We start from the raw sequence: 56,829 nt of genomic DNA, 5'->3' as shown, positions 1-56,829 counted from the left end.
GTGGATGGGCCACGAGCGCAAGCGTGGCAAGCTCGCCGACCTCAATGCCCTGCTGCGCGGCAGGGGCGCGGAGAACTTTGCGCTGATCGTCGGCAATCTCGCGGCCCTGCAGCAGGTGCGCTACGTCATCACCCTGGACACCGACACCCAGTTGCCGCGCGACGCGGCGCGCCAGTTCATCGGTGCTATGGAGCATCCGCTCAATCATGCCGTCTACGATCCGGAGCAGCGCGGCATCACCGGCGGCTACGGCATCCTCCAGCCGCGGGTGGGGATCAGCCTGCCCAGCACGGCGCGCTCCCCCTATGCCCGGCTGTTCGGCAGCGAAGCCGGCATCGACCCCTACACCCGCGCCGTCTCGGACGTCTATCAGGACCTGTTCAAGCAAGGCTCCTTCATCGGCAAGGGCATCTACGCCGTGGATGCCTTCGAGCACGCCCTCGCCGGGTGCTTCCCGGACAACCGCATTCTCAGCCACGACCTGATCGAGGGTTGCTACGCGCGCTCGGGGCTGCTCAGCGATGTGCAGCTGTTCGAGGAGTATCCCTCGCGCTACAGCGTCGACAGCCAGCGCCGGCATCGCTGGATTCGCGGCGACTGGCAGCTGTTGCCGTGGCTGCTGCCGTGGGTGCCGTCGCAATGCCCGGGCCTGGAGCGCAATCGGTTGAGCGCCCTGGCGCGCTGGAAGATCTTCGACAACCTGCGCCGCAGCCTCGAGCCGATAGCCCTGCTGGCGATGCTGCTGCTCGGCTGGTTCGCCGTGGCGCACCCGGGCAACTGGACCCTGGCCATCATCGCCCTGCTGCTGATCCCGCCGCTGCTGGCGTCGCTGCAGGAAGTCTTTCACAAGCCCCACGACGTGCCGCTCGACCAGCATATGGCGGTGGTCCTGCGCGCCGCGGGACAGAATGTCCTGCGCGCCGCGCTGACCCTGGCGTGGCTGCCGTGCGAGGCGCAGTGCTCCCTGGACGCGATCGGACGGACGCTGTGGCGCATGCTGATCAGTCATCGCCGGCTGCTGCAGTGGACTCCCTTCCAGGAAGTGGAGCGCACCGGCGTCCACGAACTGTCCGGGCCCTACCGGGAAATGTGGATCAGCCCGCTGCTGGGCGTGCTGGTGTTCCTCGCCCTGCTGTCGCGCCCCGAGGCCCTGGCAGTCGCCCTGCCGCTGCTGCTGCTGTGGATGGTGTCGCCGGCCATTGCCTGGTGGCTGGGCAAGCCGCCGGCCCATGTCGTGTTCGTGCCGACCGACGAGGAGCTGTGCTTCCTGCGCGCCCTGGCGCGGCGCACCTGGGCATTCTTCGACCACCACGTCGGCCCGCAGGACAACTGGCTGCCGCCGGACAATATGCAGGAGGAGCCCACCCTCGTCGTCGCCCATCGCACCTCGCCGACCAACATGGGCATGAGCCTGCTGGCGCACCTGGCCGCCTACGATTTCGGCTACCTGAGCGCCGGGCGATTGCTGGAACGCCTGGATCAGTCGCTCACCGTCATGAACCGGCTGGAGCGCTACCGCGACCACTTCTACAACTGGTACGACACCCAGACGCTGCAGATCCTGCCGCCGCGCTACGTCTCCACGGTGGACAGCGGCAACCTGGCCGGCCTGCTGCTGACCCTGCGCCCCGGCCTGCTGGAGCTGGCCGACGAGCGGGTGTTCGACGCGCGCCAGCTGCGGGGGCTGGGCGACACCATCGATGTGCTGTGCGAGGCGCTGCCGGGCGCTGCGCTGCGCAGCGTCGAGATGCGCGCGCTGCAGGCGCAACTGGAGTCGGCGCGGGCCAACCTGCCGTCCTCGCTGGCGGCCGCGGCCGACTGCCTGCGTGCGTTCGTGGCGCGCGCGGAAGCGCTGGCCGTCGCGATCGATGCCACGCCCGGCAGCGAGGTCGGCTTCTGGCTGGAGGCGCTGGTCGCGCAATGCCACGACCAGTACGCCGAACTGAGCCGCTTCCTGCTGCCGGAACTCGGGAAAGACAGGGACGACGGGGCCGCCGACAAGTTGCCGCGGCTGCCGAGCTGGCGCCAGCTGGTGGAGCTGGATATCGAGCGCTGGCCCGAGGCGCAGCGCGAGCAGGTCGCAGAGGTGCAGCGGCAGGCTGCCCAGCGCATCGCCACCGCCGCGCGGCTGGCCCAACTGGCCGGCGATCTGGCGACGATGGATTTCAGCTTTCTCTACGACGCGCGCAGCAACCTGTTCGCCATCGGCTACAACGCCGACGAGCACCTGCGCGATACGAGCTATTACGACCTGCTGGCCTCGGAGGCGCGCCTCACCAACTTCGTGACCATCGCCCAGGGCCAGTCGCCCCAGCAGAGCTGGTTCACCCTCAGCCGGCTGCTGACCAGCAACGGCGGCGTGCCGGTCCTGCTGTCCTGGTCCGGGTCGATGTTCGAGTACCTGATGCCGCTGCTGGTGATGCCCAGCCACGACGGCACGCTGCTCGACCAGACCTGCCGCGCGGCGGTGGCCCGGCAGATCGAGTACGGCCACCAGCTGGGGCTGCCCTGGGGCGTCTCGGAGTCGGGCTACAGCACGCGGGACGTCAACTTCAACTACCAGTACCGCGCCTTCGGCGTGCCGGGGCTGGGGTTGCAGCGCGGGCTGGGCGAGGAGGTGGTGGTGGCGCCGTACGCCACGGCGCTGGCGTTGATGGTGGCGCCGCAGGAGGCCTGCGCGAATCTGCAACGCCTCGCCGGGCAAGGCCTGGCCGGACGCTTCGGCCTGCACGAGGCCATCGACTACACCGCGGCACGCCTGCCGCGCGGGCACGACGCGGTGGTGGTCCGCTCGTTCATGGCCCACCACCAGGGCATGAGCCTGCTGGCGCTGGCCAACGTGCTGCTGAACCGACCGATGCAACGCCGCTTCGAGTCCGATCCGCAATTTCGCGCCAATGCCCTGCTGCTGCAGGAGCGCATCCCGAAAACGGCCGCCGAATACCTGCACGCCTCCGGTCTCGCCACCCCCGAGGAGAGTGCCCAGGCCAACGCCGCCAAGCTGCGGGTGTTCGCCGATCCCGACCGCCGCCGGCCCGCGGTGAAGCTGCTGTCCAACGGTCGCTACCACGTCATGGTGAGCAGCGGCGGGGGCGGCTACAGCCGCTGCCGCGACCTGGCGCTGACCCGCTGGCACGAGGACATCACCTGCGACAACTGGGGCATGTTCTGCTATCTGCGCGAGGTCGCCAGCGGCGCCTTCTGGTCCAGCGCCCACCAGCCGACGCTGCGGCGCCCGCAAAGCTACGAGGCGATCTTCTCCGAGGCGCGGGCCGAATTCCGCGTCCGCGAGCGCGACTTCGACACCCATACCGAGATCGTCGTCTCGCCCGAAGACGACATCGAACTGCGCCGCCTGCATATCACCAACCGTGCCCGCGTGCGCCGCACCATCGAGCTCACCAGCTACGCCGAGGTGGTGCTGGCGCCGGCGATCAGCGACGCGCTGCACCCGGCCTTCAGCAACCTGTTCGTGCAGACCGAACTGGTGGAGCCGCTGCAGGCGATCCTCTGCACCCGGCGGCCGCGCTCCGACGAGGAAGTGGCGCCCTGGATGTGCCACATGCTGGCGGCGCACGAGGTCGCCATCGACTCGATCTCCTACGAAACCGACCGCCGGCGCTTCATCGGCCGCGGCCGCAGTCTCGTCCGTCCGGCGGCCATGGACGCCACGCCCGACGGCCAGGGCCTGCTCTCCAACAGCGCCGGCTCGGTGCTCGATCCGATCGTGGCGATCCGCTGCCGCGTCACCCTCGATCCCGACCAGTCGGCGACCATCGACCTGATGACCGGCTTCCACCCCAGTCGCGAGGGCTGCCTGCAACTGATCGACAAGTACCGCGACCGCCACCTGGCCGACCGCGTGTTCGACCTGGCGTGGACCCACAACCAGGTCCTGCGCCGCCAGCTCAACCTCTCGGAGGCCGATGCGCAGCTGTACGAGCAACTGGCCACCTCGGTGGTGTTCGCCAATTCGGTCTTCCGAGGCGACGCCAGCGTGCTCACCGCCAATCAACGCAACCAGTCTGGCCTGTGGGGGCAGGGCATCTCCGGCGATCTGCCGATCGTGCTGGTGCAGATCCACGCGCCGGAGAACATCGAGCTGGTCCACCAGATGGTGCAGGCGCATGCCTACTGGCGCCTGAAAGGCCTGATGGTGGATCTGGTGATCTGGAACGAGGACCGCGCCGGCTACCGCCAATACCTGCAGGACCTGATCATGGGCCTGCTCGCCTCGGGCATCGATGCCAGCCTGATCGACCGTCCGGGCGGGGTCTTCGTGCGGCTGGCCCAGCAGCTGTCGAACGAGGATCGCATCCTCATGCAGGCGATCGCCCGCGTCATCGTCAGCGACGACCATGGCGGCCTGGCCGAGCAGGTGAACCGGCGCCGCGTGGAGCTGCCGCTGCCGCGCTTCGAGCCGAACCTGATGCGCCCCACCATTCCGGTCGCCCAGCCCGCCGCCGCGCACGCCAGCGCGGCGGACCCGCTGATCCTGCGCAATCCCTACGGCGGCTTCAGCGCGGACGGCCGCGAGTACGTGGTGACCCTGCAGCCGGGGCAGGCGACCCCGGCGCCCTGGGTCAACGTCCTGGCCAATCCCGACTTCGGCACCGTCCTCTCCGAGAGCGGCGGCGCCTACACCTGGAGCGAGAACGCCCACGAGTTCCGCCTGACGCCCTGGTACAGCGATCCGGTGGTCGATACCAGCGGCGAAGCGTTCTATCTGCGCGACGAGATGAGCGGCCACTACTGGTCGCCGACCCCGCTGCCGCGGCGCGGCAGCGGCGCCTACGTGACCCGCCACGGCTTCGGCTACAGCGTGTTCGAGCACGACGAGGACGGCATTCACAGCGAGCTGTGGGTGTACGTGGCGCTGGATGCACCGATCAAGTTTTCCCGCCTCACGGTGCGTAACGACTCCGGGCGGACGCGCCGGCTGTCCGCCACCGGCTATGTCGAGTGGGTGCTGGGCGACCTGCGCGCCAAGTCGGCGATGCACGTGGTCAGCGAGGCCGACCCGCAAGGCGCGCTGCTGGCGCACAACGCCTATTCGCTGGAGTTTCCCGGCCGGGTGGCGTTCTTCGATGTCGATGCGCCCACTCGCAGCCTCACCACCGACCGTAGCGAGTTCATCGGCCGCAACGGCAACCTGCAGGCGCCGGCGGCGCTGAACCAGACCCGGCTGTCCGGACGGCTCGGCGCCGGGCTGGACCCCTGCGCGGCGATCCAGGTCGGCTTCGAGCTGGCCGCCGGGGCCAGCCACGAGGTGGTGTTCCGCCTGGGCGCGGAGCGCGATGCCGCGGCGGCGCACGCCCTGCTGGAGCGCTTTCGCGGCGGCGCCGCGGCGGTCGCGGTGCTCGACGCCGTCCAGGCGCACTGGAGCGAGACGCTGGGCAGGGTGCAGGTGGAGACGCCCGATCCGGCCATCGACGTACTGGCCAACGGCTGGTTGCTGTACCAGGTCATCGCCTGTCGCTTCTGGGCGCGCAGCGGCTATTACCAGTCCGGCGGGGCGTACGGCTTCCGCGACCAGCTGCAGGATGTCATGGCGATGCTCCACGCTGCGCCGCAGGCCGCGCGCCAGCACCTGCTGCTGTGCGCCTCGCGCCAGTTCCGCGAGGGCGACGTGCAGCACTGGTGGCACCCGCCCCTGGGGCGCGGCGTGCGTACCCAGTGTTCCGACGACTACCTGTGGCTGCCCCTGGCCGCCAGCCGCTATGTGGAGGTCACCGGGGATCGCAGCGTGCTCGACGAATCGGCCGGCTATCTCGACGGTCGCCTCCTGGCTCCGGGCGAGGAGTCCTACTACGACCTGCCGGGGCGTGCGCCGCTGGACGAAACGCTGTATCGGCACTGCGTGCGCGCCATCGAGCACGGCATGGCGCGCGGCGCGCACGGCTTGCCGCTGATCGGCGCCGGCGACTGGAACGACGGCATGAACCGGGTGGGCGAGCAGGGCCAGGGCGAAAGCGTGTGGCTGGGCTTCTTCCTCTACGAGGTGCTGCTGAAGTTCGCCGGCACCGCCCGCGCGCAGGGCGATGAGGCCTTCGCCCTGCGCTGCGAGGAGGAGGCCGCCATCCTCCAGGGCAACCTCGAGGAGCACGGCTGGGATGGCGCCTGGTATCGCCGCGCCTATTTCGACGACGGCACGCCGCTGGGCTCGGCGGGCAACGACGAATGCCGGATCGATTCGATCGCCCAAAGCTGGTCGGTGCTCTCCGGCGCCGCGCCCGACACGCGGCGGCGCCAGGCGATGGATTCGCTCGAGCGCTATCTGGTGCGCCGCGATGTCGGGCTGATCCAGCTGCTCGAACCCCCCTTCGACCGTTCCCCGCTCGACCCCGGCTACATCAAGGGTTACGTGCCCGGCGTGCGCGAGAACGGCGGCCAGTACACCCATGCCGCGGTGTGGGCGACCATGGCGTTCGCCGCACTGGGCGACAGTGCGCGGGCCTGGGAGCTGCTGCGCATGATCAACCCGGTCAGCCATGGCGGCAGCGCCGAGGCGATCGAGACCTACAAGGTCGAGCCCTACGTGGTGGCCGCCGACGTCTACGGCGTATACCCCCACGCCGGACGCGGTGGCTGGACCTGGTACACCGGCTCGGCCGGCTGGATGTACCGGCTGATCGTGGAGTCCCTGCTGGGCCTGCAGCGGCACGGCGACTCCCTGCGCATCCGCCCCGTGCTGCCCGCGCAGTGGCCCGGCTTCACCCTGCATTACCGCTTTGGCGCGAGCACCTACCACATCGCCGTGCGGCACACCGCCTCGGCCGAGGAGCGCGCGCAATTCCGCCTGGACGGGGTCGAGCAGGACGCCGAGGAGATCCCGCTGATCGACGATGGGCGCGACCATCAGGTCGAGATTCAGCACCCATTCGTGCCGATATGAAGCGAAGACGCTGGATTTCAAGATCATCCAGCATGAACGGCATAAGTGCGCCAGCGCACCGATGCAGGGCTCATTCGCTGGCATTGTGCTGATTCCGGCATGCGCAATCACGCGATGTGGCCGGTCCAGAGGAAAGCCATCATGAGACCCAGTGCAGACGAACTCAAGGCCAAGTGGAAGCAGCAGGTCGGCAACGCCAAGATCGCTTGGGGCAAGTTGACCGACGATGAACTGCTGGAAACCGAAGGTCACGCAGATAAGCTCGCAGGGCTGGTGCAGGAGCGCTACGCCATCGAGCGCGAAGAGGCCGAAAGGCAGGTCAAGGAATTCCTCGACAAGAACAGGTAACGCGGTCTGTCGAGCCACCCACCGTTCCGGCACGGCCGGAACTTTCGCCAGTGTGAGGCGATACTCGTGCCGGTCGGGCGCCGTCAGGCGACGGTGTCCGACCGGCAACGGTTGCTTTCTCCAAAGGAGAGCCCACATGTATGCACAGCCCTGCAAGCTCATCCTGGCCGCCGGCATCGCGCTGGCGCTGAGCGCCATGAGCGGCATGGTCACCGCTGGCGAGGTGACCGATGCCCGCCAGGAAACCCAGATATGGACGACCTATGCGCTGAGTCCCAATTTGCGCGCTCTGGACCTCAAGGTATCGGTGAAGGACGGCAAGGCCACGCTGACCGGGACGGTCGATGAGGAGGTCAACAAGGAGCTGGCCAAGGAAATCGCCGTGGGCGTCGATGGCATTACCGAGGTGGACAACCAGATCGAGGTCAAGCCCGAATACGCACCCAAGGCCAGTACCGAACCGAATTATGGCGATCGCATCGAGGACGCCAGCATCACCGCGGCGATCAAGTCGAAGCTGCTGTGGAGCCGCCACACCGAGGGCCTGTCCACCCACGTCGAGACCCGGCGGGGGCGGGTGACCCTGAGCGGCACCGCCGACAGCACCGCGGCCCGGGATGCCGCCGGACGCCTGGCCAAGGCCACGCGCGGCGTGGTTTCGGTGAGCAACCAGCTGGTGGTCGACAGCAAAAAGGCGAACGCTGACGAGGATGCCGATGCCGATGCCGATGCCGATGCCGAGGACAACGAGAGCACCGCGAGCGAGGCCAAGGCCGATATCGCCGATACCTGGATCACCACCAAGGTGAAGTCCACCCTGCTGTACTCCAGCGATGTCGCCGGCTCCGACATCGATGTCGATACCCAGAACGGCAACGTCACCCTGAGCGGCAAGGTCGATAGCAGCGCCGAACGTGACTTGGCGGTCGAACTCGCGCAGAACGTGCGCGGCGTGAAGAGCGTCGACGCCAAGGGGCTGACGTTCTAGACGCTCACTCACGGGAAGTCATTGTCGATGTCGACATGGCCGCGTCGGACCCGGCCATGCCGGCGGGCTGCGGGCCCTTGACCGATTGCCGGTTCCGCGTCTATCTAAGCAGAGAGACCGACGCGGCCAGTTTTCTCTGGTCGCCCATCAGGCGAGCGGTGACAGCCTGATCCATACCAAGGCGGTGATGTTCGATCCACTCGGCTGGCCGAAGGCTGCCAGGAGGATAGCGACAGTGCCCACGCTAAGACGACTGGCAGCGTTCGCGACGACCGTAGCGGCGATGCTGTGTCTGGCGTTGTTCGGCGCCTGCAGCGCACTGCCCACCCTGGTGCCGGACATGGCACGCCACGACGGCCCGTCGTCGGTCCAGCTCGAGGGTGCCGATGGCCCGCTGTCGCCCGCACGCAGCAAGGCCATCCTCGAGCGCATCGAGGCCGAGGGCGGGGCCAAGGACTTCTTCGACCTGCACCTGAGAGTCGAGGAGGCCGTCGCCGGCAGTCCCCTGGTCACCGGCAACCACGTCGAGCTGCTGCAGAACGGTCCGAAGACCTATGAGTCGATGATGGAGGCCATCGCCTCCGCGCGCGACCACATCAACGTGGAGACCTATATTTTCGACGACGAAGAGGTCGGTCAGCGCTTCGCCGAAGTCCTGATCGCCCGCCAGCGCGCCGGTGTGCAGGTCAACCTGATTCGCGACAGTGTCGGCACCATCAAGACACCGGACGAATTCTTCACCCGCCTCAGCGATGAAGGCATAAAGATTGTGGAGTTCAACCCGATCAACCCGCTGACCGCCAAGGCCGGTTGGGAGGTGAACCAGCGCGACCACCGCAAGATCATGATCATCGACGGGCGCGTCGCCTTCCTGGGCGGCATCAACATCGCCAGCGTCTACGCGGGCGGATCGTTCAGCGCGGACTTCAAGGTACGGGAAGGCGCAGTCCTGCCCTGGCGCGATACCGACCTGCGGGTGGAAGGGCCGGTGGTCGCCGAGCTGCAGAAGCTGTTCATCGAGGCATGGACCGAGCAAAACGGCCCGCCGCTGGCGGCGCGCCACTATTTCCCGCCGTTGCAGGCCAAGGGCAAGGAGCTGGTGCGGGCCATCGGCAGCTCGCCGGAAGATCCCTACAGCCTCATCTACGTCACGCTGATCTCGGCGCTGCGCAGCGCGCAGAGCGAAATCTGGCTGACCAACGGCTACTTCGCGCCCGACCCGCAACTGCTGGATGCGCTCAAGTCGGCGGTGGCGCGTGGCGTCGACGTCCGCCTGCTGCTGCCCGGCCATACCGATTCGTGGCTGGTGTTCTATGCCGGTCGCGCCTACTACGGCGAGCTGCTGAAGGCCGGCGTCAAGCTGTACCAGCGCCGCGACGCCCTGCTGCACGTGAAGAGCGCGGTGATCGATGGCGTGTGGTCCACGGTGGGCTCGACCAACCTCGATTGGCGCAGCTTCCTGCACAACCACGAGGTCAATGCGGTGGTGCTCGGCAACGACTTCGGCGAGCGCATGCGCGCCGCGTTTCTCGCCGACCTGGCCCAGTCGAGGCAGGTCACCCTCGAGCAGTGGCGCCGCCGCGGGATCGACGAGCGTGCCAAGGAAGTGCTCGGGCGCCTGTGGGAGTACTGGCTGTGATCCGCCGGCAGCGGCGCTAGGCCGCATAGGGAATTCCAACGCCAGCAGGCGCCGGCGCAGAAAGTCCGCCGAGGCGGGCATCCGTTGTCAAAAAAACCGCCCTGTGTGGGCTTCCGTACAGAATCGGACCGGCACATGCGCCCATGCTGCGCATATGCCGAAAGCCGGGTGTGACTGTGGCCCCGCGCAGTGAACCGACCCCTGACGAGTCCGCGGAGAATGCCATGAGCCTGGGTACCATCCTGCTAATCCTCCTGATCCTCATCCTGCTCGGCGTCCTGCCGGCCTGGCCGCACAGCCGCTCCTGGGGCTACTACCCGGTGGGTGGCGTGGGGCTGGTGCTGATCATCGTGCTCATCCTGGTGCTGATGGGGCGGATATGACCTGTATGTAGGGGCTGGCCCGACCAGGTATGCGGGAATCCCAGACTACGGGTGCTCGGTTTCCGGCTTGACGATGGTTTGCTCCTCGCAACTGGCTGTTCAAGCACGGCTGGTCCGGCACGGTGAAATACCTGCGGATAGCCGCCTCACTGCGCCTGACTGAATCGTCCGCTGGAACGAAAAGAGCAGGCTCATGAGGGCATGAGCCTGCTCTTTTGCAGGGTCTGGGTCGCCCTGCCGGGGCCCTCATATAATCCTTGCGATCGAAAGGAATTTCCCGAGATTCAGCATGTGAGAAGATAAAATCCATGCGTTCGCATGGATTTATTCTTGTCTTGCGCTCTTCGACGTGAAATCCTTGCGATTACAAGGATTGGCGATAGGCAGCTCCTGCTTCAGCCATAATTCCTTACGATCACAAGGATTCCAGCATGCGTATCGAACTCGATTCCGCCGACGCCATCGGCCCCGTGGTGCGGGCCAGTCGCAAGGCTCAATCCATCCGCCAGGACGACGCCGCCGGCAGCATCGGCGTCAGCGAGTCGTTCATGGGCAAGGTGGAGAGCGGCGGCGAAAGCGTGCAGTGGGGCAAGCTGTTCCAGGTGCTGGAAGGACTGGGCGTGCGAGTGATCCTCGATGTCCATGACGAAGCGGCGGGGCAACTGGCGGCGGCACAGCAGCTGCATGCTCGCAAGCAGCGAGCCAAGGCAGCCCGCAAGGCAAAGACGCCTGAGTAAACCCACCTTGCGTGAATTCGCTGAGGTGATGAACCGCTCCGCAGAAGATTGCGACCGCGGACATCAGCCGGCCGCGCGGCGTGCCTTCTTGCCTTCGGCTTTGCCAGCCACGGCCTTGTGCTCGTATTCCCAGCCCTTGCAGGCCAGAGCTACATGCTTGGGGATCAATGCCGCGCCGCTGCTATAGGCAGTGATGGTGCGCCGGGTAAAGCCCAGCTCGACGGCCGCCGTAGTCAGCGAGAGCTGATTGGCGGCCAGCCACTGTTTGAACGCTTGGGTCGGCATCACCTCGCCGGCCTGCTCTAGCGCCAGACGGTGCAGCGTGGTGGCGGCCAGTTCGAGGTCGTCGTCCCAAGTCACATCGAAGCCCCATTCGCCCACCTGAGCCGTGCGGAACAGCTCCAGGTCTTCCAGCGGCTCGAGCACCGGGAAGCTGCGGATGTATTCGGCCAACCGGACGGTGTAGCGCTTGCGGTTGCTGAACTCGACCTGCAAGGCATGCTGGCCGGCAACGGGTTCCACGCTTTGGATGCGGACTTTGCTGGTCATGGTCTAGTTCCTCCGGTTCTGCTCGTTCCATACCTGCTGCAACTGCGCGGTATGTTGCGCCGCCCACGCCAGGGCGGCCTTGAGAGCCTTGGGCTCAGCACCTTTGCCGAGCACCTTGAGCCCGTCGATCTCCACCAGCGACTCGCCCTCGGGCGTTTGCACATGAAAGTGCGGCGGCGCGTGGTCGTCCGGGTAGATCTTGATCTTCCAGTTGCGGTCGCTGTGTACGGTGGCCATGGATTGGATGCTAGAGAAATTATTTCTCTATGGCAAGGGTGCACTGAGCCGCGCTTGAAGCTGGGAATTGCTTGGCCGGTGAACTGTACATCCGCGCTCAGCCGCTCAACTGACCGACAATCGACGCGAACATCCGGTCGGCGGCCGAGCGGCCACCGTGCAGCGAGTTGCAATAGATCCGCGCAGCTCCGCCAGCGGGCGTAGTCCCGAAGGAGCCAGCCGCCAGGTAGGCATCGCGGATCAGCGGTCGCGCGCGGCGCGGGCGTGGTCGGCAGACTCGCTGAACACCCCATCTACCCCCAGGTTGTAGAACTGCCGGTACTCCGCCAGGGGGTCGCCATGGTAGTCGGAGGCCAGCCACCTGGGCTCGCTGCGGAAGGTGTAGGCGTGGACGAACAGGCCGGCGGCATGGGCGTTCCTGACCACGGCGGTGGCCGGCAGCAGCACCCGGTCGCGGTCGTCGATCTGGCCGTCGCCGTTGAGATCGTCCGGCTGGCCGTCGTGGTTGGCGTCCAGCAGCCGCGATGGCACCAGATAAGGCTTCCAGGGGCCGATGCCGTCGGCGTAGGTACGGATCTCCTTGAGGCCCTCGGGCGTCAACAGGCTGGCGAAGGTGCGGGCGTCGCCGGCCGCCGTGAAGTCGTAGGGCCTGTCGAATGGCGGGTCCAGCTGTAGGCTGCCATCAGCCTTGACGTAGTCGGCATCCACCAGCTGCACCAGGCGCAGCTGCGTCCTGCGGCGCAGGTACTTGAGGCTGCCCACCTCGAAGGACTGCAGGATCACCGGCGAGGTCCTGCTGGTGTAACCATAGCGGGCGAGGGTGGCGAGCAGGCGGTCCTCGAGCCTGAGCCCCTGGCTGGCATGCCAGGTCGGGTGCCGGGTCTCGGGACACACGCCGATGCTGCGCCCCAGGCGCGCGCTCTCGCTGCGGGCGAGGTCCAGCACCTCTTCGAAGGTGGGAATCGGGAACCAGCCGTTGAACGACTGATTTCGGTCGCCGAAGGGCTGGATGGCGCGCAGGGTCTTGAGTTCGGCGAGGGTGAAGTCGGTGACGAACCAGCCTTCCTGCTCCAGGCCATCGACCGTCTTCAGCGTCTTGCGGCTGGCGAACTCGGGCCGCGACTTCACGTCGGTAGTCTCGGTGATGTTCGGCTCATGCCGCGCCACCAGCACACCATCCCGGGTCGCCACCAGGTCGGGCTCGATGAAGTCGGCGCCCAGCTCGATGGCCTTCCGGTAGCTTTCCAGGGTGTGATCCGGCCGGTAACCGGGCGCGCCGCCGCGGCCGATGATCAGGGGCTGAGCGCCATCGAGCGTCGGGTATTTCACAACCGTGCCACCGTCGCGGCCGCCGCAGCCAGCCAGCGCCAGTACCGCAGCCAGGGCCAGCGACACCTGTTGAGTAGCGAACCGGGCCATCTCTCACCTCAGCTGGCGTTGTTGAAGCCCGAAACCGACAGCTATTACAGAGCGTACATCGCTCAAGCCGTGTGCGTGGTCGCGTTGCTAATGAACGCTAGTCGACAGCAGGTAATTGGGGAGGTAGTCCCGGCTCTGGGCGCACGTTGATTCAGCCATGGCTGCGCGCCGCCGGGCGGTGGTAGGGAATCCGCGAGCCGAGCCGCACCAGTAGGCCCGACCCCACCGGGCCCAGAGTCACCAGCATCTGCACCCGATTACCCCATTCGCTGAACCGCTGCGACAGATGCGCGCCGCTCCAGGCGCCGAGGCTATGGCCGACCATATAGATGGACGTGGTCTTGTCATGCACCTCGGCCGCCACCAGCCGGCCGATGGGGGACGCGCCTCAGACCACGTGATAACCGACGTAGAACGATTGGGAGTTGTCCGGCTGGCTGGCTTTCTCGATGCGCGGCTCGAAGGCGGCCAGTGCATAGGCGATGTTGCGGTAGGGGACGGGGAGTATTAGGGGTTCTTGTCGCGGGTGCTGCTGAGGAAGAGGGCGATGGTGCGATATTCGGAATGCAGTACCCCGCTAGTCCTGTTGGGATGAATGTTTGAAATCCTCATCGTGGATCCTCTCCAGCCGCAATACGTGGCGCAGTCCGACAGTTGGAGTGAAAACATGGCCCTATCGAGCACGACGATCCTTGGCGTGATTTTCTTTAGTTGACCGTAGCAGCCGCGCACAAGTGACAATAGTAGAGCGGGTAACTCGCGTAGTGATTACCCGCTATAGTATCGGTAGACAAGGTTGCGCCGTTGTCTACCTTAGGTGCTGGATGAACGCATTATTCAGCTGAGGTGTTATTTGTTGGTTGCATTGGTTTGTTGAATTCATATTTGCTAGCAACATATTTCGCAGAGTTTTCAATGTGTGGGAAAACGGTGCTTTCATTTATGTTAAGCAAGTCTAGCTCTTTTAAGATGTTTCGCTTGTTGATAACAGAAATTCGCTCTACCTTGATATCTGTGGTCCCAAGCTCATCAAGAACGGCGTCTAGTCCAAAGAGCAGAAATGCTCCAGACTGAGATGAAATTCTATCATTGCTTTTTTTGCTTTTAACGCATATCACTCGCCTAAGGTCGCTTTTGATAATCTTTGGCTCGAAAAAAGATTTCTCTTCGCGAATGAAATGTACTAATCTTTTTATTGGGCGTTGTTTGTTGAATTTTTCGATGTCCTCGTCGATTTGCTCTTTTGTTTTTTGCGTATGCTCGGTTTCGTCATTGCCGTCGAAGAAGTCAATTTCTTTCTTTTCGTTTGTGGGTAGTCTGGCTAAGTTGGCAATGCAGCTGGCAACGTCAGAATCAAAATATTTAATATCGTCCCTTTTTAAGGAGAAAACAATAATTTCGCCTTCTGCGTCGATTTTTGTTTTACAGGCAAAATACAAGGCTATCAGAGGGTTTGATGTGATATCTAAGAGTCTTGTGGGTAATGAGTAATGCTGCATTCTAACTAGGCGGTCAAGAGTGTAGTTGTCCGAGGTGAAGTCAGTCGAATTTGAAACTATTAATTCGCGGTATAATATGTGCTCATTATCTAGATACAGGTAGTTTCCATCTTGGTCCTTGCGGAAAAGTGAAGGTTCTAGCTTGTATCTTTTTTTGTCTGAGTGGCCGCGATAGAAAGCCTCAACACCATTTTCCTTTTCAATGGACAGGATTTTGCCCACAAACTCTTGCAGTGTTGATATTTTTAGGTCGTTCAATGTTGCTATCGGAAGATTTTCCTGCGCGGTCGCCCTCTCATGGATTTGAGGGTTAATCAGTGAGGCTGCAGACAATCTATCTAGTAGGTTTTCATCCTTTATTGCCCAGTGCGTTCTATTCATCTCCCAGTCGCGTATGTCAAGCAGGGTGGCTATTGGCTTTATGGCCGAAAATGGAATGGGCTGTATGTGGGGGTCTAGCGTGAATTCAATTAATAGCTTTCTTCCTCGTTCTTTTATGGATGTGATTTTTCCTATTTGGATGTCTGACTCATGGCCTTCATATGCAAAAAGGCAGGGAAGGTTTGTTATTGCCTCCAGGAGTTCTGATGTTAGGCTTTTGAAGGAGGATGCGATTTTTTCATTTGTATATTCTAAGAAGCGACTTCTGTCATACTCGTAGAAGCCATTATTCCATGCGCCTTCCATGGCCGTAACCAATAAATTATACATCTCTATGATTATCCTCTGATGTGATGGCTGGGGTTGTGGGCGGGCAACGGTTTGCCTTTTGATTGAGTTGTGAGGAGTTTGGGGAATATTTATAAAGGAAAATTGCTGGGTGGCTTCAGGCGACACCCGCTTCACTCGCCTCCTTGGAAGGACAGTTTTCCGGTAATCCAGAGTTGTTGGACGATGTCGCCTTCTGTGTAATGAAGGCACCCCCGTTGCTCACCCAAGGGTTCCGATCAAGCACCACATATAATTGGTCACACGATTCGACAGGGTTTTGTAGGGGCATTGTGGACCTCTCCTTGTCTCGATGATGGGTAACACCAATCTGATGCCGGCTGCGAACCCCGATTCTGAGCGGTCTAAAAGCGGTTTGGCCAGAGGCTGATTAGCTTGTATCGATACCCTTAAGGTATCCAGTTGGAAGAAACAAAGTATTAGCCGGTATCACCCCCTCTCCCTATCCTCACTCCCAAGGCCCAGCCCTTCGACCACCACCACGGTCGCACGGGCTGGCCACCCCCAGAACAAGAACGCGGAGTGACCATGCGCAAGATTGAGAACTTCATCGCCGGTGAGTACGTCGCCGCTGCCAGTGGCAAGCGTTTCGACAAGCGCTCGCCGCTCGACAACCGCGTGATCGCCTCCATCGCCGAGGCCGGCCGTGCCGAGGTGGATGCGGCGGTCAAGGCCGCGCGTGGCGCGCTCAACGGCGAGTGGGGCGGGTTGACCACCGAGCAGCGTGTCGAGCTGCTGTACGGCGTGGCCAACGAGATCACCCGTCGTTTCGACGACTTCGTCGAGGCCGAGATGGCCGATACCGGCCAGCCTTCGCACGTCCAGAAACACGTGTTCATCCCGCGCGGCGCGGCGAACTTCAAGGTGTTCGCCGACGTGATCAAGAACGTGCCCAGCGAATCCTTCCAGATGGCCACCCCGGACGGCCGCGGCGCGCTCAACTATTCGCTACGCGTGCCCAAGGGCGTGATCGGCGTGATCTGCCCGTGGAACGCGCCGTTCATGCTGATGACCTGGAAGGTCGGCCCGGCGCTGGCCTGCGGCAACACCGTGATCGTCAAGCCGTCCGAGGAGTCGCCGCAGACCGCCGCGCTGCTCGGTGAGGTGATGAACGCCGTGGGCATCCCCAAGGGCGTCTACAACGTGGTGCACGGCTTCGGGCCGGATTCGGCCGGCGAGTTCCTCACCCAGCATCCGGGCGTCAACGCCATCACCTTCACCGGCGAGACGCGCACCGGCGCGGCGATCATGAAGGTCGCCTCGGAAGGCATGCGCGACGTGTCCTTCGAGCTGGGCGGCAAGAACGCCGGCATCGTGTTCGCCGACGCGGACTTCGACGCGGCGGTGGAGGGCATCTTCCGCTCCGCCTTCCTCAACTCCGGGCAGGTGTGCCTGGGCACCGAGCGGGTGTACGTCGAGCGGCCGATCTTCGAGCGCTTCGTGCAGGCGCTGAAGGTCAAGGCCGAAGCGGTGAAGTTCGGCCGCCCGGATGACCACAACGCCAACTACGGCCCGCTGATCAGCCAGGAGCACCGCGACAAGGTGCTGTCCTACTACCGCAAGGCGGTGGAAGAGGGCGCCACCGTGGTCACCGGCGGCGGCGTGCCGGACATGCCGGGCGAGCTGGCCGAGGGTTCCTGGGTGCAGCCGACCATCTGGACCGGCCTGGCGGACGACGCGGCGGTGGTGCGCGAGGAGATCTTCGGCCCGTGCTGCCACATCCGTCCGTTCGACAGCGAGAACGAAGTGGTCGCGCTGGCTAACGACAACGTCTACGGCCTGTCCACCACCATCTGGACCAACGACCTGGCCCGCGCCCACCGCATGGCGGCGCGCGTCGAGGTGGGCATCACCTGGATCAACAGTTGGTTCCTGCGCGACCTGCGCACCCCGTTCGGCGGCTCCAAGCAGTCCGGCATCGGCCGCGAGGGCGGGGTGCACTCGCTGGAGTTCTACACCGAGACGCGCAACGTCTGCGTGAAGCTGTAAGCCGCGCTGGGCCTGTAGGGGCGAATTCATTCGCCGAGAGATCGCGTGAAGGCGAATGAATTCGCCCCTACAAGAGCCGGCCCAGACATTCGAATGCCTTCGCCCCCACGGGACACAGACATGGATAACAACAAGATCGAGCAATACGGCGACGAGCTGTACGAGGCCTTCGTCGCCCGCCGTGCGGTGCCGCCGCTGCTGAGCCGCGAGCCGGACATCACCATCGAGGACGCCTACCGCATCCAGCAGCGCTTCGTCGCGCGCCGCCTTGAGGCCGGCGAGACGGTGGTCGGCAAGAAGATCGGCGCCACCAGCAAGCCGGTGCAGGATTTTCTCGGCGTATACCAGCCGGACTTCGGCATCCTCACCTCGGGCATGATCTACCAGGAGGGCGACACCATCGACCTCGGCGGCCTGATCCAGCCCAAGGCCGAGGCGGAGCTGGCCTTCGTGCTCAAGCACGACCTCAAGGGACCGGGCATCACCGCGATGGACGTGATCCGCGCCACCGACTACGTGCTGCCGTGCTTCGAGATCGTCGATTCGCGCATCACCAACTGGCAGATCAAGATCCAGGACACCGTGGCCGACAACGCCTCCTGCGGCGTGTACGTGCTGGGCAAGACCAAGGGCGACCCGCGCAAGCTGGACCTGACCCTGGCCGGCATGGTGCTGGAGAAGAACGGCGAGTTGTTCTCCACCGGTGTCGGCGCCGCGGTGCAGGGCTCGCCGGCCAACGCGGTGGCCTGGCTGGCCAACACCCTCGGCGAGCTGGGCATCCCCTTCAAGGCCGGCGAGGTGATCCTCTCCGGTTCGCAATCTTCGCTGGTGCCGGTCGTCGATGGCGACGAGCTGGTGTGCACGGTCGGCGGCCTCGGTAGCTGCCGGGTGAAATTCTCCGGGAGGAGCGCGGCATGAGCAGCAACCTGACCCTGTCCCGCGAGGACATCGTGCGCCTGTGCGAGCGCGTCGAAGGCGCGCAGACCCGCGCCTACGCGATCCCCAAGCTGACCGACGAATACCCGGGCATGACCATCGCCGACGGCTACGTCGTGCAGAGCGAGCTACGCCGCCGCTTCATCGCCCGTGGCCACAAGCTGGTCGGCTGGAAGGCCGGGCTGACCTCCAAGGCGAAGATGCAGCAGATGGGCGTCAGCGTGCCGTCCATCGGCTTTCTCACCGACCGCATGGCGCGCCCGGAGAACTCGGCGATCTCCACCGCCGACCTGGTGCACCCGCGCGTCGAGTGCGAGGTGGCCTTCGTGATGAAGGAAACCCTGCATGGCCCGGGCTGCACCGCGGCCGACGTGCTGGCCGCCACCGACTACGTGCTGCCGGCGGTGGAGATCATCGATTCGCGCTTCTCCGGCTTCAAGTTCGACCTGGCCAGCGTGATCGCCGACAACGGCTCCTCGGCGCGCTTCGTCGGCGGCGGCCGCCCGCGCTACGTCGAGGACCTCGACCTGCGCACCCTCGGCGTGGTGATGGAGAAGAACGGCGAGATCGTCGGCATGGGCGCCAGCGCCGCGGTGCTCGGCCACCCGGCCGAGGCGGTGGCGATGCTGGTGAACATCCTCGCCGAGCTGGGCGAGAGCCTGCCGGCCGGCAGCTTCGTGATGAGCGGCGGGATCACCGAGGCCGTGCCGGTCAAGCCGGGCGACAGCGTGGTCGCGCGCTTCCAGGAACTGGGCTCCGTCTCCATGCGCTTCATCGAATAAGAGCCAGTCCACGATCTGCTGCGCGTCGGCCATGCGGCGTTGGAAGTGGTTTCGGAATGCTCATTTGCATTTAGCAAACTCCGCTTCCTCAACCACTTCCGCCTTGCCTGGCTCTAGCTCGCGAGATCGTGAACAGGCTCTTCCACAACAATAAGGAATACAGCCATGCCAATCATCGAAATGCACATGATCGAAGGCCGCACCGTGGAGCAGAAGCAGCGCGTCGCCGCCGCCGTCACCGCGGCGGTCGCCCAGAGCCTGGATTGCAGCCCGGAAACCGTGCGCATCCTGATCACCGAACACCGCGAACACGAGTTCTACGTCGCCGGCCTGAGCAAGCCGCAGCGCGCCGCGTTGCAGGAGCAGGGACAATGAAGAAGATCCGCTGTGCGCTGATCGGCTCGGGCAACATCGGCACCGACCTGATCTACAAGATCCAGCGCAGTGAGGTGCTGGAACCGGTGTGGATGGTCGGCATCGACCCCGAGTCCGAAGGCTTGGCGCGCGCCCGCGCCATGGGCCTGAAGACCACCGCCGAAGGCGTGGACGGCCTGCTGCCGCATGTGCTGGAGGACAACATCCAGATCGCCTTCGACGCCACCAGCGCCTACGTGCACGCCGAGAACAGCCGCAAGCTCAACGCCCGGGGCGTTTTGATGATCGACCTGACCCCGGCGGCCATCGGCCCGCTGTGCGTGCCGCCGGTGAACCTGCGCGAGCACGCCGAGAAGCTGGAGATGAACGTCAACATGATCTCCTGCGCCGGCCAGGCGACCATTCCGATCGTCCACGCGGTGTCGCGTATCCAGAGCGTCGGCTACGCCGAGATCGTCGCCAGCCTGGCGTCCAAATCCATCGGCCCCGGCACCCGCGCCAACCTCGACGAGTTCACCTACACCACCTCCAACGCGCTGGAGAAGGTCGGCGGGGCGCGCAAGGGCAAGGCGCTGGCGATCATCAACCCGGCCGAGCCGCCGATGATCATGCGCAACACCATCTCCTGCCTGACCGACGACGAGCCGGACCAGGACAAGATCACCGCCTCGATCCTCGAGATGATCGGCGAGGTGCAGAAGTACGTGCCGGGCTACCGGTTGGTCAACGGCCCGTTGTTCGACGGCAACAAGGTGGCGGTGTTCATGGAAGTGGCTGGCCTCGGCGACTACCTGCCGACCTACGCCGGCAACCTCGACATCATGACCGCGGCGGCCACCCGTACCGCCGAGATGTTCGCCGAGGAGATCCTTGCCGGAAAGATCCAGCTGCCCACCCCGGAGGTTGCGTGATGAGCCAGTCCAACAGTCTCAAGGGCCGCAAGGTCATCCTCCACGACATGTGCCTGCGCGACGGCATGCACGCCAAGCGCGAGCAGATCAGCGTCGAGCAGATGGTCAAGGTCGCCACCGCCTTGGACGCCGCCGGGGTGCCCTATATCCAGGTCACCCACGGCGCGGGCCTGGGCGGCAACTCGCTGCAGCACGGCTTCGCCCCCCACAGCAACGAGGAGTACATCTCGGCGGTCGCCGCGCAGATGAAGCAGGCCAAGGTCTCGGTGCTGCTGATTCCGGGGCTTGGCACCATGAAGGAGCTGCAGTCGGCCTACGACTGCGGTGCGCGCAGCGTGCACGTCGCCACCCACTGCACCGAGGCGGACACCTCGCCGCAGCACATCGCCTTCGCCCGCAAGCTGGGCATGGACACCACCGGCTTCCTGATGATGGCCCACCTCAACGACGCCGAGGGCATCGCCAGGCAGGGCAAGCTGATGGAGTCCTACGGCGCGCAGACCGTGTACGTCACCGACTCGGCCGGCTACATGCTGCCGGAGGACGTCAAGGCACGCATCGGTGCCCTACGCGAGGTGCTCAACCCGGAAACCGAGATCGGCTTCCACGGCCACCACAACCTGGGCATGGGCATCGCCAACTCCATCGCTGCCATCGAGGCTGGTGCCAGTCGCATTGACGGCTCGGCCGCGGGCCTCGGCGCCGGTGCCGGCAACACCCCGCTGGAGGTGTTCGCCGCGGTGTGCGAGCGCATGGGCATCGACACCGGCGTCGACCTGTTCAAGCTGATGGACGTCGCCGAGGACATCATCGTGCCGATGATGGAGCACGTGGTGCGCGTCGACCGCGAGTCGCTGACCCTCGGCTACGCCGGCGTCTACTCGACCTTCCTGCTGCACTCCAAGCGTGCTTCCGAGCGCTTCGGCGTACCGGCGCGCGACATCCTGGTCGAGCTGGGCCGCAGGAAGATGATCGGTGGCCAGGAGGACATGATCCTCGACACCGCAATGACCATGGCCAAGGAGCGTGGGCTGCTGAAGAGCGCTTGAGGCTGACGCCGGACAGGGGCGACCCGTCCGGCGTTGCTGTTTATAGGGGAACGAAGGCAGTCACATGGATGGCTGCGGAATCTGCCAATCCCCTGTAGGGGCGAATTCATTCGCCCAGATGCCCCGGCAAGGCGAATGAATTCGCCCCTACACATCGTGAAATCGGCTCCAGGCTCTGCCCTGGGAGGTGAACATGAGTGCGAACAAGGAACTGGCCGTGGTGGTGGGCGCCACCGGCGCCTTCGGCCAGGCGATAGTCGGACGGCTGTGCGCCGCAGGCCTGGACGTGCTGGCGGTGGCGCGCAGTGCGGCGAGCATCGACGCACTGGCCAGTCGCCATCCCGGCGTGACCGGCTGCGTGGCCGATATCGCCAGCGACGATTCCATCGCCGCGATTGCCGCCGCCATCGACCGCCTGGTGCGCATGGTGGTGCACGGGCCGGGTGTAGCGGTAGCCGGCGGCGTGCTGGATGCGCCGACTTCAGCACTGGTCGATGCGGTGAATATCAAGGTCGGCGGCCTGCTGCGCCTGGTGCGCGCGGTGGACTCGCGGCTGGTCAGGGGCTCGCGGCTGGTGGCCATCGGCGGCCACTACGGCTTCGAACCCACCGCCTACGCGGCGGCGGCCGGAGTGGCCAATGCCGCGCTGGCCAACGCCAGCCGCCAGCTCAGCCTGGCCTACGGCCCGCGCGGCATCACCGCGCACCTGATCGCCCCCGGCCCGGCCGATACCGAGCGCCTGCATCGGGTTGCCGCCGACCGTGCCGCGCTACGCGGGATCAGCACCGAGGCGGTGCTGGCCGAGATGTGCGCCGAGTCGTCGCTCGGCGCGCTGACCACTCCGGAGCAGGTGGCCTGGGCGGTGACGCTGCTGCTGGCGCCGGAAGCCGATGCGATGACCGGCTCGACCCTGATGCTCGATTCCGGGCGGCGTCGCGGTCTGCCCTGATAGTCCGTCCACGATCTGCTGCGCATCGGCCATGCTGCGTTGCAACGCAGCGAAGCGGAGCGAGATCCGCAGGCTGGTCCGCAGGGCGAGCGGAGCGAATCGAACGGTTTCGCGGGGTCATCGAGGCCTTGTCTGGCTCCAGCTCGCGAGATCGTGAACAGACGATCACCCCTGCACTCACTGGCTGCACCAATAACAACAATGGAGATGCGCCATGCCTGTCGTGAATTTCCACCTGCTCGCCGGCCACAGCACCGTCGAGCAGGAGCAACGTCTGCTGGTCGAGGCCTCGCGCCTCTATAGCGAGGTGCTCGCGTCGCCCATCGAGCGGGTGCGCGCCTTTATCACCCCCCACGCTGCCGGACAGTTCGCCGCCGCCGGTGCGCTGTGCAGCGCCAATGGCCTGCACGCGCCATTCTTCGAGTTCATCGTGCTCGACGGCCGCTCGCTGGAGGATCGCCAGCGCTTGCACCAAGGCTTCACCGATTTGCTGGTGGAGGTGCTCGGCGTGCACCGCGAGCTGGTGCGCGGCCGCTGTCAGCGCGTGGCGCCGGAGGACTGGTCCATCGGCGGTGCACCGGCCAGCGTGCTGCGCGCCGAGGAAGTGGCGGCACGCGCCCGCGCCGCCGCCGGGGAGGGCGCCGCATGAAGCACGAGATCCATATCGAGGACACCGGCGAGCACTACCCCTGCGACGAGCAGGAAACCGTGCTGAACGGCATGGCCCGGCTCGGCCGCAAGGGCATCCCGCTCGGCTGCCGCGGCGGCGGCTGCGGGGTGTGCAAGGTGCAGGTCATCAGTGGCGACTATCGGCCGACCCGCACCATGAGCCGCCAGCACGTCACGCTCGACGAGCAGGAACACGGCACCGTGCTGGCCTGCTGCATCCAGGCGCAGAGCGATCTGCGCCTGAAGGTCGTGGGCAAGCTGCACAAGGCGGTGTGCAAGGGACTGATGCCGCTGGCGCCGATGGCGTTCGCCGGGGTTGAGCGTCCCGGATCAGGGCAGGGGGCATGAAGCTGCCACATAGGCTGGAGCCTTGACGAGTCTCCCGTAGTAGCCCGCTTGCTGGTGATGCTTGGGTGGCTCTGGAATGTTGCCGGCAAGCGGGCTTCTGCGGGTTTCGTGCGTTTGTCCAGGGCTCGTGCATTCTTGCGTTAACATCGATCGTTTCGGCTCTTGCGCTGCACAAATCCGCTCTCGGGAGAATGCCTTCCATGAAAGTACTGATCGTCCACGCCCACCACGAGCCGCGCTCGTTCAACGCCGCGCTCAAGGATTGCGCCGTCGAGCGGTTCAGCGCCGCCGGCCACGAGGTGCAGGTCTCCGATCTCTACGCGATGAACTGGAATCCGGTGGCCAGCGCCGCCGACTTTGGCGCTCGCGCCAACCCGGACTATCTGGTCTACGCCCTGGAGCAGCGCCACAACCACGAGGCGGGCACCATCGCGCCGGACATCGCCGCCGAGATCGCCAAGGTGCAGTGGTGCGACCTGCTGATCTTCAACTTCCCGCTCTACTGGTTCTCCGAACCGGCGATCCTCAAGGGCTGGATCGACCGGGTGATGATTTCCGGGCTGTTCTATGGCGGCAAGCGCATCTACGACCGCGGCGGCATGCGCGGCAAGCGCGCGCTGGTGACGCTGACACTCGGTGGGCGCGAGTACATGTTCGGCGCCACGGGCATCCACGGCGAGATCGCCCCTTTGCTGCGCCCGCTGCTGCAGGGCAGCCTGGCCTACTGCGGCTTCACGGTGCTGCCGCCCTTCATCGGCTACCACGTGCCCTACGTCAGCGCCGAGGCGCGCGCGCAGATTCTCGCCGACTATCGCCGCCACCTCGACGACCTGGAGCGCCTCGAACCGCTGCGCTTTCCAAGCCTGGACGACTTCGACGACAGGCTGATGCCGCGGCCGCGCTGACAGTCCCGGCGATCTTCCGGACTGCCCGCTTTCCAGGCGTCGGGGTTTCAGATCGCCACCAGCCCGCGCACCCTACATCCACTTCATCTGCCCGCAGCAGGCCGAGCCCCCGGGGTGACCACCCTCATCGGCGGTGGCACCGGGCCGGTCGCCAACGCCACCGCCTGCATCCCCGGCCCCTGGAACATCGCGCGCATGCTCCGGGCTGGTATAGGCGCAACGCTACCTGTATAAGTCCGTCCGCTCCGGCTGCGGCGTGATGCCGCAGGTCGACGGGGCAACTTGAGTCAGGCCACTTTCAGATGACCGGTGAGGAATCATGTCCGAAGAACGCTTTGCCAAAACCCCGGAGCCGCCGTACTACGCGGTGATCTTTACCTTTCAGCGCAACGAGTGCGAAGCGGGATTCGCTGAAAAGGTCGAGCTCATGACCCGACTGGCCAAGGAGCAGCCGGGCTATATCGGCACCGAGTCCGCCGGTGACGCATCGGGCTTCGGCATCCTGGTGTCCTACTGGACAGACTTGGCTTCCATCGCCAAGTGGCGTACTGAAACCAGCCACGCTCAAGCGCAGACGGAGGGCAAGAGCAACTGGTTCGAGGGCCTGGAGCTGCGCATCTCCAAGGTCGAGCGCGCCTACAACTTCCGCAAGTAAAAGCTGGATAGTTGTCGCAAAGGGTGCATGCCATTCCAGCGGACGGACGGGCGGGCGGCGCCTGCGCTCATGGCGCGAGGGTAGGGGGCTATGCTTTGCGGACTGGAGTCGCCTCCACCCATCCTTCCGCCACGGGAGTCGCGCAGCCATGACCAGATCCACTTCCTTGCTTGTCGCCTCGCTGCTGTCGGTCGCCTGCTGGCCGGCCTTGGCGCAGACGGTGACGCCCCTGCACGGCCAGTCGCAGCAGACCATACAAGCCGACATGAGCGCCTGTCAGAGCCAGGCGTCCAGCTACGCCAATCCATCCAGCTCTTCCAGTTCGGCCCCCGGCGGCCAGCGCTTGCGCGGCGCCGCGGCCGGCGCGGCGGCCGGCGCCGCCGCGGGCCAGATCCGCAGCAACGATTACGACCGCATCGGCGACGAGGCGCAGCAGGAGTACCGCCAGGAGCGGGCCAAGGAAGGAGCGGCGGCCGGCGTGGTCGTCGGCGGTTCCCGCCAGCGCCAGGAGCGCCGCGAGGGTCGCCGCGCGGACCAGCAGAACGCGGCGAACGCCTCGTCCGTATACAGCACCTGCATGCAGCAGCGCGGCTATCAGGTCTCGCCCTGACGCGGCTGGCTGTCCGGCCGGCCGGTAGAAGTGCCCGGGCCGGCAGGCGCGGGGCTTGCTATGATCCGCGGCCTTTGACCGGGCCGGCGCCGGCGCCGGCCCCGCGTGCCGCAGCAGACGCACTGTCTTCAGGCTGACAAGCGCGCCGGCCATGCTGGCCAGGGTCGCGCTGGCGGCCCGGTCGATGTTTTCAGACGCCAACAGAATCAGGAGGGCAGGATGGACAAGGTTTGGCTGCAGATGTGCGAGGCGGCGGGCGTGGACGCGCAGAAGCGTCTGGCCGCGCGTCAGGAGGTGCTGGAGAGCGCCGAGGCGGTGGAATGCACGGTGTACCGTCCGGACGAGAACGACCCGGATGCCGAGGAGCTGGACCTGGGCGAGGCGCGCATCCTGTTCGAGGGCCCCTTCGTGGCGCCGGACGACTGGAGCGATGAGGAGTGCGAGGAGTTCTTCGGCGACGACGCCCCCGAGAACTTCGTTACCGCGCGTATCGAGTGCGAGGCGGCGCCGGCCTCGTCCGCCTACTTCCTGCCGGAGATCGGCGACTACCTGGCGGCATCGCTGGGGCAGGGCGAGGTGGTGATGTTCTACGTCCACGACTGCGAGGAGGACGACGACGGCCTGCACTGCGTGCTGATCCGCGACGACGAGCAGTTGCTCTGAAGTTGCTCTGAATCATCCGGTCGCCGGGCGTCGCTGCGGTCCTCGCCGCTTGGGCGTCCGGCACCTGCCAGGGGCAGTGTTCGACTGCCCCTATTTTCTGCCTCTATAGATGCTGGCCCGCTCGTGGCCGGCAGCCTGCCGGGCGGCGATCCTCAGTGGCGCAGCAGCCAGGTATCGTCGTCCGCCTGCACCTGCTCGAACACCCAACTCCAGTAACCCTGTTCGCTGTGGCCGAAGTTGACTGCATCCAGCCAGCGCTCGCGGGAGAAGTGCGGGTGCTCGCTGTCGCGGGCGCTGTCCTCGTACTTTTCCTGCAGTTCGTCGGCGGAGAATAGGAAGTCGTTCAGGTCGTAGGGGGAAGCCTTCCTTTTGGAGAGCGCGAGACCAAGGATCGACATAAACATGGTTGGGCTCCTGCATGCTGGCATGGTGCGGGTGGTCCCGGCCGGGCCGGGGGATTCTGCCGGTACGCTCGAATCGTCCGGCTTGTTGATACTGTATATGCGTACAGTAAAAATGCAAGCCTCCTTTGGCGAACGATGGCGCACTTGCGCAGGGCGTCAGAAAAGAGACCCGTAGCCAGGGGTTTGCCGGGCCGCAAACGACGACCGCCCCGGCTCGGGCGAGGCGGGGCGGTCGGCGGGAGCGGGACCCGGGGCTCTGCCGGGTCTCAGGCGCTGCGCATCACTGCTCGGTCTGCTCGAGCTTGCGCGGGGCCATGAAGTACAGCCAGGTCAGCGCCAGGAAGTACATGGCCGGGATGATGGTGAACAGCACGGCGTAGTTGTTGTTGGTGACGGTCAGCACGTAGCCGACGATCTGGGTCATGAACATGCCGCCGATCGCCGCGCACATGCCGCCGAAGCCGAACACGGTGCTCATCAGGTGCTTGGGGGTGTAGTCCATCACCAGGCTCCAGATGTTGGCGGTCCAGGCCTGGTGGGCACCCACGGCCAGGGAGATCGCCAGCACCGCGATCCACAGGCCGCTGGCCTTGGCGGCGAACACTACCGAGCAGATGCAGGTGGCGAAGATCAGCATCGACACCAGGCGGGCACGGATCGGCTGGACGCCGCGGCCGATCAGGAAGGACGACAGGATGCCGCCACCGATGCTGCCGAAGTCGGCGGTCAGCCAGATCAGCATCAGCGGGATGCCCATCTGGGTGACGCTGATGCCCAGGCTGTACTGCTGGTTGAGGAACGGCGGCAGCCAGTACAGGTAGAACCAGAACACCGGCGCGGTGATCGCGTAGGCCACGGCGAAGGCCCAGGTGCCGCGCATGCGCAGGATGCGCGAGAAGGGCACCTTGGTCGGCTCAGGCTCGGCGGCCTGCTGGATGTAGTCCAGTTCGGCCTGGGTGACGCGCGGATGCTCTTCCGGGTTGAAGTACTTGAGGCCCCAGAACACCAGCCAGACGGCGCCCAGCAGAGCCATGCCGATGAAGGCGGCCTGCCAGCCCCAGACGGACAGGATCAGCGGCAGCAGGGCCGGAGTGACCATGGCGCCGACGTTGGTGCCGGCGTTGAAGATGCCGGTGGCCAGGGCGCGCTCGCCGGCCGGGAACCACAGGCGGGTGGTCTTCACGCAAGCCGGGTAGTTGGCCGCCTCGGTCAGGCCGAGGATGAAGCGGCAGATCATGAAGCCGACCGCCGAAGTGGCCAGGCCGTGGGCGCCGGTGGCCAGGCTCCACAGCAGCACGGCGAGGAAGAAGGCACGTTTGACGCCGACCTTGTCGATGAAGCGGCCCTGCAGGATGAAGCCGACGGCATAGCCGACCTGGAACCAGAAGTTGATGTTGGCGTAGTCCATGGTGGACCAGCTCATCTCCTTGGCGAGGATCGGTTGCATCACGCCCAGGGCGGCGCGGTCGATGTAGTTCAGTGTGGTGGCGAAGAACACCAGGGCGAGCATGCCCCAGCGCATCTTGCCGACGGCGAGGGCGGCGCGGATCTTTTCGCCGACACCGGCGTGGGGGTGTACCGAGTGCACCTGGGGCGGGACGACGGGGCGTGCCGAAGACATGGACATGTGCGTTTACCCGATTCTTGAAATTGTTATTGAGCAGCTAGTGCTGTTTGACCGGACATCGGCGCTGGTCACGCCGGTGAGGCCTCCGGTCTGAGCAAATGGTGGAACTGTCGGCGGTTCGGGTCAATTCGATAAACGTTCATCTGGTCGATAATCGAACACAACCTAACTAGTTAGTACATTTTGACTCGAGCAGCAGTTTGCTATAGCCGATGGCTGTTTGTCGCCTGAACAAGCGTCCTGTCCGACCAGCGCGAGGCCGGCGAGATAGCCGAAGGTCATGCCCGGGCCGAGGGTAATGCCGCCGCTCGGATAGTGGCCGTCCATCACGCTGGCCATGTCGTTGCCCACCGCGAACAGCCCGCCAATCGGGCTTCCGCCGCCGTCCAGCACCCGCGCGCCGGCGTCGGTGCGCAGCCCGGCGAAGGTGCCCAGGCTGCCGGGCACCAGCTTCACGGCGTAGAACGGTCCGCGCTCCAATGCGCCCAGCGAAGGGTTGGGCGCCTGGCGTGGCGGTGTGCCGCGCTGGAAGTCGGGGTCTTCGGCCTGCCAGGCGGGTGTCGCGGTCGCGAGGCGCGCCTCGCCCTGGGCGCGGTTGTAGGGCGAGGCGCCGCGGCCGAAGTCCGGGTCCTCGCCCTGCGCGGCGTGCCGGTTGAAGCGCGCCACGCTGGCGGCGAGCTGTGCCGGGTCGATGCCGCACTGGCGGGCGAGCTCTTCGAGGCTGTCGCCGCGCTTGAGATAGCCGTTGCGCAGCCAGCGTCCCTCCGGGAAGGGGAACGGCCGCACCGCGCCGATGCCGTAGCGGTTGCGCGCGCGCCGGTCGCCGATCAGCCAGGCGACCGGCGCCTCGCCGGCCGGGGTGGCGGCGAACAGCGCGTTCATGAAGGCGTGGTAGGAGTCGGCCTCGTTGGCGAAGCGCCGGCCGTCGCTGCGCACGGCGATAAAGCCGGGCTTGGCGCGCTCCATCAGGTGCGGGAAGGCGCCGCTGCTGCCGTCCTTGCGCGGCACCAGCGATACCGGCGCCCAGGCGCCGGCGTGCAGCAGATCGCCCGCCACCCGCGCGCCGACCGCCTCGCCCAGGCGCAGGCCGTCGCCGGTATTGCACGGCGGCGCGGCCGAGTGGTGGCCCGAGCCGTCCGGGGCGTGGGGGAACAGCTGCGCGATGCGCGCGCGGTCGTGGGGAAAGCCGCCGCAGGCCAGCACCACGCCGCGCCGGGCGTGGATCTCGGCCGGCGTACCCACGTGGTCGAGCAGGGCGCCGACCACCCGGCCGTCGCGCTGCAGCAAACGCCGCACCGGGGCCTCGCAGAGCAGGCTGACCTTACGATCCAGCGCGCTGCGCAGCAGGCGGGCGACCAGCGCGTTGCCGTTGACCAGGTGCAGGCCGCGGCCGTGCAGCAGGCGGTCGCGGAAGTGCCGTAGCAGGCGCCCGGCCGCGTACAGCGCCGAGCGCGGTGAGCGGGTGGCGTCGAGGAAGTGGGCGAGGTCTGCGCCGCCGGCGATGCCCATGCCGGCCAGGCTGATCAGGTCCAGCGGCGGGCGCAGTTTCTCGATCCACGCGCCCAGTTGGCGGCCGTCGAACGGCTGGGCGCACAGCGAGCGGCCGCCCAGCACCGCGCCGGGGCCGTCGTGCATATCGGGCATGCGGCTGCCGGACTGGAACTGCACGGCGGTGTGGCGCTGGAAGAACTCGACCATCGCCGGGCCGTGGTCGAGAAAGGCGCGCTGGCGTTCGTCCAGTTCGCCCCGCTGGAGCTGCTCGCGCAGGTAACGCTCGGGCGCGTCGGGCTCCTCGATCTGGCCGTCGGCGACCGCCAGCGGATTGCGCGGAATCCACAACCAGCCGCCGGACCAGGCGCTGGTGCCGCCGAGCAGGGGGTCCTTCTCGGCGACCACCACTTTCAGGCCGTGGTGAGCGGCGGTCACCGCGGCGGCCAGCCCGGACGCGCCGGAGCCGACCACCAGCACGTCGCATTCGATTCTGTCGGCCGTTTGCATGTCCTGCCTCTTGTTGTTGTGGTTGGCGATCAGTTGTAGATACCGTCTTGCCCATCAGTGAGCAATGGCTCGCTGGTGATCGAACGGCACGCCGGACTTGAGCACGCCATAGGCGATGTGCAGCAGCTTGCGCATCGCCGCGCAGACGATCTGCTTGCCAGCCTTGCCTTTCTCCTTCAGGCGCTGACTCAGTGCCCTGATGGCGGGGTTGTGGGTCATCGCCACCAGGGCCGGCATGAACAGGCCGGCGCGCAGACGGGGCGAGCCGACCTTGGAAATGCGCACATGTCCCTGGTATTGACCCGACTGCTGCAGCCTCGGGTTCAGTCCCGCATAGGCGACGATGGCCCGCGCGCCCTCGAACTGCAGCGGATCGCCCAGCTCGGCCAGCAGCAAGGCCGCGGTCCGATCGGCGATGCCATCGATGCTGACCAGCAGGTCGCGGCGGCCGCGCAAATCCGGATCGTCGTCGATGTGCTGCTTGATCGCCCGCAGGGTCTCGGCGATCTGCCGCTCGATATGCGTCAGCAGCTCATGGATCGACGCCTGCACGCTGGGGTCCGAAACCTCCAGCCGATTGCGCTCCATCTGCTCGATTTCCTTGAGATCCTGCAGGCGTCTGACCAGCGCTTGCAGGCGCTTCTGCGCCGGCGGCGTGGGTGTCCAGGCGCGCAACTGGTCGACATGCCGCTGCCCGTAGGTGGCCAGCAGCTTGGCATCGGTGCGATCGGTCTTGCCACGCAGCAGCTCGCTCTGCGCGTAGCTGGCGATGCGTGCGGGGTTCATCACGCAGACCCGATAGCCCAGTCCCTGCAGGTACTCGGCGACGGCTTCGTGATAGATCCCCGTCGCCTCCATCACGATCCAGGCGCTGGGCTCGGCATACTGGTCCAGCCACTTCTCGACATCCTTGAAGCCCGCCGGGGTATTGGCCAGCTTGCTTTTCGTGCGGTGCTTGCCGTTGGCTTGCAGGGTGGCGATATCGAGACTGTGCTTGGCAACGTCGATGCCGACGACGGACGTCATGGGAAAGGCTCCTGTGCAGTGTTCATCGTGATCATCACAGCACTCGGTCCAACCTTGTGAATACGAGCTCTCACCGAGGGTGGGCTCCAGATACCGTTCGGACTTGTCGAGTGAGTGTGGAGGGCCGGAGCACGATCTACATCGCAGGCTCGAAGCCTAAGGGGCGAAGCGTCTTCCAGGTCCTCCTCCCGATGATCAGTCGGGAACTATCACCCCAGGAGGGGTGGCAGTCGAGATACAAGGGGCGAATTCATTCGCCATGGGCCGCAACGCGGCCCCGATGTTGCCAAGGGCAGGCCGATGGCCTGCTTGGCGAATGAATTCGCCCCTACAGGTTGAGTCTCTGCGGCGGTGAGCCGCGGTTCGCCCCTACAGATGACTCACTGCAGCGGCGAGAACCCGGTCGGCCGCATCAGCCGCGACTCCAGGCGCTCCACCGCGTCGAGTTCCCTGTTCTTGCGCGCGAACGCCGCCCAGCGCGGGTCGGCGGCCATGCTGGCGCGCCGTGCGGCGCGGTCGTCGAGACTCTCCCAGGCCCAGATGTGCACCACCTGGTTGGCCTCGCCGAACTCGATGGTGAAGAAGCCGACCAGCTTGCCGAGGTGCTCGGTCTGCACCGCCAGGGCGTCGCTCTGGTACAGCGCCAGCCACTCGGCGAGGCGGGTCGGCTTGATGGTGTAGGTGCGCAGTTCGTAGTACATGCGGGTATCTCCGTGGAAAGGTCAGGCTTTGGCCGGCAGCAGGCGCTCGGCGATATGGGTCGCGGCGATGTAGCCGAAGGTGATGCCGGGGCCGAGGGTGATGCCCGGGCCGGGATAGGTGCCGTCCATGATCGAGTTCATGTCGTTGCCGGCGGCGTACAGGCCGGGGATGGGCACGCCGTCGAGGTCGAGCACGTTGGCGTGGCGGTCGGTGCGCAGGCCGCGCGCCGAGCCCAGGTCGCCGGTGTCGACGCGGATGGCGTAGAACGGCGCCTTCTCCAGCGGCGCCAGGCACGGGTTGGGCTGCTGGTGCGGATCGCCCAGGTGGCGGTTGTAGCTGTTGCCGCCCTTGCCGAACTGGCGGTCGATGCCACTGCGGGCATCGGCGTTGTGCAGCTCGAGGGTGGCGCGCAGGCCCTGCGGGTCGACGCCGATGGTACGGGCCAGCGCCTCGGGGGTGTCGGCGCGGTGCAGGTAGCCCGCGGCGATCAGTGCCGAGTTGTCGACCGGCTTGGGCCGCGCCAGGCCCATGCCGTACTTGCCGAGCGCCTCGGCGTCGGCGATCAGCCAGCAGGGCGCATGGCCCTGGAACATCGCCTCGACGAAGCAGTGGTAGGAGTTGGACTCGTTGACGAAGCGTCGGCCGCTCTTGTCGACGGCGATGATCCCCGGTTTGGCGCGATCGGTGACCAGGTGCGGGAAGCGCTCCAGCGTGCCGTCCGGGCGGCGCAGTACGGATACCGGCGCCCAGAAGAAGTTGGCGGCCAGGTCCTTGCCGCTGGCAGCATTGACCGCCGCGCCCAGGCGCAGGGCATCGCCGGTGTTGGTTTCCGGCGACATGCTCCAGTGCGCCGCCGCGCTCTGCGGGCGCTCGGCCGCGGCCTGGGCGCCGGCGCCGAAGCCGCCGGTGGCGCAGACCACGCCGCCGCGCGCCCGCACCTGCACGCTGCGCCCGCCGCGGCGCAGCTGCACGCCGCGCACCGCGCCGTCCTCGACGATCAGCGCCTCGCTCTGGCAGTCCAGCCACAGCTCGACGCCCTTGGCGAAGGCGGTGGTGGCCAGCCGGGCGATCAGCGCGTTGCCGACGGTCAGGCGGGTGCCGCGGTGGTGCTTGAGGCGGTCGCGACCATAGCGCGCCATCAGCTTCAGGCAGTGCCACAGCGACTGCGGCGAGCGGCGGAAGCTGAGGAAGTGCTGGATGTCGACGCGGTTCACCATCATCCCGCCGAACAGCAGCATGCCCTGCGGCGGCGCCTTGAGGTCCTTGAAGCGCTCGCCCAGGCGGCGGCCGTCGTACTCGACCATCTCCAGGGCGCGGCCGCGGTCGGTGGCGCCGTCCTCGTCCGGGTAGTAGTCCGGGGAGAGCGGGCGCAGCGCGTAGGCCAGCTCGCTGTGCTGTTCGAGATAGCGCAGCGCCTCGCTGCCGCGTTCGATGAAGGTATCGACCAGTTCGGCGTCGTAGCCGGCGCCGATGGTCTTCTTCAGGTAGGTGCGCACCGCCTCGGGCGAATCGGCGATGCCGGCGGCGCGCGCCTGGTCGCTGCCGGGGACCCAGACGGCGCCGCCGGAAATCGCCGAGGTGCCGCCGAAGGTCTCGGCCTTCTCGACGATCAGCACGCGCAGGCCGCGGCAGGCGGCGGTGGTGGCGGCGGCGAAGCCGGCCGCGCCGCTGCCGAGCACCACCAGGTCGTATTCGTGGACGGCACTGGCCGGGGTAACGGAGGAGGGGATTGCGGAGGTCATGACGGTTGCTCCCTGGCGTGGCTCAGATCTGCTGCGGGGTGACGCCCATGAAGGCGCCGAGGTTGCCGAGCTGGGCGAAGGCCATCTCCGCGCCGGTCTGGATGGGGCAGCCCATGCGCTGGGCGAAGGCCAGCAGCGGGGTGATCTCCGGCGCGGTCACCACATCGGCCACCAGGGTGTTCGGGCGCAGGGTCTCCAGTTGGGCGAGCGGCAGCGGCAGTTCGCCGCTGCCGCCCATGCCCACCGGCGAGGCGTTGACCACCAGGTCGAAGCCCGCCAGCGACGGGTAGTCGGTGTGCACCGCCAGACGCGGGAAGGCGTCGCGCAGGATGGTAGCCAGCCCCTCGGTACGCGCGGCGCTGACGTCGGCGAGGGTCAGCTCGCTGACGCCGGCCTCGCCTAGGGCGTAGGCGATGGCGCTGCCCACCCCGCCGGCGCCGACCACCAGGGCGTGCTGCCCGTGGCCACGGAACCCGTGCTGGCGGGCGGCGTTGAGGAAGCCGTCGCCGTCGACGTTGTCGCCGAGCAGGCGGCCGTCGGCCTCGCGGCGGATCACATTGACCGAGCGCAGCGCCGCGGCGCGCGGGCTGACGCCGTCCAGCCGCTCGGCCAGCACCTGCTTGTAGGGCACGGTGACCACGCAACCGCGCAGGTTGCGCCAGCCGCGCAGGGTGGCGAGAAAGTCGTCCAGCGCCCTCTCGTTCAGGTCGATGGCGATCATCGCCAGGTCCCTGTCGTGCTGGGCGAACCAGGTGTTGAAGTTTTCCGGCGACTTCACCTGGGCGATGGGGGAGCCGACGATGGCTACCAGTTCGGTCGAACCGCGGATCATGCTGACCTCCAGCTTTGTGCTTGTTGTGCGGCGAGTATTGCGAGCGCCTCGCCGGCCCAACAATGCGCCAGTCGGTCGTTTGTCTTGTTAATCGCATTGACGCTGCGATAATCGCATCGAATGGCGAAAATTCCCGAGGAGCGACATGAGCCAACCGCCGATCCATCCGCGCGACTTGATCGCCGGCCTGCAGAAGGGCCTGGCGCTGATGCAGCTGTTCAGCGAGGAGCATCCGCGCCTGAGCGTGGCGCAGGCGGCGCGCCTGTCGGGGTTGACCCCCAGCGCGACGCGGCGCTTTCTGCTGACCCTTATGCACGAGGGGTTCGCCGACAGCGACGGCCGCCAGTACTGGCTGACCGCCAAGGCGCTGCGCATCGGCCAGGCCTACGTCGACTCGGCGCAGCTGCCGCGCATGCTGCGCCCGGTGGTCGAGCAGGTGGCGCGCAGCATCCAGGAGCACGTCGCGGTGGGCCTGCGCGACGGCGACGACGTGGTGCACATCGTGCGCAGCCGCTACAGCCACATCTCCTCGCTGTCGATCCGGCCCGGCTCGCGGGTACCGATGTACTGCACCGCCAGCGGCCGGGTATGGCTGGCGCAGATGGGCGAGGAGGAATTGGCCGGCTACTTCGCGCGGGTGCCGCTGCGCCAGCTCACTCCGTTCACCCGCACCGACGAGGCGGCGATCCGCGCCGAGCTCGCACAGATCGCCGCGCAGGGCTACGCCATCGTCGACCAGGAGTTCGAGGTGGGCATGCGCGTGCTGGCGGTACCGCTGTTCGGGCGCAGCGGGCGGATGCAGGCGAGCCTGTCGATCACCACCCACGCTTCGCGCCTGAGCGTCGAGGAGATGCGCCTGCGCTACCTGCTGCCGCTCTACGAGGCGCAGGCGCTGCTCAAGCCGGTGCTGGATTGAACAGCCGTTTTGCGGTGAAATCCCCGCCCTTGAGCGATTGCGTGCGGTAACCGGCGAAGGGCACGGCCACTGTCGGCGGTTTGTGCTCCAATCGCCCTTCGCCAACGCTCCCGATCCGTCCCGGAAACCTTCCCGATGCTTTCTCTCGAGTTCTTCCTGTTCGCCGTGCCCGCGGTGCTGCTCACCGGTTTGTCCAAGGGCGGTTTCGGCGGGGCGCTGGGCGGCATCGCCGTGCCGCTCTTGGCGCTCGGCGTGGCGCCGACCCAGGCGGCGGCGATCATGCTGCCGATCCTCTGCACCGCCGACCTGGTCGGCCTGCGCGCCTACTACGGCAAGTGGGACGTGGCCAACCTGAAGATCATGCTGCCCGGCGCGCTGATCGGCGTGCTGATCGGTTCGCTGAGCTTCGGCATGCTCAACGAGCGGATCATCGGCCTCATGATCGGCGGCATCGCCGTGGCCTTCGTGCTGGCCAACCTGATCCACCCGCCCAAGGCGCGGCCGGGTCAGCCGCCGGCCAAGGGCTCGGGCACGCTGTTCTCCACCCTGGCCGGCTTCACCAGCTTCGTCGCCCACGCCGGCGGCCCGCCGATCATGATGCACCTGCTGCCGCAGCAGCTCGACAAGGTGCGCTACGTGGCCACCATCAACGTGTTCTTCCTGCTCACCAACGCGGTCAAGCTGGTGCCCTACACCATGCTCGGCCAGTTCACCCGGGAAAACCTGCTGGCCAGCCTGGCCCTGGCGCCGCTGGTGCCGCTGGGCGTGTGGGCCGGCCTGTGGCTGCAGGACAAGGTCAACCACCAGTGGTTTTACCGCATCGCCCGTGCCGGCATGCTGGTGGCGGGGATCCAGCTGCTGGTCAAGCACTGGTAGCAGCCGCCTCGCGGCCCTGGATGAACGGCGAGCGGATTTCGGCTTTGCGCTCGCAGTTCCGCCACGAGGGGCGACACTTCAAGGAGCGTCCCTGACCGCTGCGTCGCGCACGCGAACGGGCGGAGACACACGGGCAGAGGCCGTGCAACGGATCGCTCGGCATGGAGCCGACGCGCTGCAAACGGCTGAGGTGTGCTCCATGCTCTCTGACATGTCGCTCCTCCACTGGCTGACCCTGGACGGGATGATCACCGTGGTGACCATCCTGGTCTACGTGATCAATTCCCACGTGATGCGCCAGCGGCGGCATCCGACGGCGGCGGTGGCCTGGATGCTGTTCATCATCTTCCTGCCTTACCTCGCCCTGCCGGCCTTCCTGCTGTTCGGCACCCGCAAGCTGGCGCGTCCACCCCAGGTCGTATTGCCCGTCCCGCCCGAAAAGCGCAGCCCCGACGGCTGGGGGATCGAAACCATCGTGGCCCTCGGCCAGCCGGCACCGGCGCGCTACTGCGAGCTGAACGTGCATGCGGACGGCCACCAGGCCGGCGACGCCCTGCTGGCCACCCTCGACGGGGCCCGGGTCTCGATCGACCTGTGCACCTTCATCATCGGCCGCGACAGCCTGGGCGAGGCCGTGATCGAACGGCTCTGCAACAAGGCGCGGGCCGGGGTGCGCGTCCGCCTGTTGCTGGACGGCATGGGCATCCTGATGGCCCGCCGCCCGAACTTGAGCCGCCTGACCGCGGCCGGCGGGGAGCTGGTGCTGTTCGCGCCGCCGCTGCACGCCCTCCTGTACTCGCCGCTGCGCTCGCCGTTGAATGCCTTGCTGAAGGGATCGAGCAATCTGCGCAACCATCGCAAGTTGCTGATCGCCGACGCGGGCCAGGCCAACAGCCGGCTGTGGTGCGGCGGGCGCAACCTGGCCGCGGAATACTTCGACGGGACGCCCGCGGCGCCGCCGTGGCGCGACCTGAGCTTCGATCTGCGCGGCCCGCTGACGGATCAGGCCAGCGCGCTGTTCGAGTGCGACTGGGCCTTCGCCAAGGGACTGCCGCGCGGCGGTGCGCTGCGGGCAGACCTGCCGCCGGCCCCGCTGGCGCTCGACGGAGCGCAGCTCGTCGCCTCCGGCCCGGACCAGGCGGACGATACCGTCTACGCGCTGCTGGTTACCGCCGCCTACCGCGCCCAGCGGCGCATCGCGCTGGCTACGCCGTACTTCGTTCCCGAGTCGGCCCTGTTGATGGCGCTGTGCCTGGCCGCGCGCCGCGGGGTGACGGTCGATCTGCTGCTGCCCGCCCGTTCCAACCACCCGCTGTCCGACCTGGCCCGTGGCCGGCCGCTGCGCGCGCTGGCCGCGGCGGGCGGGCGCATCTGGCTGGCGCCGGAGATGATGCACGCCAAGCTGGCGGTGATCGACGATGCGCTGGCCCTGGCCGGCTCCGCCAACCTCGACAGCCGTGGCCTGTTCCTCAACTACGAGCTGATGGTCGCCTTCCACCAGCGCGCGGACGTGGAGCGCTTCGCGGCCTGGTTCGAGGCGGAACGGAGCGCCGCCAGCCCCGGCGTTGCCACTCCGCCGGGTTTGCTGCGCGATGCGGGCGAGGGGTTACTGCAGTTGCTGGGGTTCCAGCTCTGAGAGCCTGCTCACGATCTGCTGCGCGTCGGCCATGCTGCGTTGAAATCGGTTTCGGAATGCTCATTTGCAGTCAGCAAACTCCGCTTCCTCAACCGATTTCGCCTTGCCTGGCTCTAGCTCGCGAGATCGTGAACAGGCTCTGAGCCGGCGCTCAGTCGGGCTCGCGAGCCGGGGTCGATTTGAGCTTGGCCTGCGCCATCGACACCGCGTCGTCGACGCTCCAGTTGGTCAGCTCCGGGTCGGGCAGGTTGGGTACTTCGGCGCGCGTGAGCACTCTCTTGACCGGTTCGTGCAGGCGGGCGAGCAGCAGCTCGATGCCACGGGTGCGGGCGAATCGGGCCAGCTCCATCAGCGCGTCGATGCTGGTGCCGTCGAGATCGGGGGATTCCTCCAGGCTCAGGATCACCACGTGCGGCGGACCCTCCGCCTGGCGGCTCAGGCGCTCGATGCGGTGCTGGACGTGGGCCATGATCTGTTCGGCATTGGCGAAGAACAGCGGCGTTTCCGGGCGCATGATCAGCATGCCGGGAATCTGCTTGGCCTCGGGATGGGCGCGGATGTCGACGAAGTCGTGCCCTTCGCCCAGCCGGCCGAGCACCGCCACCCGGTGTTGGGAAAAGCCGCTCAGGGTCATCAGCAGGCTGGCGCCGACCGCCACCAGCAGGCCGGGAAGCACGCCGAACAGCAGCACCGCGGCGATCGCGCACAGCAATACCACGCGGTCGCGATGCCAGCGGAAGTACACCTTCAGCGTGCCGAGGCTCAGGGTATGGGTGACGGCGTAGGTGACGATGGCGGCCAGGATCGGCAGCGGGATGAGCGCCATATAGGACAGCAGCGTCAGCACCGCCACCAGTACCGTCAGCGCGGCGATCCAGGCCGCCAGGTGCGAGCGGGCGCCGGAGGACTCGTTGGCGGCGGTAGCGGAATAGCCGGCGCCCACCGGCAGGCCGGCGAACAGGCCGGACACCAGGTTGGCCAGCCCCAGGGCGACCAGTTCGCGGTTGGCCGAAAAGCTTTCGCCATGCTTGAAGGCGAAGCTGCGTATGCCGGCATAGGACTCCGCATACACCACCAGCAGCAGGGCGCACGCCAGCTCGGCGACGCGCAGCCATTCGCGCGGAGTGAGTTCGGGCAGGGTCGGCGCCCTGAACTCGAGGTCGATGGTGCCGACCAGGGCGACCCCGTGCCTGTCGAGGCCCAGCAGCGCCTGCGCGGCGATGCCCAGGGCGATGACCAGCAACGGCGTGGGAATGCGCCGCAGGGGCCTTAGGGCGAACAGCAAGGCCAGGGCGCCCAGGCCCAGGCCGAGACAGAGCAGGTTCCAGTCGGCGAATTGGGTGAGGAGCTCGTAACCGCTGCGCAGGAAGTCGGTGTGGGTGGTCTTCACGCCGAGAAGATGCGGCAGTTGCCTGACGATGATCACCAGGGTCAGGCCAAAGGTGAAACCGCGCAGCACCGGCTTGGCGATGAACGCCGAGATGCTTCCCAGCCGGGCGGCCCCCGCCAGCAGGAACAAGCCGCCGGTGAGCACCACCAGGCCGGTGACCAGGCCCAGCTTCTGGCTGGGTTCCCCCGGCGCCAGCGCGGCGAGGGCGGCGGCCAGCACCGCCGCCGAGGACGAGGTGGCCGAGACGATGGCGTACCGGCTGCGCCCCACCAGCCCGTAGCAGATGAGGCCCGCCAGCAAGGCGGTCACCCCGTGCTGCGGGGGCAGGCCGGCGATGCTCGAATAGGCGACCGCTTCGGGTATCAGCAGGCCAGCCACAGCCAGGCCCGCCAGCAGGTCGGGCAGGCGGGATCGGGTGGCGGGGCGGGCAGCGGTCGTGGCCATCGGCAGGTGCTCGCCTGAGCGGGGACTGATGGGCTAACGATAGCCGCCACCCGCGAGGTGCAGCGTGCCGTCGGGGAGCAATCTGCCGGAAGCAGCGAGGGACGGCGGGGGGCAGGGCCGCTCCGTCGTGGAGTCGCCGGGCAGGACACAAAAGGCGGTGACGGGAGTGCCCCGTCACCGCCTTGCCTGAATAGCGGGGCCTCACTCCCAGCCGCTGGCCCCGGCGATATGCCGGCCGGCGATGTAGCCGAAGGTCACCGCCGGGCCGAGGTTGATGCCGCCGGCCGGGTAGTGGCCGCCCATGATGCTGGCCATGTCGGTGCCGGCGGCGTACAGGCCGGCGATCGGCTGGCCGCCTTCGTCCAGCACCTGGGCGCTGGCGTTGGTCTTCAGGCCGGCGAAGGTGCCGAAGCAGCCGGGCTGCACCTTCACCGCGTAGAACGGCCCGTGCTCGATGGGCGCCACGCAGGGGTTGGGCTGCTGGCTGGCGTCGCCCTGCTTGCGGTTGTAGAGGGTCGAGCCGCGGCCGAACTGCGGGTCCTCGCCGTGGCGGGCGTGGCGGTTGTATTCGGCGACGGTCGCGGTGAGGCCCGTCGGGTCGATGCCGCAGGCGCGCGCCAGTTCCTCGATGGTGTTGCCGCGTTTCAGGTAGCCGTTGCGCAGCCAGCCGCCCAGCGGCACCGGTGCCGGGCGCGAGATGCCCAGGCCATAGCGGCGCTGGAAGCGGTGGTCGCAGACCAGCCAGGAAGCCACCTCCTGGCCCGGCGGCACCGCGGCGACCATCGCCGAGGTGTAGTCGTAGTAGCCATGCGCCTCGTTGACGAAGCGCTTGCCGCTGGCCAGCACGCCGATGATCCCCGGCTTGCCGCGCTCGATGATGTGCGGGAAGTGGCCGCTGCTGCCGTCCGGGTGCCGCACCAGCGACACCGGCGCCCAGGCCACCGGCGAGACCAGGCTGGTATCCACCTGGCCGCCGGCCGACTCGCCCAGGCGCAGGCCATCGCCCGAGGCGCCGAGCGGCGGTAGAGCGAGGTGCTCATGGCCGGTGGGCGTGCGCGGGAACAGCGCCTTGCGCCGCTCGATGTCGTTGGGGAAGCCGCCGGCGGCCAGCACCACCGCCTTGCTGGCGCGGATGCTCAGCTCGCCCTGCGCGGTCTGCACCACCGCGCCGCGTACCGCGCCGTCTTCCATGAGCAGGCGGCGCGCCGGCGCCGACTCGATCATCTGCACGCCAAGCTCCTCGGCCGACTTGGCGAGCCGGGCGACCAGCGCCACGCCGTTGACCAGCTGCATGGCGCGGCCGTGGCGGGCCAGGTCGACCAGATGGCGACCGAAGCGCTTGCCGGCGTAGACGAACGAGCGGGCCGAGCGGGTGACGCTGAGGAAGGCGGCCAGATCCTTGCCGGCCATGATCGGCATGCCCAGGAACGAGGTTTCGCGCATGGTCTTGCGCAGGCGGTGGATCAGCGGGCCAACCTCGTTGCCGTCGTACGGCGCGGCGATGACCGAGCGGCCACCGGTGCCGGCGCCGGGGCTGTCGCCGTGGATGTCGGCGATCTGGTTGCCGTCGGCGAACTGCAGGCGGGTGTGCTTCTCGAAGAATTCGACCATGTGCGGCCCGGCTTCGAGGAAGGCGTCGATGCGCGTCGCGTCGTACTTCTCGCCCAACTCGTGCTTGAGGTAGGCGCGCGGCAGCTCGGCGTCCTCGACGATGCCGGCGCGCCGCGCCAGCGGGTTGCACGGCACCCACATCCAGCCGCCCGACCAGGCGGTGGCGCCGCCGAACACCGGGTCCTTCTCCACCACCACGACCTTTTGCCCGTGCCAGGCGGCGGTCACCGCGGCCGACAGGCCGGCGGCCCCCGAACCTATGACCAGGACATCGCATTCGAGCGGATGGGTGAGGGGGCTTGCAGGCATGGCGTTTCTCCGGGCTGGAACGGGCGGGGCGATTTGACTGGTCGCTGATCCGCACTTGTTGTTTTCTGGAACCGTGTTCCGATAATAGAGATTCCAGTCCGGATCGCCAAGAGCGCATCGTCATGGCGGGGAAACGCCGTCGTGCGCCGGTGCGGTTTTCGCCGCGGTGGCGGCTCTTTTAGAATCGCGGCATCTAACGCAGGGATACCGAACATGGCAGGCAGTCAAATCGAACGCGCGCTGAGTCTTCTGGAGAGCCTGACCGCCGATCCGGGCGGCATGCCCATGCAGACGCTGGCCGACCAGCTGCACATCCCCAAGAGCGCCACCCACCGCATGCTCGCCGAGCTGATCCGCCTCGGTTACGTGCGCCAGGACCCGCAGACCAGCCGCTACCAGCTGTCCACCAAGCTGGTGGCGCTGGGCTTCCGCTACCTGGCCAACAGCGGCGCCGACGTGGTGCAGCCGATCCTCGACCGCCTGGCCGAAGAGACCGGCGAGCTGGTGCGCCTGGGGGTGATCGACGGCGAGCGGCTGACCTGGATCGCCAAGTCGCAGGGCGCGCGCGGCGGCCTGCGCTACGACCCGGACATGGGCCGCGACGCGCCGCTGTCCTCGACCGCCTCCGGCCACGCCTGGCTGGCCAGCATGAGCGACACCGAGGCGCTGGCGAAGGTGGCGCGGCAGGCGCCGGTCGACCCCGCCGAACTCGGCCCAAACGCCCCGCGCAGCGAGGCCGCGCTGCTCGAGCGCCTGCAGCTGGCGCGCGCGCACGGCTACGCGTGGGTGCTGGAAAGCTCGGCGGTGGGCATGGCCGCCATGGCCGCCATCGTCCGCCACCCGCGCACCCAGCACCCCATCGGCGTACTCAGCCTCGCCGGCCCCAGCGCCCGCCTGGGCGAGGCGCGCATGCACCAGCTCGCCCCGCGGTTGCTGGAAGCCAGCGAAGAACTGTCGCAGGCCAGCCAGGCGTCGGAGCTGTTTTCCTGAGGGGTGAATGATCCGCGTGGCACGTCACCGCCGGACGGCTGGGGGTGCCACGCACTGCGCTTTCGTAATCTTTTGCACGTTCCGCCTGACGGCGGGCTGGGTGATCCGAGCCCGATCATGAAGTCGATCAAATGGCCGGATAGTACTCAGAACTCCTCGATCTCGACGATGCCAGGGTCCATTTCCATCATGACCCGCATCAGCCAGGGAGTTTTGTTGATGAAGGCATACTCCCGGATCTCGACTTCATATTCCTTCCTTTCAAGACCCTCAACTCGATAAATGGCCCGGTAATTACAGTTGCAGGCGGTGAGGGATGGAACAATGCTTTTGTAGCCGAGTATAAGCTTGTTGCCACCTTCGACCTTGTAGTTGCCAAACAGCCAGGTTGTTCCGCAGTTTGGCGCGAGAACCGTGTTGATTATGGCGGTGTCTTTATTCCAGACGATTTCTCTGACGCCAGGGTGCTCGTTCGTGCCTCGCGAGCAAAAGTCGAACGAGAATCCAAGCTCTTCGGGTGCGTCATGCCAAAAGTATTCTTGTACGATCGTGGCGCCACCGACCAGGTGGAAGAAAAGTCCGGCGGCGGTCAGAGGTACAGCAAGGAGTAGGTACTTGAGTGCGCGCTTCATTCCTGCAAATCCCTATGCGTACGCTTGTTCAACAATGGGCGAGGGTAGCGTGGGGTGAAAAGAAAAGACAACGACGCTGCGCCCGTACACTTCAGTTCGCTTCGCAGGGCGCCCGCGGTGGCCTGCGATACGACCCGGACATGGGCCGCGACCGGGGCCTGATCCTAGCCGCAGCCGAAGATCCCTTTATCGGGACCGATACAACCCCGCGTTTATCGCGCGCGAAACGAAGTCAACGAATGGCGAGGTGAAGATGTCGTTGTGGTTGGGGATGATGTCGCCCGCGACCTTGACCACCATGATCGGACCCTTCGAGGCGTTGGCCGTGTCGCTCAGGACGGTGCGATAGGTTTCCTTGCCTTGCGCGTCGTAGTGCTTTATCGACCGGTAGTCGTACAACTCGGCAGAGTCCTGCACGCGGCGCTTGCCTTTGGCGATTTCGAGTTCGTCGTGGCTGAGCGTAGGGCAGCCATTCCTGCCGGCCGAGTTTTCGTATTTTCCTTCGAGGGTGAGGGAGTGCGTGACGTATTCGTCGAATAGCCCGAGCGGCAGCGTCCTGCGTTGGTCTGCCAGCGCGTAGTCGCCGCGCACGAAACTGTGCAGCTGTTGGGATAGCGGAAATATTCCGCCCAGCACCTCGTCTTTTTCCGACGTGGCGATGATGAACCTGGGGTGCGCTTCGCCAGCTTCTTGCTCGGCCTGGCCCTTGATCAACGCCGCGAGGGCGGTGTGCTCGTCGGCGGACAGGGCAGGATTGACCATGACGGCGACGTCCGCGACGAATGCGCTCTTGCCGCTGTCGGCCGCGTAGACCGAGTGTTGCATGATCGGCCTGAGCACCTTGTAGGTCAGCCGCGCGCCCAGACTGTGGGAGATGATCACGAACTTGGTTTTCGCCGGCGCCTGGCGATCGCGCAGCGCTCCTATCCTGCTGAACAGCTCCAGAAGAGCACCTCGCTCGCCCACGCGGTCTGCCGCGGATTGGCGGCCGAAAAAGGTCAGCGCCTTATTGAGCTTTTCGTTTTCGTATACGACTCCCGGCCATCCCACATATATCCCGTAAACCGCTCTTGGAGTGGTTCTGTTGGTTGATAGATAGGTCGACTGCATGATCGCCGTCGCCTTGAGCAGCTCTTCGAAGCACGCGACGTTGGAGTCGTTGGTGCTGGCGTTGTGATTCCAGCCATGGACATACAGAAGTATCGTCGTGTCACTCTGGCCCGTCCTGGCTTTCAGGTCGGCCAGCAAACGCTCGACCTGTGCGGGTTCGACAAAAAGACCATCGTCATTCAACTCGACGAAGGAAAGAGAGTAGCTGTACGGGGCGGCATCGCTCGATGGAAGGTTGCCGGATTTGACGGCGTAATTTTGCGTGGCGGCGGTTCGATAGAGGATCTGCCCGGGGTTGGTGGGTGGCATATACGACAGCACCGCGAAGGCCAGGAGCAGCAACAGGCCCAGACAAATTCCGGCCAGCAGTTTAGGCGTGCTCATTGGCGGTGGACCCGAGCGAGTGGGAGGGGATCGGAGTATTTCGCCCGTGCGGGCGGCGCAGCGGCAGGCGTTATGGGCAGGTCGCGTTTTCCGCCCGGTCGCCGTTCTGGAATGCGCCTCGCGGGTGGGGGAATCGGGCTGCTCTGCACCATGACGACAAGTCCCTCGGCGGGCGGTCTGCGGCAAGTATAGGAGCTGGCCGCAAGGTGCAGGCTTGACCATCCGGGCCGGTTCGTCGGGGCGCAACGTGCGACGGATTCGGCCTGGCCAGGGACCAGGCGAATTCCGTCCGCTACCGCGTCGTGACCGTTTGCCGTGAGGGAGCCGCCGCCCTGCAGAGCCCAGGGCAGCGCAGCGCCGGCTACTCCCTGCGCTCGGCCCGACTCATCTTGAGGATGCTGCCCTCGATGATCATCCGCACCTGCCGCGCCGTCATGGCGTGGCGCATGGTGAAGGTGGTGCCCTGCGTGCTGTTGCACACGGTGACGAGGCAGTCGCCGCTGCGGATTTCCTCGTTGATCTTCGGCATCGTGAGTTGGTCGCCGCACTGGATCGCGTCGTAGTCGGCGTCCTGTTCGAAGGTCAGTGGTACGATTCCGAAGTTGCACAGGTTCTGCCAGTGAATGCGCGCGAAGCTCTTCGCCAGCACCGCGCGTACGCCCAGGTAGCGAGGCGCGAGGGCGGCGTGTTCGCGGCTGGAGCCCTGGCCATAGTTGAGCCCGCCGACGATGAACGAGGGCGCGCCATGGCGCATCATCGCCCGGTCGTAGTAGTCCTCGTCGAGTTGGTGGAAGGTGAACCTGGCGATCGCCGGGATGTTGCTGCGCAGGGGCAGTACCTTGGCGCCCGCCGGCATGATCTCGTCGGTGGAGACGTTGTCGCCGGTCTTGATCAGCACCGGCCCGGCGAGGGTCTCGGGCAGCGGGTCGAGCTCGGGCAGCGAGGCGATGTTGGGCCCCTTGATCAGCGCGACCAGCCGGCCGTCTTCGGCCGGCGGGGCGAGGGCCTCCGTGTTGAGGATGTAGTGCTCGGGCTCCTGGAAGCGCGGATAGGCGAAATCGAGGCTGCGCGGGTCGGTGATGACCCCGGTGATCGCCGCGGCGGCGGCAGTCTCGGGGCTGCACAGGTAGACCTTGTCCTCCTGGGTGCCCGAGCGGCCGGGGAAGTTGCGCGGCATGGTGCGCAGGCTGATGCTTTCCGTCGCCGGCGCCTCGCCCATGCCGATGCAGCCGCCGCAGCCCGCCTGGTGGATACGCGCGCCGCGGTGGATGAGGGTGCCCAGGTAGCCCAGCGCGGAGAGGTTTTCCAGGATCTGCCGCGAGGTGGGGTTGACGTCGAGGGAGACGTCCGCGTGGACGCCGCGCTGTTCGAGCATCATCGCCACGATGGCGAAGTCGCGCAGTCCCGGGTTGGCCGAGGAGCCGATCACGCACTGGTGGACCGGCAGACCGGCCACCTCGCTGACCGGCACGACGTTGCCGGGGCTGCTGGGGCAGGCGATCAGCGGCACCAGGCTGGCGAGGTCGATCTCGACCTCCTCGTCGTAGCTGGCCCCCGGGTCGGCGACCAGCTCGACCCACGCCTCGCCGCGGCCGCGCGAGACGAGAAATTCCTTCACCGCACCATCGGACGGGAAAACGCTGGTGGTCGCGCCCAGCTCCGCGCCCATGTTGGCGATGACGTGGCGGTCCATGGCGCTCAGGCCCTGCAGGCCGTCGCCGTGGTATTCGAAGATCTTGTCCACGCCGCCGCTGACGTCGAAGCGGCGCAGCATCTCCAGGATGACGTCCTTGGCGCTCACCCAGTCGGGCAGGCGGCCGGTCAGGTGGACGCCGACGATGCGCGGCATCCTGACGTGGAAAGGCTCGCCGGCGATCGCCAGCGCCACCTCCAGCCCGCCCGCGCCGATGGCGAGCATGCCCATCGAGCCCGCCGCGCAGGTGTGGCTGTCCGAGCCGAGCAGCGTGCGACCCGGCCGGCCGAAGTGTTCCATGTGCACCGGATGGCTCACCCCGTTGCCCGGCCGGCTGTACCAGATGCCGAAGCGCCGACAGGCGCTCTGCAGGAAGAGGTGGTCGTCGGCGTTCTTGAAGTCGGTCTGCAGCAGGTTGTGGTCCACGTACTGCACCGAGACTTCGGTCCTGGCGCGGTCGAGCCCCATCGCCTCGAGTTCGAGCATCACCATGGTGCCGGTGGCGTCCTGGGTGAGGGTCTGGTCGATCTTCAGGGCGATCGCTTCATCCACGACCATCGTTCCTTCGACGAGATGCGAGGCGATCAATTTCTGGGTGACGTTCTGCGGCATGGGGCGCTCCTGAAGGAGAAGGCACGCGATATTCCCCTTAATGAAATCCCCGTGCGGCAGTCCCGTAAATGGCCGCGCCTAGATCAATCCGGCCTATCCAATACGGATGTAGGAGTGCTTATCGACTAGCGCCTGTGGAGTGCCGCGGCTCGACCATGCAAGTGCGTGGCGGTCAATAGCGACACCCTGCCAGTTGCAAGGCTGGCAGGAAGTGTCGTGGGGGAGGATATTCCCAAGTTTCCAGGTAAACCGCGTTTCAGTGGTCGACCTGAGCATCAAGATCAGCCCTTGCTCCAGGTGCCCGACCCGCCGAACTGGCTGATGAGCGGTGGCCCTATGCCTATACCGGCGCCGACAAGGGTGCCAATCGAAGTCGAGCCGCGCCAGAAGTGGAGCGATGCGCCTACGGTTACCGGCATTAGGTGCCAGCTGCAGTCACCGAGCAGTTCTTGGGGGGACAGGCTGAAGGTGGTGTTGGGAGCCGCTCCGGCGAAGATGCCGGTGCCTGGAGCGCTACCGCCGCCAGAGCCGTGGAATTGCATTATCTCGCCGCTTGCATAGGTCAGGTAGCATTCGATTCTGATATAGAACGCTGCCCAGTAATCGAAGCGATAGGTTTTGATCTCATATTCGGTCGTTGCCTCCACAAGTCCCGCTGGATCGACGGTGCCCGGATACTTTTCGGCGAACATGCGCTTGTGTTCGAGGATCTCGGCGTTTCTTTGTTTGCAAATCTGCGCGGCGATTTGATCGACCGAAGGTTGGGTTTGAGTTTCCATTGTTGTTGCTCTTGCATGGGTGTATGTAACTACTGCATTGCCCGGCGGACGAGCGTGGGCATGCACATTTACCCTAGCATCAGTCGTTTTGGTGTACAGGAAAGTGCAAGACGTATCCGAAATAGAGCAGATCTGAAATCGCGATATTCAACTTGTCTGGCGAAATTAAACCCGGGGGTTGAAATAGAGGAGTAACGCTAAATGGAAATGAGTTAATCGCTTCGGAAATATCGGTGGTGAAAAATGGCACGAATCGCAATACGTCCGTGCTCTCAGTCGCGGCAATCCCTTATAGGCGCGACGCCGGAGTTTCGAGGAGGCGGAGCGGCTTACCCCATGGATGGCGCATAACGGCGCCCAGCCCTCCAATCGCCCGCTCAGGCATCGCGCAACAAGTCGTGCGCGTCGAGCAGGCGCCAGGCGATCTCCGGACGTTTTTCCAGGCCGCGGCGGATCGCCGCCGGAATCGACTGGCGGGTCTTGCGGCACAGGCCGAGCTGGTCGTCGAGCTGGATGGCGATGCCGCGCATGGTGCGCACTTCGTTGAAGCCGGGGGCGACGTGAACGCGGATTCCCAGTTGCTCGTAGAGCCGCCGCTGCATGTGCTCGAGGTCGTCGAGGCTCTGGATATTTTCCAGGCGCTCGAGCAAGCGTTTTTCCTCCTCGCGGGTCAGGCGCAGGACGCGCAGGTCGGCGGCCGGATCGTCCAGCAGCCGTTCGCGCCCGCAGATGCAGGCGCCGGGCGGGCAGGGCTGGCGGATCGGGAAGGGCATGGTCATGCCTCCGATCATAGCGGCCGGCGCCGGCCGTTGCCCATGGGCTGGTGGGCGTCGAGCGAGTCGCCCAGTCGGGAGTCATCGCGCCGCCTCCTTAATCGCGCGCCCAACCGCCCGCATGCTCCCCCCGCGGCGTCTGCGCCCGTGGCGACCACTGTTCGCTGATCGCACGGACTTTGTGTCGGCGCGTCTTGATGGAAAATGGAACAAGGTTCTAAATAACGCCACGGCACTCGGCAGGCGATGTCGACAACGGCAACGCGACCGGGGGCCGCTCACAACAACAAGAGGAACCTGCCTTGGCCGAGCCACTGCAAATCGCCCTGATCGGCGCCGGCGTCATGGGACGCCAGCACTATCAGCACCTCAAGGACCTGCCCGAGGCGCGGCTGTGCGCCGTCGCCGACCCCGGCCCGCAGGCCGCGGCCTTCGCCGGCGAATGCGGCGTGCCGTACTTCGCCGACCACCGGCGGATGCTCGACGAGGCGCGCCCGCAGGCGGTCATCGTCGCCAACCCCAACGCCCTGCACGTCGCCACCGCGCTGGACTGCATCGCCGCCGGCGTACCGGTGCTGCTGGAGAAGCCGGTCGGCGTGCATCTCGACGAGGTACGCGAGCTGGTCGCCGCATCGGCTGGCAGCGGGGTGCCGGTGCTGGTCGGTCACCACCGTCGCCACAATCCGCTGATCGCCCGCGCCCGCGAGCTGATCGGCGAGGGCTGCCTGGGCCGCCTGACCACGGTCACCGCGCTGTGGCAGCTGCAGAAGCCGGACAGCTACTTCGACATTCCCTGGCGCCGCGAACCGGGTGCCGGGATGCTGCTGACCAACCTGATCCACGACCTCGACCTGCTGCGCCATCTGTGCGGCGAGGTAACCGAGGTGCAGGCGCTGACCAGCAACGGCGTGCGCGGCTTCGCCAACGAGGACAGCGCAGCGGTGCTGCTGCGTTTCGAGAGCGGCGCGCTCGGCACCCTGACCGGTTCGGACGCGGTGGCCGCGCCCTGGAGCTGGGAGCTGGACTCCGGCGAGAACCCGATCTATCCGCGCCAGCCCGATCAGCCGTGCTACTTGCTGGCCGGTACGCGCGGGGCGCTGAGCATCCCGCAGCTCAAGCGCTGGCACTACGCCGAGCCCGGGGCCGGCTGGCACCAGCCGCTGCTGAGCAGCCAGGAAAGTTTCCAGTCCGCCGAGGCGCTGCGCCGCCAGCTCGAACACTTCGTCCGCGTCGCCCGCCGCGAGCAGGCGCCGCTGGTGAGCGCCGCCGATGCCGGCAACACCCTGGCGCTGATCGACGCCATCCATCGCGCCGCCGAGACCGGCCGCGCCTGTGCCCCCGAACCGATTTCCGCCGAATAGGAAGAAGACCGCCATGAGCGAACGCAACCTGTCCCTCGCCGCCCTGACCGTGCTCGAGCTGTCGCCGCCCGATATGGTGGAAGTGGCCGCCCGTGCCGGCTACAGCCATGTCGGCCTGCGCCTGGTACCGGCCACCGCCGAGGAGCACCACTTCCCGCTGGTGGCCGACGCCGGCCTGCTGCGACAGACCCAGGCGCGCCTGCGCGATACGGGCGTCAAGGTGTTCGATATCGAGATCCTGCGTCTCAAGCCCGAGACCGTGGTCGCCGACTTCGAGCCGGTGCTCGCCGTCGGCGCCGAACTGGGCGCCAGCACGGTGCTGGTGGCCGGCAACGATCCCGACGAGGCGCGGCTGACCGACAATTTCGCCGCCTTCTGCGACCTCGCCGCCGGCTTCGGCCTCTATCCGCACCTGGAGTTCATGCCCTGGACCGACGCCAGGGACCTGGTGCAGGCCATGCGCATCGTCGACAACGCCGGGCGCAGCAATGGCTGCGTGCTGGTCGACGCCTTCCACTTCAACCGCTCCGGCTCGCGTCTGGAGGACCTGGCGCGGCTCGATCCCGCGCGCATCCACTACGCCCAGCTGTGCGACGTGGCCGGCCCGGTGCCTGAGGACATGGCCGAGATCCTCCGTCAGGCGCGCAACGAACGGCGTTTCCCGGGCGATGGCGATTGCGATCTGCTGGGCTTGTTGCGCGCGCTGCCGGTCGATCTGCCGCTGAGCCTGGAAATCCCCACCCGCCAGCTCTACGAGCAGGGCGTCGGCGGCCTGGAGCGCGCGCAGATCGCCATCGACAAGGCGCGCACGCTGCTGGCTCAGCTCTGAGCGCAGCGGCACGACAGTCCGAAGCCGCCCGCCAGACGGACGGCTTCGACTGCCTGCGCAAGGTTTCAACAACCGACTAACTCGGACTGTTCATCCGGGTCTGCGCGTTCGCCTGGGTGATGTTGCTGCCCGGCGGCACACTGTGGGTCAGCCAGACGTTGCCGCCAATGCTGGAGCCCGCGCCGATGGTGATGCGCCCGAGGATGGTGGCACCGGCGTAGATCACCACGTCGTCCTCGACGATGGGGTGGCGCGGCTGGCCCTTGACCAGATGGCCTTCCTCGTCGGACTCGAAGCGCTTGGCGCCGAGGGTCACCGCCTGGTAGATGCGCACGCGGTTGCCGATCACCGCCGTCTCGCCGATCACCACGCCGGTGCCGTGGTCGATGAAGAAGCTCGCGCCGATCTGCGCGCCGGGGTGGATGTCGATGCCGGTAGCCGAATGCGCCAGCTCGGACGTGATCCGCGCCAGCAGCGGCAGCCCGACCTTGTAGAGATGATGGGCGATGCGATGGTGGATGATGGCGGTGATGCCGGGGTAGCACAGCAGCACCTCGTCGACGCTGCGCGCCGCCGGGTCGCCGCTGAAGGCGGCCATCACGTCGTCGTCGAGCAGCTGGCGCAGCTGGGGCAGGGTGAGGGCGAAGTCCTGCACGATATTGCGGGCCTGGCGCTCGATGTCCGCGCTGGGCCGCAGGCCATGGCCGAGTTCCAGGCAGATCTGCTGCAGCAGGACATTGAGGGCGGCATCCAGGGTATGCCCGACGTAGTAGTCCTCGCTCTCCAGACGCAGGTCGGCAGGGCCGAGGAGCATGGGGAACATGGCACTGGACAGCGCCTCGACCACTTCGCCCATGGCCTTGCAGGATGGCTGTTCGCGCGCGTCCGGCTCGCAGGTGCGACCATGCCGGGCCATCCATTCACTGCGTGCGCCGCGCAGCCGGGCGACGATACTTTCCAACTGCCAACCGTTCTGATGCAGTACGGCCAGCTTGAGATGCTGATCGAGCATTATCTTTCTCCGGAAATGGGGCTTGCTCCCGCGCGGGCGGGGAGCCGTGTGACACTCCCTCTCCTTGATGCTGTCCTGTTATGAGGGTAGGTCAGAAAGTTGTCAGTCGCTGCCCGCGCTGTATCGACGTTGCAACCGCTGACGGACGGTTGGCGTTACTCGGTGGACTGGACTGTTGCGTAAGGGATTCTTCTGCGTCTGGGGTGGACAGGCCCGTCGCGTCCGACAGGCGAAGCTGGGGAGTTTGGCGACCTTCGGGTGCGCTGGGAGGAGGCGGTGGTCCTCGATTTCCGGCCCGCGTCAGCGCCGATGCACCGAAACCCCGGCGGCGAAGGTTTCGCGCACGGCGCGGTCGTCGCCGAGGATCATCAGGGCGAACAGGGTTTCCAGCAGGCTGTTGGTCTGCGCCAGGCGGTGTGCGAGCAGCGGCGTGGCGCGCAGGTCGAGGACCACGAAGTCGGCATCCTTGCCCGGCTGCAGGTTGCCGATGTGCTCGTCCAGATAGAGCGCGCGGGCGCCGCCGAGGGTGGCCAGGTACAGCGCCTTGAACGGGTCCAGCTTCTGGCCCTGCAGCTGCAGCACCTTGTAGGCCTCGTTGAGGGTCGCAAGTGGCGAAAAGCTGGTGCCGGCGCCGATGTCGCTGCCCAGGCCGACGCGCACGCCATGGCCTTCCAGTTTCGCCAGGTCGAACAGGCCGCTGCCGAGGAACAGGTTGGAGGTCGGGCAGAAGGCCACCGCCGAGCCGCTCTCGCCCAGGCGCCGGCACTCGGCGTCGCACAGGTGGATGGCGTGGGCGAACACCGCGCGCGCGCCGAGCAGACCATGGTGGTCGTAGACGTCCAGGTAGCCGCTGCGCGCGGGGAACAGCTCCCGTACCCACTCGATCTCCGCAAGGTTCTCGGCCAGGTGGGTGTGCAGGTAGAGCCCCGGATACTCGCGCAGCAACCGCGCGGCCAGGTCCAGTTGTTCCGGCGTGCTGGTGGCGGCGAAGCGCGGCGTCACCGCGTAGTGCAGGCGGCCCTTGCCGTGCCAGCGCTCGATCAGCGTCTTGCTCTCGTCGTAGCCGGAGGCGGCGCTGTCGGTGAGCTCTTCGGGCGCGTTGCGGTCCATCAGCACCTTGCCGGCGATCATGCGCAGGCCGCGCCGCTCGGCTTCGGTGAAGAAGGCGTCCACCGACTGCGGATGCACGGTGCAGAACACCAGCGCGGTAGTGGTGCCGTTGCGCAGCAGCTCGCCGAGGAAAAACGCGGCCTGCTCGCGGGCGTGCGTAGGATCGGCGAAGCGCGCCTCGGCGGGGAAGGTGTAGGTCTGCAGCCAGTCGAGCAATTGGGCGCCGTAGGAGGCGATCACGCCGACCTGCGGGAAGTGGATATGGGTGTCGACGAAGCCGGGGACGATCAGCGCGTCCGGGTACTCGCTCACCGCCACGCCGGCTGGCAGCTGGGGCAGCAATTCGGCGGCGTTGCCGATCCGCGCCACCTTGCCGTTCTCGACGACCAGCAGGCCGTCGGCGAAGTACTGGTACGAGGCATCGTTGCCGACCTCGCGCGGATCGGCCAGGCAGTGGAGCAGGGCGGCGCGGTAGGCTTTCATAACCTGGCTCATATGGCGTTCTCCCTGTCGGCTGGCAGAATTGGCTTTTCCTAGATAAGTGATGGCCACGACGTGCTCTCGTGCCCTGACGATAGCGTCAGGGCGGGTCGCCCAGCGGTTCGGATCATGCTTGATTTAATCGTTATTTTTTCCTTAATGTGATTTGTAATTGAATTTTTGATCGATTAATCAAATTTGCACGGTGAGGTAAGGACAAGTGGCGGACTGGATCGGTTACCGATGGTTGGCAGGTCATTACGGCATATCGCCGGTCCAGGCATTCCGTACAGACAGTGCCATCGCCAAGTCGCGCTCCACTGTGCGGGCCGATGGTTACGTTCACCAGTATTACACCCCTGCCGTGCGGCCTGCGCCAACCTTGGCGGGCCACCTGACTTTCGCGCTGAAGCATGAAGGTGTTCACTTGGAGTTTCTGGCGCGCTTATTCGAGGTTGTGCCGCAGGATGAACTGGAAACCTGGATTGCCGCCGAACCGACAGGCCAGTACGCGCGTCGCGTGGGCTTCTTTTACGAGTTCCTCACCGGACGTGTGCTGGCCTTCGCCGGTGTGACCGCCGGCAATTATGTCGCCGCTCTGGATGAAGAGCGCTACCTCGTGGCGCAGGAGCCGATCAACAATCCACGCTGGCGGGTACGGGACAACTTGCCGGGCACGCGGGGTTATTGTCCGCTGGTCTTGCGCTCCGAACGGGTGCGCGAGGCCGAACAATATGATTGCGCGCGCCAACTGGCCGATCTGGAAAGCGAATTCGGCGCTGACATTCTCTGGCGCAGCTCTGTGTGGCTCACCATCAAGGAAAGCCGGGCCAGCTTCGCCATCGAGCATGAAGAGCAGTACGACGACAGGGTGAAGCGATTCGCCGCGGTCATGGAGCGTTACTGCGGCCAGTACGAGGAGCCTTTGGCGGCCGAGACTCTGGGCGAACTGCAGCGGCAGATCCTTGGCCCTCGGGCGACGCGTTATGGCATGAGGCGCTCGCCGGTATTTGTTGGCGAGGTCGATGGTTTCGCCGAGGTAGTCCATTACATAGCGCCACACTGGAACCAGGTGCCGGGATTGCTGTGCGGGCTCTCGGCTTTCGCCGAGCGAACCGTCGGAGCCCCCGCCTTGGTTCGTGCCGCGGTCGTGTCGTTCGGCTTCGTTTACATCCATCCGATGGCCGATGGGAATGGGCGAATTTCACGCTTTCTTGTCAATGACGTGCTGCGGCGTGACCGGGCGATACCGGAGCCGTTCATCCTTCCGATCTCGGCCACCATCACCAGCACGGTAATCAATCGCCGCGGTTACGATCATGTTCTCGAGCTGTTCTCGCGCCCCTTGCTGCGCAAGTATGCCGATGCCTGGCGTTTCGGCCGCGAACAGCTGGCTGAGGATGGCGTGCGCTATAACCTGCAATTCGACGCCTATGAGGACGCCTTGCCGGCCTGGCGCTACCCCGATATGACCGATCACGTCGAATACCTGGCGGATGTCGTGCAGTTGACGATCGAGCAGGAAATGCGCAAGGAGGCGAGGTATCTGCGCAGCCTGCGCGCGACCCGGGAGCGGGTTAAACAGGTGATCGAAGGTCCGGACAGCGATATCGACCGGATCATTCGTTCGGTGCGGGAAAGCGGAGGAAACATCTCCGGCAAGCTGCGCAAGGAGTTCCCTCCGCTCGAAGACGAGGCGCTGGCGGCGAAAGTGGTCGAGGCGATCCGTTCGGCAGCCGATACTGCCATCTGAGGCCTAGGCGGTGCTGGCATCGATTGCCGTTTCGCTCAGCAGTGTCTGCGCATTCCGCTCCTGCAAGTCGGCGCCATAGCTGGCGATCACCTCGCCGGCCACGGCGATGGCGATCTCCATCGGCAGCTTGCCCTGCACCTCGGCCAGACCGATGGGGCAGCGCATCCGTTCGAGCCCGGCGATGCCGCGCTCGCGCAGGCGGTGCTCGAAGCGCGCGCGCTTGGATCGCGAGCCGATCAGGCCGAAGTAGGCGAAGTCGCCGCGGCGCAGGATGGCTTCGCTCAGCTCCAGGTCGAGGCGGTGGTCGTGGGTCATGACGATGAAGTGGCTGCCGGGCGGCATGCGCTCGACTTCCTCGACCGGCTCGTCGTTGACCACCTTCGCCACCCCGGACGGAATCTCGGCGGGGAATTCCTCTTCCCGCGCATCGATCCAGCGCACCTGGCACGGCAGCGCGGCGAGCAGCGGGGCGAGGGCGCGGCCGACGTGGCCGGCGCCGAACAGGGCGATCTGCGCCAACGGCCGGCCGAATGGTTCGAACAGCAGCACGGCGGTGCCGCCGCAGCACTGGCCGAGGCTGGCGCCGAGGGTGAAGCGCTCCAGGCGCGGGGCCTGCGCGCCGCTCGCCAGCATCTCGCGGGCGATCTCCAGCGCCTTGTACTCCAGGTGGCCGCCGCCGATGCTGTCCCAGGCGCGTTCGCCGCCGACCAGCATCTTCGCCCCGGCATTGCGCGGCGTGGAGCCGCGCTCCTCGATCAGGGTGACCAGCACGCAGGGCTCGCCGCGTTGCTGCAGACGGGCGAGGGCGTCGATCCAGGTGCTGTTCATCGTTGGGTCTCCGGTGTGTTGGCGAAGGAATGTCCCTCGTACAGTTTTGCGCCCGCATGGCATCCGTGTAGGGGCGAATTCATTCGCCAACGCGGCTCCGCCCGGCGAATGAGTTCGCCCCTGCAGGTCGGCCGGCGGTGCGGTTGGCGCAGCCCCCCATCGTGCTCTGCGCCCGCCTGCCTCTACGGGTTTTGCTTCTTCATCCGCTCCACCGCCCACAATACCCGCTCCGGCGTGGCCGGTGCGTCGAGGTCGGCATGCTGGCGGTAGTCGGCGACGCTGGCCACCGCGTCCTTGATCGCGCACCACACGGAGATGGCCAGCATGAACGGCGGCTCGCCGACCGCCTTGGAGTGGAACACGGTGTCCTCCGGGTTGCGGCGGTGCTCCACCAGCTTGACCCGCAAATCGGCCGGCACGTCGCCGGCGGTGGGGATCTTGTAGGTGGAGGGACCGGCGGTGAGCAGGCGGCCCTTGGCGTCCCAGACCAGCTCCTCGCAGGTCAGCCAGCCCATGCCCTGCACGAAACCGCCCTCGACCTGACCAATGTCGATGGCCGGGTTCAGCGAAGCGCCGACGTCGTGGAGGATGTCGGCGCGCAGCAGGCGGTATTCGCCGGTCAGGGTGTCGACCAGCACCTCCGAGCAGGCGACGCCGAAGGCGTAGTAGTAGAACGGCCGGCCGCGCGCCTGCTCGCGGTCGTAGT

49 protein-coding genes and 1 pseudogene (2 of these 50 only partly in view) are annotated in these 56,829 nt (G+C 66.4%); 27 read left to right on the top strand and 23 right to left on the bottom strand.

What is annotated here, in order from left to right:
- The 6 genes from LMJ29_RS16295 to LMJ29_RS16270 all read left to right on the top strand — a co-directional run.
- Positions 1–6,895: the 3' portion of a GH36-type glycosyl hydrolase domain-containing protein gene (locus LMJ29_RS16295; protein WP_377655644.1), read on the top strand. 1,610 nt of this gene lie to the left of the window's left edge; the window shows 6,895 of its 8,505 coding nt (coding positions 1,611–8,505); its start codon lies off the left edge, out of view; it ends in the stop codon at positions 6,893–6,895.
- 141 nt (positions 6,896–7,036) lie between these two features.
- Positions 7,037–7,243 (top strand): CsbD family protein, encoded by a 207-nt coding sequence (locus LMJ29_RS16290; protein WP_264758925.1) that lies wholly within the window; start codon positions 7,037–7,039, stop codon positions 7,241–7,243.
- Between the two features lie 136 nt (positions 7,244–7,379).
- The gene (locus tag LMJ29_RS16285; protein WP_229606575.1) at positions 7,380–8,231 is read left to right on the top strand and encodes a BON domain-containing protein; all 852 of its coding nucleotides are present in this window, start codon (positions 7,380–7,382) and stop codon (positions 8,229–8,231) included.
- Between the two features lie 283 nt (positions 8,232–8,514).
- The gene (cls, locus tag LMJ29_RS16280; protein WP_229606574.1) at positions 8,515–9,870 is read left to right on the top strand and encodes a cardiolipin synthase; all 1,356 of its coding nucleotides are present in this window, start codon (positions 8,515–8,517) and stop codon (positions 9,868–9,870) included.
- A gap of 224 nt (positions 9,871–10,094) precedes the next feature.
- Positions 10,095–10,253, top strand: a complete 159-nt coding sequence (locus LMJ29_RS16275) for a DUF3309 family protein (protein ID WP_229606573.1) — start codon at positions 10,095–10,097, stop codon at positions 10,251–10,253.
- Positions 10,254–10,684: 431 nt separating this feature from the next.
- Entirely contained in the window at positions 10,685–10,990 is a 306-nt protein-coding gene (locus LMJ29_RS16270) for a helix-turn-helix domain-containing protein (RefSeq protein ID WP_229606572.1), read from the top strand.
- Positions 10,991–11,053: 63 nt separating this feature from the next.
- Here the strand turns inward: LMJ29_RS16270 and LMJ29_RS16265 are convergent, their stop codons facing one another.
- The 5 genes from LMJ29_RS16265 to LMJ29_RS16245 form a co-directional block, all read right to left on the bottom strand.
- Entirely contained in the window at positions 11,054–11,539 is a 486-nt protein-coding gene (locus LMJ29_RS16265; protein WP_229606571.1) for a DUF2442 domain-containing protein, read from the bottom strand.
- 3 nt (positions 11,540–11,542) lie between these two features.
- A complete protein-coding gene (locus LMJ29_RS16260) occupies positions 11,543–11,776 on the bottom strand; it encodes a DUF4160 domain-containing protein (RefSeq protein WP_229606570.1) in 234 nt (77 codons plus the stop codon).
- A 240-nt stretch (positions 11,777–12,016) separates the two neighbouring features.
- Entirely contained in the window at positions 12,017–13,195 is a 1,179-nt protein-coding gene (locus LMJ29_RS16255; protein WP_229606569.1) for a glycerophosphodiester phosphodiesterase, read from the bottom strand.
- Positions 13,196–13,346: 151 nt separating this feature from the next.
- Positions 13,347–13,547, bottom strand: coding sequence for a hypothetical protein (locus LMJ29_RS16250; RefSeq protein WP_229606568.1), 201 nt, complete (start codon positions 13,545–13,547; stop codon positions 13,347–13,349).
- Positions 13,548–14,028: 481 nt separating this feature from the next.
- Positions 14,029–15,531, bottom strand: a complete 1,503-nt coding sequence (locus LMJ29_RS16245) for an FRG domain-containing protein (RefSeq protein WP_229606567.1) — start codon at positions 15,529–15,531, stop codon at positions 14,029–14,031.
- 420 nt (positions 15,532–15,951) lie between these two features.
- Between LMJ29_RS16245 and LMJ29_RS16240 the strand changes: the two genes are divergently transcribed.
- From LMJ29_RS16240 to LMJ29_RS16175, 14 genes and pseudogenes are all read left to right on the top strand, one after another.
- Positions 15,952–17,412 (top strand): 2-hydroxymuconic semialdehyde dehydrogenase, encoded by a 1,461-nt coding sequence (locus LMJ29_RS16240; RefSeq protein ID WP_229606566.1) that lies wholly within the window; start codon positions 15,952–15,954, stop codon positions 17,410–17,412.
- A gap of 120 nt (positions 17,413–17,532) precedes the next feature.
- A complete protein-coding gene (gene dmpE / locus LMJ29_RS16235) occupies positions 17,533–18,330 on the top strand; it encodes a 2-oxopent-4-enoate hydratase (protein ID WP_229606565.1) in 798 nt (265 codons plus the stop codon).
- Positions 18,327–19,130, top strand: a complete 804-nt coding sequence (dmpH, locus tag LMJ29_RS16230) for a 2-oxo-3-hexenedioate decarboxylase (RefSeq protein ID WP_229606564.1) — start codon at positions 18,327–18,329, stop codon at positions 19,128–19,130. Before dmpE ends, dmpH begins: the two co-directional genes overlap by 4 nt.
- Before the next feature lie 165 nt (positions 19,131–19,295).
- Positions 19,296–19,505 carry a tautomerase family protein gene (locus tag LMJ29_RS16225; RefSeq protein ID WP_229606563.1) on the top strand — a complete coding sequence of 70 codons (210 nt, stop codon included), beginning with the start codon at positions 19,296–19,298 and terminating at the stop codon, positions 19,503–19,505.
- The gene (locus LMJ29_RS16220; protein ID WP_229606562.1) at positions 19,502–20,416 is read left to right on the top strand and encodes an acetaldehyde dehydrogenase (acetylating); all 915 of its coding nucleotides are present in this window, start codon (positions 19,502–19,504) and stop codon (positions 20,414–20,416) included. Before LMJ29_RS16225 ends, LMJ29_RS16220 begins: the two co-directional genes overlap by 4 nt.
- Positions 20,413–21,465 carry a 4-hydroxy-2-oxovalerate aldolase gene (gene dmpG / locus LMJ29_RS16215; RefSeq protein WP_319942229.1) on the top strand — a complete coding sequence of 351 codons (1,053 nt, stop codon included), beginning with the start codon at positions 20,413–20,415 and terminating at the stop codon, positions 21,463–21,465. Before LMJ29_RS16220 ends, dmpG begins: the two co-directional genes overlap by 4 nt.
- Positions 21,466–21,658: 193 nt before the next feature.
- Complete coding sequence (locus LMJ29_RS16210) at positions 21,659–22,414, top strand: SDR family oxidoreductase (protein WP_229606560.1); 756 nt, start codon at positions 21,659–21,661, stop codon at positions 22,412–22,414.
- Between the two features lie 214 nt (positions 22,415–22,628).
- On the top strand, positions 22,629–23,063 hold the full coding sequence (locus LMJ29_RS16205; RefSeq protein WP_229606559.1) for a tautomerase family protein: 435 nt from the start codon (positions 22,629–22,631) through the stop codon (positions 23,061–23,063).
- Positions 23,060–23,431, top strand: a complete 372-nt coding sequence (locus tag LMJ29_RS16200) for a 2Fe-2S iron-sulfur cluster binding domain-containing protein (protein ID WP_229606558.1) — start codon at positions 23,060–23,062, stop codon at positions 23,429–23,431. The genes LMJ29_RS16205 and LMJ29_RS16200 overlap by 4 nt, the downstream gene beginning before the upstream one ends.
- Positions 23,432–23,631: 200 nt before the next feature.
- Positions 23,632–24,336: an NAD(P)H-dependent oxidoreductase gene (locus LMJ29_RS16195; protein ID WP_229606557.1), complete on the top strand. Its 705-nt coding sequence runs from the start codon at positions 23,632–23,634 to the stop codon at positions 24,334–24,336.
- A 73-nt stretch (positions 24,337–24,409) separates the two neighbouring features.
- Positions 24,410–24,543, top strand: a pseudogene (locus LMJ29_RS16190) (hypothetical protein); the annotation flags it as partial.
- 112 nt (positions 24,544–24,655) lie between these two features.
- A complete protein-coding gene (locus tag LMJ29_RS16185; RefSeq protein ID WP_229606556.1) occupies positions 24,656–24,991 on the top strand; it encodes an antibiotic biosynthesis monooxygenase family protein in 336 nt (111 codons plus the stop codon).
- 148 nt (positions 24,992–25,139) lie between these two features.
- A complete protein-coding gene (locus LMJ29_RS16180; protein WP_229606555.1) occupies positions 25,140–25,601 on the top strand; it encodes a YMGG-like glycine zipper-containing protein in 462 nt (153 codons plus the stop codon).
- A 240-nt stretch (positions 25,602–25,841) separates the two neighbouring features.
- The gene (locus tag LMJ29_RS16175) at positions 25,842–26,264 is read left to right on the top strand and encodes a hypothetical protein (protein ID WP_229606638.1); all 423 of its coding nucleotides are present in this window, start codon (positions 25,842–25,844) and stop codon (positions 26,262–26,264) included.
- Between the two features lie 152 nt (positions 26,265–26,416).
- Here the strand turns inward: LMJ29_RS16175 and LMJ29_RS16170 are convergent, their stop codons facing one another.
- From LMJ29_RS16170 to LMJ29_RS16140, 7 genes are all read right to left on the bottom strand, one after another.
- Complete coding sequence (locus tag LMJ29_RS16170; RefSeq protein ID WP_229606554.1) at positions 26,417–26,668, bottom strand: hypothetical protein; 252 nt, start codon at positions 26,666–26,668, stop codon at positions 26,417–26,419.
- Between the two features lie 280 nt (positions 26,669–26,948).
- Complete coding sequence (locus LMJ29_RS16165; protein WP_229606637.1) at positions 26,949–28,289, bottom strand: MFS transporter; 1,341 nt, start codon at positions 28,287–28,289, stop codon at positions 26,949–26,951.
- Between the two features lie 171 nt (positions 28,290–28,460).
- Positions 28,461–30,293 carry an FAD-dependent oxidoreductase gene (locus LMJ29_RS16160; RefSeq protein WP_229606553.1) on the bottom strand — a complete coding sequence of 611 codons (1,833 nt, stop codon included), beginning with the start codon at positions 30,291–30,293 and terminating at the stop codon, positions 28,461–28,463.
- A gap of 54 nt (positions 30,294–30,347) precedes the next feature.
- Positions 30,348–31,319 carry an IS110 family RNA-guided transposase gene (locus LMJ29_RS16155; protein WP_229606552.1) on the bottom strand — a complete coding sequence of 324 codons (972 nt, stop codon included), beginning with the start codon at positions 31,317–31,319 and terminating at the stop codon, positions 30,348–30,350.
- Positions 31,320–31,699: 380 nt separating this feature from the next.
- On the bottom strand, positions 31,700–32,020 hold the full coding sequence (locus tag LMJ29_RS16150; RefSeq protein ID WP_229606551.1) for an NIPSNAP family protein: 321 nt from the start codon (positions 32,018–32,020) through the stop codon (positions 31,700–31,702).
- 21 nt (positions 32,021–32,041) lie between these two features.
- Positions 32,042–33,763, bottom strand: coding sequence for an FAD-dependent oxidoreductase (locus LMJ29_RS16145; RefSeq protein WP_229606550.1), 1,722 nt, complete (start codon positions 33,761–33,763; stop codon positions 32,042–32,044).
- 22 nt (positions 33,764–33,785) lie between these two features.
- The gene (locus LMJ29_RS16140; RefSeq protein ID WP_229606549.1) at positions 33,786–34,595 is read right to left on the bottom strand and encodes a shikimate dehydrogenase family protein; all 810 of its coding nucleotides are present in this window, start codon (positions 34,593–34,595) and stop codon (positions 33,786–33,788) included.
- Positions 34,596–34,740: 145 nt separating this feature from the next.
- Here LMJ29_RS16140 and LMJ29_RS16135 point away from each other — a divergent pair, with 145 nt between their 5' ends.
- The 3 genes from LMJ29_RS16135 to LMJ29_RS16125 all read left to right on the top strand — a co-directional run bounded on the left by LMJ29_RS16135 (position 34,741) and on the right by LMJ29_RS16125 (position 38,023).
- The gene (locus tag LMJ29_RS16135; protein WP_229606548.1) at positions 34,741–35,511 is read left to right on the top strand and encodes an IclR family transcriptional regulator domain-containing protein; all 771 of its coding nucleotides are present in this window, start codon (positions 34,741–34,743) and stop codon (positions 35,509–35,511) included.
- A gap of 135 nt (positions 35,512–35,646) precedes the next feature.
- A complete protein-coding gene (locus LMJ29_RS16130; protein ID WP_229606547.1) occupies positions 35,647–36,387 on the top strand; it encodes a sulfite exporter TauE/SafE family protein in 741 nt (246 codons plus the stop codon).
- 199 nt (positions 36,388–36,586) lie between these two features.
- Positions 36,587–38,023: a phospholipase D-like domain-containing protein gene (locus tag LMJ29_RS16125; RefSeq protein ID WP_229606546.1), complete on the top strand. Its 1,437-nt coding sequence runs from the start codon at positions 36,587–36,589 to the stop codon at positions 38,021–38,023.
- A gap of 151 nt (positions 38,024–38,174) precedes the next feature.
- On the opposite strand, the gene LMJ29_RS16120 is transcribed toward LMJ29_RS16125, so the two are convergent.
- Positions 38,175–39,857 (bottom strand): SulP family inorganic anion transporter, encoded by a 1,683-nt coding sequence (locus LMJ29_RS16120; RefSeq protein ID WP_229606545.1) that lies wholly within the window; start codon positions 39,855–39,857, stop codon positions 38,175–38,177.
- Positions 39,858–40,058: 201 nt separating this feature from the next.
- The gene (locus LMJ29_RS16115; RefSeq protein ID WP_229606544.1) at positions 40,059–41,777 is read right to left on the bottom strand and encodes an FAD-dependent oxidoreductase; all 1,719 of its coding nucleotides are present in this window, start codon (positions 41,775–41,777) and stop codon (positions 40,059–40,061) included.
- Positions 41,778–41,990: 213 nt separating this feature from the next.
- On the opposite strand from LMJ29_RS16115, the gene LMJ29_RS16110 reads away from it, so the two are divergent.
- The gene (locus LMJ29_RS16110; protein WP_229606543.1) at positions 41,991–42,767 is read left to right on the top strand and encodes an IclR family transcriptional regulator; all 777 of its coding nucleotides are present in this window, start codon (positions 41,991–41,993) and stop codon (positions 42,765–42,767) included.
- Positions 42,768–42,913: 146 nt separating this feature from the next.
- Here the strand turns inward: LMJ29_RS16110 and LMJ29_RS16105 are convergent, their stop codons facing one another.
- The 5 genes from LMJ29_RS16105 to LMJ29_RS16085 form a co-directional block, all read right to left on the bottom strand.
- Complete coding sequence (locus LMJ29_RS16105) at positions 42,914–43,399, bottom strand: hypothetical protein (RefSeq protein WP_229606542.1); 486 nt, start codon at positions 43,397–43,399, stop codon at positions 42,914–42,916.
- A gap of 186 nt (positions 43,400–43,585) precedes the next feature.
- Positions 43,586–44,893, bottom strand: a complete 1,308-nt coding sequence (locus tag LMJ29_RS16100) for an alpha/beta hydrolase family protein (protein ID WP_229606541.1) — start codon at positions 44,891–44,893, stop codon at positions 43,586–43,588.
- 361 nt (positions 44,894–45,254) lie between these two features.
- A complete protein-coding gene (locus LMJ29_RS16095) occupies positions 45,255–47,198 on the bottom strand; it encodes an aconitate hydratase (protein ID WP_229606540.1) in 1,944 nt (647 codons plus the stop codon).
- Between the two features lie 281 nt (positions 47,199–47,479).
- Positions 47,480–47,977, bottom strand: coding sequence for a hypothetical protein (locus LMJ29_RS16090; protein ID WP_229606539.1), 498 nt, complete (start codon positions 47,975–47,977; stop codon positions 47,480–47,482).
- Between the two features lie 377 nt (positions 47,978–48,354).
- Positions 48,355–48,756: a hypothetical protein gene (locus LMJ29_RS16085; RefSeq protein WP_229606538.1), complete on the bottom strand. Its 402-nt coding sequence runs from the start codon at positions 48,754–48,756 to the stop codon at positions 48,355–48,357.
- A gap of 296 nt (positions 48,757–49,052) precedes the next feature.
- Between LMJ29_RS16085 and LMJ29_RS16080 the strand changes: the two genes are divergently transcribed.
- Both LMJ29_RS16080 and LMJ29_RS16075 read left to right on the top strand, forming a co-directional pair.
- Positions 49,053–50,111, top strand: coding sequence for a Gfo/Idh/MocA family protein (locus tag LMJ29_RS16080; RefSeq protein ID WP_229606537.1), 1,059 nt, complete (start codon positions 49,053–49,055; stop codon positions 50,109–50,111).
- Positions 50,112–50,124: 13 nt separating this feature from the next.
- Positions 50,125–50,940, top strand: a complete 816-nt coding sequence (locus tag LMJ29_RS16075; protein WP_229606536.1) for a sugar phosphate isomerase/epimerase family protein — start codon at positions 50,125–50,127, stop codon at positions 50,938–50,940.
- A 76-nt stretch (positions 50,941–51,016) separates the two neighbouring features.
- Here LMJ29_RS16075 and epsC read toward each other — a convergent pair whose 3' ends face one another.
- Positions 51,017–51,952 carry a serine O-acetyltransferase EpsC gene (gene epsC, locus LMJ29_RS16070; RefSeq protein WP_229606535.1) on the bottom strand — a complete coding sequence of 312 codons (936 nt, stop codon included), beginning with the start codon at positions 51,950–51,952 and terminating at the stop codon, positions 51,017–51,019.
- A gap of 300 nt (positions 51,953–52,252) precedes the next feature.
- Positions 52,253–53,557 (bottom strand): guanine deaminase, encoded by a 1,305-nt coding sequence (guaD, locus tag LMJ29_RS16065; protein WP_229606534.1) that lies wholly within the window; start codon positions 53,555–53,557, stop codon positions 52,253–52,255.
- 205 nt (positions 53,558–53,762) lie between these two features.
- On the opposite strand from guaD, the gene LMJ29_RS16060 reads away from it, so the two are divergent.
- Complete coding sequence (locus tag LMJ29_RS16060; RefSeq protein WP_229606533.1) at positions 53,763–55,295, top strand: Fic family protein; 1,533 nt, start codon at positions 53,763–53,765, stop codon at positions 55,293–55,295.
- A 3-nt stretch (positions 55,296–55,298) separates the two neighbouring features.
- Here the strand turns inward: LMJ29_RS16060 and xdhC are convergent, their stop codons facing one another.
- Both xdhC and xdhB read right to left on the bottom strand, forming a co-directional pair.
- Positions 55,299–56,123, bottom strand: coding sequence for a xanthine dehydrogenase accessory protein XdhC (gene xdhC / locus LMJ29_RS16055; RefSeq protein WP_229606532.1), 825 nt, complete (start codon positions 56,121–56,123; stop codon positions 55,299–55,301).
- A 182-nt stretch (positions 56,124–56,305) separates the two neighbouring features.
- Positions 56,306–56,829: the end of a xanthine dehydrogenase molybdopterin binding subunit gene (gene xdhB, locus LMJ29_RS16050; RefSeq protein WP_229606531.1), read on the bottom strand. It continues 1,822 nt past the right edge of the window; the window shows 524 of its 2,346 coding nt (coding positions 1,823–2,346); the start codon falls outside the window, past its right edge; its stop codon occupies positions 56,306–56,308.

Source organism: Pseudomonas oryzagri, from assembly GCF_020831405.1.
GTDB classification, from domain to species: domain Bacteria; phylum Pseudomonadota; class Gammaproteobacteria; order Pseudomonadales; family Pseudomonadaceae; genus Geopseudomonas; species Geopseudomonas oryzagri.
Note: the sequence above shows the minus strand (reverse complement) of the source record. Positions and strands in the feature narration are given on the sequence as shown.

Excerpts from the sequence above, each read along its gene's own strand:
- LMJ29_RS16290 (WP_264758925.1), top strand. The coding sequence starts at position 7,037 with ATGAGACCCAGTGCAGACGAACTCAAGGCCAAGTGGAAGCAGCAGGTC.
- LMJ29_RS16285 (WP_229606575.1), top strand. The coding sequence starts at position 7,380 with ATGTATGCACAGCCCTGCAAGCTCATCCTGGCCGCCGGCATCGCGCTG.
- cls (WP_229606574.1), top strand. The coding sequence starts at position 8,515 with ATGCTGTGTCTGGCGTTGTTCGGCGCCTGCAGCGCACTGCCCACCCTG.
- LMJ29_RS16275 (WP_229606573.1), top strand. The coding sequence starts at position 10,095 with ATGAGCCTGGGTACCATCCTGCTAATCCTCCTGATCCTCATCCTGCTC.
- LMJ29_RS16270 (WP_229606572.1), top strand. The coding sequence starts at position 10,685 with ATGCGTATCGAACTCGATTCCGCCGACGCCATCGGCCCCGTGGTGCGG.
- LMJ29_RS16265 (WP_229606571.1), bottom strand. The coding sequence starts at position 11,539 with ATGACCAGCAAAGTCCGCATCCAAAGCGTGGAACCCGTTGCCGGCCAG.
- LMJ29_RS16260 (WP_229606570.1), bottom strand. The coding sequence starts at position 11,776 with ATGGCCACCGTACACAGCGACCGCAACTGGAAGATCAAGATCTACCCG.
- LMJ29_RS16255 (WP_229606569.1), bottom strand. The coding sequence starts at position 13,195 with ATGGCCCGGTTCGCTACTCAACAGGTGTCGCTGGCCCTGGCTGCGGTA.
- LMJ29_RS16240 (WP_229606566.1), top strand. The coding sequence starts at position 15,952 with ATGCGCAAGATTGAGAACTTCATCGCCGGTGAGTACGTCGCCGCTGCC.
- dmpE (WP_229606565.1), top strand. The coding sequence starts at position 17,533 with ATGGATAACAACAAGATCGAGCAATACGGCGACGAGCTGTACGAGGCC.
- dmpH (WP_229606564.1), top strand. The coding sequence starts at position 18,327 with ATGAGCAGCAACCTGACCCTGTCCCGCGAGGACATCGTGCGCCTGTGC.
- LMJ29_RS16225 (WP_229606563.1), top strand. The coding sequence starts at position 19,296 with ATGCCAATCATCGAAATGCACATGATCGAAGGCCGCACCGTGGAGCAG.
- LMJ29_RS16220 (WP_229606562.1), top strand. The coding sequence starts at position 19,502 with ATGAAGAAGATCCGCTGTGCGCTGATCGGCTCGGGCAACATCGGCACC.
- LMJ29_RS16210 (WP_229606560.1), top strand. The coding sequence starts at position 21,659 with ATGAGTGCGAACAAGGAACTGGCCGTGGTGGTGGGCGCCACCGGCGCC.
- LMJ29_RS16205 (WP_229606559.1), top strand. The coding sequence starts at position 22,629 with ATGCCTGTCGTGAATTTCCACCTGCTCGCCGGCCACAGCACCGTCGAG.
- LMJ29_RS16200 (WP_229606558.1), top strand. The coding sequence starts at position 23,060 with ATGAAGCACGAGATCCATATCGAGGACACCGGCGAGCACTACCCCTGC.
- LMJ29_RS16195 (WP_229606557.1), top strand. The coding sequence starts at position 23,632 with ATGAAAGTACTGATCGTCCACGCCCACCACGAGCCGCGCTCGTTCAAC.
- LMJ29_RS16185 (WP_229606556.1), top strand. The coding sequence starts at position 24,656 with ATGTCCGAAGAACGCTTTGCCAAAACCCCGGAGCCGCCGTACTACGCG.
- LMJ29_RS16180 (WP_229606555.1), top strand. The coding sequence starts at position 25,140 with ATGACCAGATCCACTTCCTTGCTTGTCGCCTCGCTGCTGTCGGTCGCC.
- LMJ29_RS16175 (WP_229606638.1), top strand. The coding sequence starts at position 25,842 with ATGTGCGAGGCGGCGGGCGTGGACGCGCAGAAGCGTCTGGCCGCGCGT.
- LMJ29_RS16170 (WP_229606554.1), bottom strand. The coding sequence starts at position 26,668 with ATGTTTATGTCGATCCTTGGTCTCGCGCTCTCCAAAAGGAAGGCTTCC.
- LMJ29_RS16165 (WP_229606637.1), bottom strand. The coding sequence starts at position 28,289 with ATGTCTTCGGCACGCCCCGTCGTCCCGCCCCAGGTGCACTCGGTACAC.
- LMJ29_RS16160 (WP_229606553.1), bottom strand. The coding sequence starts at position 30,293 with ATGCAAACGGCCGACAGAATCGAATGCGACGTGCTGGTGGTCGGCTCC.
- LMJ29_RS16155 (WP_229606552.1), bottom strand. The coding sequence starts at position 31,319 with ATGACGTCCGTCGTCGGCATCGACGTTGCCAAGCACAGTCTCGATATC.
- LMJ29_RS16150 (WP_229606551.1), bottom strand. The coding sequence starts at position 32,020 with ATGTACTACGAACTGCGCACCTACACCATCAAGCCGACCCGCCTCGCC.
- LMJ29_RS16145 (WP_229606550.1), bottom strand. The coding sequence starts at position 33,763 with ATGACCTCCGCAATCCCCTCCTCCGTTACCCCGGCCAGTGCCGTCCAC.
- LMJ29_RS16140 (WP_229606549.1), bottom strand. The coding sequence starts at position 34,595 with ATGATCCGCGGTTCGACCGAACTGGTAGCCATCGTCGGCTCCCCCATC.
- LMJ29_RS16135 (WP_229606548.1), top strand. The coding sequence starts at position 34,741 with ATGAGCCAACCGCCGATCCATCCGCGCGACTTGATCGCCGGCCTGCAG.
- LMJ29_RS16130 (WP_229606547.1), top strand. The coding sequence starts at position 35,647 with ATGCTTTCTCTCGAGTTCTTCCTGTTCGCCGTGCCCGCGGTGCTGCTC.
- LMJ29_RS16125 (WP_229606546.1), top strand. The coding sequence starts at position 36,587 with ATGCTCTCTGACATGTCGCTCCTCCACTGGCTGACCCTGGACGGGATG.
- LMJ29_RS16120 (WP_229606545.1), bottom strand. The coding sequence starts at position 39,857 with ATGGCCACGACCGCTGCCCGCCCCGCCACCCGATCCCGCCTGCCCGAC.
- LMJ29_RS16115 (WP_229606544.1), bottom strand. The coding sequence starts at position 41,777 with ATGCCTGCAAGCCCCCTCACCCATCCGCTCGAATGCGATGTCCTGGTC.
- LMJ29_RS16110 (WP_229606543.1), top strand. The coding sequence starts at position 41,991 with ATGGCAGGCAGTCAAATCGAACGCGCGCTGAGTCTTCTGGAGAGCCTG.
- LMJ29_RS16105 (WP_229606542.1), bottom strand. The coding sequence starts at position 43,399 with ATGAAGCGCGCACTCAAGTACCTACTCCTTGCTGTACCTCTGACCGCC.
- LMJ29_RS16100 (WP_229606541.1), bottom strand. The coding sequence starts at position 44,893 with ATGAGCACGCCTAAACTGCTGGCCGGAATTTGTCTGGGCCTGTTGCTG.
- LMJ29_RS16095 (WP_229606540.1), bottom strand. The coding sequence starts at position 47,198 with ATGCCGCAGAACGTCACCCAGAAATTGATCGCCTCGCATCTCGTCGAA.
- LMJ29_RS16090 (WP_229606539.1), bottom strand. The coding sequence starts at position 47,977 with ATGGAAACTCAAACCCAACCTTCGGTCGATCAAATCGCCGCGCAGATT.
- LMJ29_RS16085 (WP_229606538.1), bottom strand. The coding sequence starts at position 48,756 with ATGACCATGCCCTTCCCGATCCGCCAGCCCTGCCCGCCCGGCGCCTGC.
- LMJ29_RS16075 (WP_229606536.1), top strand. The coding sequence starts at position 50,125 with ATGAGCGAACGCAACCTGTCCCTCGCCGCCCTGACCGTGCTCGAGCTG.
- epsC (WP_229606535.1), bottom strand. The coding sequence starts at position 51,952 with ATGCTCGATCAGCATCTCAAGCTGGCCGTACTGCATCAGAACGGTTGG.
- guaD (WP_229606534.1), bottom strand. The coding sequence starts at position 53,557 with ATGAGCCAGGTTATGAAAGCCTACCGCGCCGCCCTGCTCCACTGCCTG.
- xdhC (WP_229606532.1), bottom strand. The coding sequence starts at position 56,123 with ATGAACAGCACCTGGATCGACGCCCTCGCCCGTCTGCAGCAACGCGGC.